This is a genomic window from Streptomyces sp. NPDC002144, assembly GCF_053593695.1.
Window position 1 is genome coordinate 1 of record NZ_JBSFDB010000065.1, and the last position, 41749, is coordinate 41749.

Sequence of the window (41749 nt, forward strand, 5' to 3'; positions counted from 1 at the left end):
GTTGTGATCGGCTGACATGCGCGCCGGGTGCCCCGGGGGGTGGACGTCAATCGAGCCGCAGGGATCAGCCCTGCTCGGAGTGGGTGCCGGGGGTGCTTGTCCTGGGCGATGTACTTGGCGACCTCGTTCTGGTCGTCGTTCGTCCAGTTGAAGTTCTTCACCAGGTTGTAGGCGGGGCTGCCGGACTTGGCGAACTTGGCGCTGACGATCTTGTTGAGGTTGTAGACGGGGTAGTCGCAGGCGACCTTGGCCGCGTCCGCGTCACAGCCCGTCTTGTACGCGGGCAGGGTGACCTTCTTCAGCGGCACCTCGGACAGGAACCACTGCGGCTCGTAGAAGTAGCCGATGACCCACTTCTTGTTCTTCTCGGCGTCGCGGAAGGACGTGATGAGGGCGGCCTCACTGCCCGCGTAGACCACCTTGAAGTTGAGGTTCAGGTTCTTCACCAGCGCCGCGTCGTTGGTGACGTAGGACGGGTCGCCGTCCAGGAGCTGGCCCTTGCCGCCCGACTCGGACGTCTTGAACTTCGCCGCGTACTTGTTGAGGTTCTTGTAGTCGAGGATGTCCGGGTGGGCCTTGGCCAGCCACGGCGGCACGTACCAGCCGATGATGCCCTTGTTGCCGGTCTGGCCGGCGTCCACGGCGGTCTTCTGCTGGTCGATGTACTTCTTCACCAGGTCGGCGTGGCCCCAGTTCTCCAGCACGGCGTCCACCTCGCCGGTGCCGAAGCCCTGCCAGGCGATCTGTTCCTTCAGGTTCTTCTTGTTCACCGTGCAGCCGAGGTTGTGCTGGGCGACGTACGCGACGACCGCCGCGTCGGCCTCGTACCCCACCCAGGGGTTGACCGCGAGGTTGAAGGTGCCGCACTTGCCGGAGCTGCCCGAGCTGCTGCCGGAGCCCGAGGAGGTGTCGCCGACCTTCGCGCCGCCGCAGGCGGTGAGGGTGAGGCCGAGGACGGCCAGGCCGGCCGCGCCGGCTCGCCAGTGTCTTGCCATGGTGTGTCCTGCTCCTTTAAGCGCCGGCGCGTCGCGCCGCGGCCTGAGTGATCCGGTCGAACATGACTCCGAGCAGTACGATGGCGAGCCCTGCCGCCAGCCCCTTGCCGTACAGCTCGACCTGCGAGAATCCGGCCACGACGTCGTAGCCGAGGGCTCCTGCTCCTACCAGGCCGCCCACCACAACCATCGACAGCACGTAGATCAGGCCCTGGTTGGTCGCGAGCGTCAGGGCACTGCGTGACATCGGCAGTTGAACCTTGGTGATGATCTGCCAGGTGTTGCACCCGGCGGAGGTGGCCGCCTCCACGGTGGTCTCGGGCACCGCCCGGATCCCGTCCGCGATGATCTTCATGGCCACCGGGGCGCCGTAGACGATCGCGGCGACGATGGCCGTGAAGCGGGTGGCGCCGAACAGCGCGAGGAACGGCACCAGATAGACGAACGGCGGCATGACCTGGGCCGCGTCCAGGGTGGGCCGGATCGTCCGGTCCACCAGGGCGCTGCGGCCCATCCACACGCCGAAGACGACGCCGAGGATCATCACCAGTACCGTCGCGACGATCGTCGAGGCGAGTGTGGTCATGGCGTCCGACCACACGCCGGTGGCAACCAGCAGGCCCACGCACACGGCGGTGGTGATCCCGGACTTCCAGCCGCCCAGCACCACGGCGAGGGCGATCAGCACTGCGCCGACCAGCCACCACGGGGAGTCGGTGAGCAGGGTCTGGAACGGGTTGAGCAGGCCGTTGGTGATGCCGTCACGGAAGGCGTTGGTCAGGCCCGACAGGTTGTCCTGCACCCAGGTGGCGGCGGTGTCCGTCGCACTCGCGATGTGGCGGCCGACGGTGCCGTCGCCCGGGAAGTCGGCCGCCCACAGGTAGGTGTGCGAGAGGTAGATCAGGACCACCGTGACCACGGCGCCGGCGCCCAGCAGGGCAGGGCGCCACCTGGTGAAGTCGTGCCTGGCGTTGCGCGCGTTCTCCTCGCGTGCGGCGGCCGCGGTGGTGACCCGGTCCAGCACGATCGCCAGGATCACGATGGCGAGGCCCGCGTTGAAGGCCGTGCCGACGTCGAGCGACTGCAGCGCCTGCAGGACGTTGACGCCGAGGCCCGGCGCGTTGATCAGGGCCGCGATGGTGACCATGGCCAGGGCGGCCATGATGGTCTGGTTCACGCCCATCACCACGGTCCGCTTGGACATCGGCAGCAGGACCTTCAGCAGCGACTGACGGCGCGTGGCACCGAGGGAGTCGGCCGCCTCGACGGTCGTCTTCGACACGTTGCGGATGGCGTGCGCCGTGATGCGGATCGTCGGCGGGGCCGCGTAGATCACGGTGGCGATGGTGGCCGACGCACCGCCGATGAGGAAGAACAGGGTCAGCGGCGCCAGGTAGACCATGGTCGGCATCGTCTGCATGAAGTCCAGGAACGGCGTGATGAACCGGTTGAAGCGGTCCGAGAGTCCGGCCCACACCCCGAGCGGGATCGCGAAGAGCAGGGCCACGAACACCGCGCACAGGGTGAGCGCCAGGGTGTCCATGCTCTCCTGCCACAGGCCCTGCAGCCCGAGGAAGGTAAGACCGGCCACGGCCAGCAGGGCGACCTTCCAGTTGCCCAGGGCCCAGGAGACGAATCCGGCGAGGCCCACGACACCGAGCCAGCCGATCTGCGGGACCGGGCGGGCCCCGGACGGCTGGGAGATCAGGTGCTGGACGAAGGTCACGAGGTTGTCGATGACCAGCCGGATCTCGTTGAAGAAGTACAGAAAGAGCGGGTTGGAGTTGCGGTTGGCGCCGATGGAGTCATTGAGGTCGTTGAGCCACCGGTGCAGGTCGGTGAGATCGGCCACCGCCAGGGACAGGGTCTGCTTGCCGCGCAGGACGGCGAAGAGCACCAGCCAGACGACGAGGATCGCGGCGATGATGACGGGCCGGCCGACCTTGCGCACGCGCCTGGCGGGCGCGGCCGGTTGCGCGGCCTCCGTCTGCTCCGGTTTTTCGATGGCGACGGTCATCACGCGCCGCCTTCCTGCCCGGCGACGACCGACAGGATCTCCTCGTCGCCGACGATGCCGAGCAGCTTGCCGTTCTCGACGACCTTGACCGGCTTGTCGGCGGCCAGGACGGCCCGGGTGGCCTCCTTGACCACGACGTCCGGGCCCAGCTCGGGGCCGTCGAGCTCGTCGCCGTCCTCCGGAGCGCGCATGATCCAGCGCAGGGTGAGGACGTCTCCGCGCGGCACGTCCTTGACGAACTCGCGGACGTAGTCGTCGGCGGGGGCGCCCACCAGCTCGTCGCCGGTGCCGCACTGCACCATCTTGCCGTCCCGCATGATCAGGATGCGGTCGCCCAGCTTGAGCGCCTCGGAGAGGTCGTGGGTGATGAACACCATGGTCTTGCCGACCTCGTGGTGCAGCCGGATGACCTCGTTCTGCATGTCGCGCCGGATGAGCGGGTCCAGCGCGGAGAAGGGCTCGTCGAAGAAGAGGACGTCCGGGTCGCCCGCCAATGCCCGGGCCAGACCGACGCGCTGCTGCATACCGCCGGACAGCTGGTCGGGGTACGACTTCTCGTAACCGGAAAGACCGACCAGTTCCACGACCTCCAGGGCACGCCTGGTGCGCTCGGCCCTGCTCATGCCGCGGATCTCCAGGCCGAAGGCCACGTTGTCGACGACCCGGCGGTGCGGCAGCAGCCCGAAGTGCTGGAAGACCATGGAGAACTTGCGGCGCCGCAGGTCCCGCAGCCGGGCCGCGTCCGCCTCCCGGATGTCCTGGCCCTCGAAGACGACCTCACCCGTGGTGGGTTCGATCAGCCGGGTCAGACAGCGCACCAGGGTGGACTTGCCGGAACCGGACAGGCCCATCACGACGAAGACCTCGCCGGGCGCCACGTCGAAGCTGACGTCGCGCACGGCGGCGGTGCATCCGGTGCGGTCCATCAGCTCCCGGCGGGAGAGACCGCACAGCTCCTCGGACTCCGGCACCTTCTCGGCCTTGGGTCCGAACACCTTCCACAGCCTGCGCACGGATATGACCGGAGTGCCGTCCGAGTCCTGGGGCGTGCCGCGCCGCTGCGGCACCTCGGTCTGTGTGGGGGTCACGATCGACCTCTTTTCGGCGTTCAGCCGCGGAACCAGTGCTGCGGCCGGGGTTGGATGTTCTGCCAGACATGCTTGGGCTCTCGGTACTCGTTCAGGCCGGTCGGTCCCAGCTCCCGGCCCACGCCCGAATGCCCGAAGCCACCCCACTCCGCCTGCGGCACATAGGGGTGGTAGTCGTTGATCCACACGGTGCCGTGGCGCAGCCGCCGGGCCAGGCGCTGGGCCTTGCCCGCGTCCTGGGTCCAGACGGCGCCGGCGAGGCCGTACTCGGTGTCGTTGGCGATGCGGACGGCGTCGTCCTCGTCGGTGAAGCGCTCCACCGTGAGCACGGGTCCGAAGGACTCCTCGTGCACCACCCGCATGTCCTGTGTGCACTCGTCGAGGACGGTCGGCGGGTAGTAGTGGCCGCCCGCGAGGGCCGGGTCGTCGGGCCGGGCACCGCCGCAGCGCAGTACGGCGCCCTCCGCCAGGCCCGCCGCGACGTACGCCTCGACCTTCGCCAGGTGCTGCGCGGAGATCAGCGCGCCGGTCTCGGCGTCGGGGTCGAAGGGGCCGCCGAGGCGGATCCGCCGGGCACGGCGGACGACCTCGTCGACGAAGCGGTCGTGCAGCGAGTCCTCGACGATCAGCCGGGCGCCGGCCGAGCAGACCTGCCCGGAGTGCAGGAAGACCGCGGTCAGGGCGAAGTCGACGGCGGTGTCGAAGTCTGCGTCGGCGAAGACGACGTTCGGGTTCTTGCCGCCCAGTTCGAGAGCGACCTTCTTCACCGTGGCGGCGGCCGTCGCCATGATGTGCCGGCCGGTGTTCAGGCCGCCGGTGAAGGAGACCATGTCGACCGCCGGGTGCTCGGAGAGGGGCGCGCCCACCTCGGGGCCCGCGCCCAGCACGAGATTGGCGACGCCCCCGGGAACTCCCGCCTCCTGAAGCGCCTTCATCAGCAGGACGGAGGTCGAGGGGGTGAGCTCGCTGGGCTTGAGGATGATCGTGTTACCGGCGAGCAGAGCCGGGGCGACCTTCCAACTGGCCTGCAGCAGCGGGTAGTTCCAGGGGGTGATCAGTCCGCACACGCCGACCGGCTCGTAGACGACGCGGCTGACGGCGTCGTCGCGGCCGGTGTCGATCACGCGGCCGGCGTCGGTGCCGCCGAGGCCGCCGTAGTAGCGGAAGCAGGAGACCACGTCGGCGATGTCGTACTCGCTCTCCACCAGGCGTTTGCCGGTGTCCAGCGACTCGGCGCGGGCGAACTCCTTGGCGTCGCGCTCGATGATGTCGGCGGTGCGCAGCAGCAGGGCGCCGCGTTCCCGCTCGGGGGTGTGCGGCCAGGGGCCCTCGTCGAAGGCGCGGCGGGCCGCGGCGATCGCCGCCTCGGTGTCGGCACGGGTGCCCTCCGAGACAGTCGCGGCGAGCGTGCCGTCGGCGGGACATCGGATCTCGCGGCGGCCGCCGACCACCGGCTCCCGCCATTCACCGTCCAGATACAGGTCTGCCACGCGCCCAGCCCTTCAACCGAAATGCGTTGCGCATCGTGCATCCAATTGCTTGTGGTGGAACACCCTGGCGAATGTGAAGACATACGTCAAGAGGTTCGCCGATGACGATTCAGCAAGGGCCCGACCGTCCTTCGTCTCTTGACCGAAGGACCCTTCCGCTTGGAGCATGTTGCGTATCGCTCACCAAGTTGTGCATTACGCACCAACGGAGGCCGCCCATGTCCCCTCGTCCCCAGCCCGGCCGTGAGTACGTCCTCACCCTCTCGTGTCCCGACAGCGCGGGCCTGGTCCATGCCGTGAGCGGGTTCCTCGTCCGCAACTCCGGCAACATCCTGGAGAGCCAGCAGTTCGACGACCGGCTCCAGGGCCGTTTCTTCATGAGGGTCCACTTCGATGTTTCCGATCCGAGCGTCGGACTGGAACATCTGCGTTACCGGTTCGGACCCGTCGCCGAGGCCCACCACATCTCCTGGACGCTGCGGGACGCCGCCACCCCGACCCGGACGCTGATCATGGTGTCCAAGTTCGGACACTGCCTGAACGACCTGCTCTTCCGCAAGCGCACCGGCGCCCTGAACATCGAGATCCCGGCGATCGTCTCCAACCACCGGGACTTCGAGAGCCTGGCGGAGACCTACGGCGTCCCCTTCCACCACGTCCCGGTCACCAGGGACACCAAGCCCGAGGCCGAGGCACGGCTCCTTGAGCTGGTGCGCGAGCTGGACGTGGACCTCGTGGTCCTGGCCCGCTACATGCAGATCCTCTCCGACGACCTGTGCAAGCAGCTCGAGGGCCGCGCCATCAACATCCACCACTCCTTCCTCCCCAGCTTCAAGGGCGCCCGCCCCTACGAGCAGGCCTACGACCGCGGAGTGAAGCTGGTCGGCGCGACGGCGCACTACGTCACGCCGGACCTGGACGAGGGCCAGATCATCGAGCAGGACGTGGTCCGCGTGGACCACTCCCTCGACCCCGGCGAACTGGTCACGGTCGGCCGTGACGTCGAGGCGCAGGTCCTGGCGCACGCCGTGAAGTGGCACAGCGAGAGCCGGGTGATGGTCGACGGCAACCGCACGGTGGTCTTCCGCTGAGCGGGACACGGACGACACAGCCGAGGGGCGGGCCCAAGACACCGGGCCCGCCCCTTCGTCGTATACGGCGATCAGTGGCCGAGGCGGTCCAGCAGGGCCCGGCGCCAGGCCTCCGTCTCGGCGATCTGGTTGAAGGTGAACAGATGCAGGCCCGCCACGCCCGACGACGGCGCGGTCAGGGCCTGCTCGCAGCGCTCCAGCAGTCTCTGCGGCGAGTAGCCGCCGGGGGCGGCGAAGCGCAGGAACCACGACGCGTGCTTGGTCAGGAAGCGGGTCGACTCCCCCACGCCGATCTTCGTGGCCATCGCGAGCAGCTTCGCGCGCTGCACGGGCCCGGCGACACCGACGTACAGGGGCAGGGTGACCTCCCGGCGCCGCACCCGCGCGATCCACTCCCCCAGCACCCGCGGATCGAAGCAGAGGTTGCTCACGATGTACGTGGCGTGCTCGCGCTTGTCCCACATGGACTGGATGGTGACGTCGTCGTGGATGAGGGGATGGCTCTCCGGGTATCCGGTGATCCCCCGGTGCGTGAAGGGGCTGCCCAGCTCGCTCAGCGCCCGCAGCACCGGCAGCGCGCCGTCGTACACTCCGGCCGGCGGATCCGCGTCGCCGGCCGGCACGAACACGTCGTCCACGCCGGCCTCGCGCAGCCGGGCCGCGACCTCCTTGAGGTGCACCTCGTCCCGCAGCAGCCGTGCCGGGACGTGCGGGACGACACGGTAGCCGTGCGCGGCGAGCCTCTCCGTGAGGGCGAGGGTCGGCTCCAGGCCCTTGACCGGCGACGCCGTCACCGTGACGACGACGTCGTGCGGGACATGGGCCAGGACCTTCTCCTCGGTCGCCCTGGCGGGCAGCACGTCGTAGCGGACGCTGCCGAGCAGCGCCCCGAGCCCCGTGGCGGCCAAGGCCTACCCCGCCTGCTTCTGGGCGTCGCGGTGGCGGTAGTACGCGGCCTTCGACGGAGCCAGCGGTTCCTTGCCCAGGATCAGGTCGGCGGCCTTCTCGGCGACCATCATCACCGGCGCGTAGATGTTGCCGTTGGTGACGTACGGCATCACGGAGGCGTCGACGACGCGCAGCCCCTCGACGCCGTGCACCCGCATGCTGGCCGGGTCGACGACGGCCATGTCGTCCGTGCCCATCTTGCAGGTGCAGGACGGATGCAGGGCGGTCTCGCCCTCCTTGGCGACCCAGGCGAGGATCTCCTCGTCCGACTCCACCTTCGGTCCCGGCGAGATCTCACCGCCGTTGTAGGGGGCGAGCGCGGGCTGGTTGAGGATCCTGCGGGCGACCCGGATCGCCTCGACCCATTCCCGGCGGTCCTGCTCGGTGGAGAGGTAGTTGAAGCGCAGGGCCGGGTGCTCGCGCGGGTCCCTGCTCTTGATCTTCACCGAGCCGATGGCGTCGGAGTACATGGGCCCGACGTGCACCTGGTAGCCGTGGCCGCCGGCCGGTGAGGAGCCGTCGTAGCGCACGGCGACCGGCAGGAAGTGGAACATCAGGTTGGGGTAGTCGACGTCCTCGTTGCTGCGGGCGAAGCCGCCGGCCTCGAAGTGGTTGGTGGCCGCCGGTCCCTTCCTGAACAGCCACTGCAGCCCGATGAAGGGGGCACGCCACTTCGCCATGTACGGCTGCATGGAGACGGGCTGCTTGCAGGCGTACTGGACGTAGACCTCGAGGTGGTCCTGCATGTTCTCGCCGACGCCCGGCAGGTCGTGGACGACGTCGATGCCGAGGGCGCTCAGTTCCGCCGCGTTGCCGACACCGGAGAGCTGGAGCAGCTGCGGCGAGTTGATCGCGCCGCCGCACAGGATCACTTCCTTGGCGCGGACCTGCTGCGGGGCGCCCTTGCCGTGCTGGTACTCGACGCCGACGGCGCGCTTGCCCTCGAACAGGACGCGGGTGACGAGGGTGCGGGTCCTGACGGTGAGGTTGGGGCGCTTCCTGACGGGCTTGAGGTACGCCTTCGAGGCCGACAGCCGGCGTCCGCGGTGGACGTTGCGGTCGAACTTGGCGAAGCCCTCCTGCCGGTAGCCGTTGACGTCGTCGGTCGGGGCGTAGCCGGCCTCCTCGGTGGCCTTCTGGAAGGCGGTGAAGAGCGGGTTGGTGGCGGGACCGCGCTCCAGGACGAGGGGACCGTCGTGGCCGCGGAACTCGTCCTCCGGGTCGGCGGCGAGACAGTTCTCCATGCGCTTGAAGTAGGGCAGACAGTGCGCGTAGTCCCAGGTCTCCATGCCGGGGTCGGCGGCCCAGCGCTCGTAGTCCATGGGGTTGCCGCGCTGGAAGATCATGCCGTTGATGCTGCTGGAGCCGCCGAGCACCTTGCCGCGGGCGTGGTAGACGCGGCGTCCGCCCATGTGCGGCTCGGGCTCGGACTCGTACTTCCAGTCGTAGAACCGGCTGCCGATCGGGTAGGTCAGGGCCGCGGGCATGTGGATGAAGACGTCCCACGGGTAGTCGGACCGGCCGGCCTCCAGCACCAGCACCCGGTTGCCCGGATCCGCGGAGAGCCTGTTCGCCAGTGCGCTGCCTGCCGAACCGCCGCCGACGATGACGAAGTCGTACTGCAGGGGAGCCATGGTGCCTCGTCTCGCTCGCGCCGTCGATACGCGAGGCATGCTAATACGCGTAGCGCTATACGCACTAGGTTGCGTGGCGCGCAACTTAGGAAGGCTTCCTTCCGACGCTCGCGAACCATTGTTTCGGCACGGGTGGCCCGCTGTTTCGCAGCCGTGACGTGCTCGCGCCGCATCCCCACGAAACCCGAGGAACGGCGGGACGGCTTCGTCGGCACCGGAAAGCCCATCACCGACAGGGCCGCCCACATCAGGGCGACGCGGCCTCGTCGGCTACGGTCAATGCCGCCCACATGAGCCCTGGTCAGGGTCGTCAGGCCCAACGCGCTGTACCGTACTGCGCGTATAGTTTCGCTGTGAGCAACCACAGCCAAGACACCGAAACGTCAAATTCGCAGGCCGGCGGAGTGCAGTCGGTCGATCGAGCCATCAGCGTCCTCGAGATCCTGGCCCACCGTGGGGAGGCCGGCGTCAGTGAGGTGGCCGCCGAGATCGACGTTCACAAGTCCACCGCGTTCCGGCTGCTCGGTGCCCTGGAGGCGCGGGGTCTGGTGGAGCAGGCCGGCGAGCGCGGCAAGTACCGGCTCGGCTTCGGCATCGTGCGGCTGGCCGGCGCGGTCACCGGACGCCTCGACATCACCCAGCAGGGCCGCCCGGTCTGTGAGCGTCTCGCCGAGGAGATCGGCGAGACCATCAACATCGCGGTGATGCAGGAGCACTTCGCGATCAACCTCTACCAGGTGCGCGGCCCGGCGGCCGTCGCCGCGCACAACTGGGTCGGCGAACTGACCCCGCTGCACGCCACCTCCAGCGGCAAGATCCTCCTGGCCCACCTGTCCACCAAGGAGCGCGCGGCGCTGCTCGCCGAGGCCGGGCTGAAGAAGGTCACCCCGCACACCATCACCGCGAAGGCGAAGCTGGAGAAGAACCTCGCCGACGCGCGGGAGCACGGCTACGCCTTCACCCTGGAGGAGTTGGAGATCGGCCTGCACGCCATGGCCGCCCCGATCCGCAACCAGGACGGCGAGGTCATCGCGGCACTCAGCGCCTCGGGGCCGTCGTACCGCTTCACCGAGGAACGGCTGCACGAGCTGGCCCCGGTGCTGCTCAAGGGCGCCGAGGAGATCAGTCACCGCATGGGCTACCTGGGCTGAGTCACCGTACCCAGCCGCTCGTTGACCCAGTCGTGGAAGGCGCCGATGTGGTGCTCGCTGGGCACCAGCACGCCTCCCTTGGCGTACATCCGGGAGTGCATGCCGGGCTGGGTGCGCTCGCACGCCTCGAAGTCCTGCCGGTTGACCCGGTCGAAGAGCTCCACGGAGCGGCTGACGTCCTTGCCGCTGTCGACGACGTGCGGGAGGTAGAGCCAGTCGCACTCGACGACCGTGCGGTCGACGGCCACCGGGTACATGCGGTGGAAGATGACGTGGTCGGGGACGAGGTTGATGAAGACCTGCGGCTTGACGGTGATCGCGTAGTAGCGGCGGTCCTGGTCCTCGGCGACCCCCGGTATGCGCTCAAGCCCCTCGCTGCCGTCGACGGTGAAGCCCTGGATCTCCGTACCGAACTCGGCGCCGTGGCCGACGTAGTACTGGGCGGCGTAGCCGTCGGCGAACTCCGGGAGCACCTCGGTCAGTTCGGGGTGGATCGTGGCGCAGTGGTAGCACTCCATGAAGTTCTCGATGATGAGCTTCCAGTTCGCCTTCACGTCGTAGACGATGCGCCGGCCGACCGAGAGGTTGTCGATGTCGTAGTGGCCGATGGACTCGACGTCCCCGAGCCGTTCGACCACGGCGCCCATGACGTCCTCCTCGAAGGAGGGCGGGTTCTCCGCGAGGCACACCCACACATAGCCCAGCCACTCGCGCACGGCGACGCTCACCAGGCCGTACTCGGTGCGGCCGACGTCGGGCATCTTGGTGAGGTTGGGAGCGGCGACGAGCTTGCCGTTCAGGTCGTACGTCCAGGCGTGGTACGGGCATTGGAAGGCCCGCTTGACCTCGCCGGTCTCCTCGGTGCAGAGCCTGGCCCCGCGGTGCCGGCAGACGTTGAAGTAAGCGCGGATCGAGTTGTCCCGGGCGCGGGTGACGAGGATGCTCTCGCGGCCCACGTCGACGGTGCGGAAGGCGCCCGGCTTGGCCAGCTCGGAGGCGCGCGCCACGCAGAACCACATGGTCTCGAAGATGCGCTCCTGCTCCTGGGCGAAGATCCCGGGGTCCGTATAGGAGGAGCCGGGCAGGGTGGCGATCAGGCTGTCCGGCAGGCTGGTCGAGGTCACGGTGCACTCCTCGGGAATCGTCGTGGAGGGGTCATTCACGCTGCGAGCTGTTTGCGCAGGCGGGTGAACAGGCGCGGCTGGTTCATCCCGAGCACGGCGACGGGCTGGCCCGAACGCCGGTAGACGGCGAGGACGTTGCGGTCCTCGGCGGCGCCTTCCTCGATGGTCACGCTGTCGGCGCCGGCCGCGTGACCGGCGAACTGGATCTTTACGCCGTACTGGTCGGACCAGAAGTACGGCGGCCGGGGCACCCCCGGTTCCACCGCGCCGCCCGCGAGCAGCGTGGCGACAGCGGCGCCGGGCCGCTCCCGGGCGCCGGTCCAGTGCTCGACGCGGCGGTGCAGGCCCGCACCCGGGTCGTACCAGTTGGCGCAGTCGCCGACCGCGACCACACCGGCCAGGCTGGTGCGGCCGTCGGCGCCGCACTTGACGCCGTTGTCGAGGTCGACGCCGGATCCCGCCAGCCACTCGACGCAGGGACGTGCCCCCACGCCGACGACCACGATGTCGGCGGGGATCGTCCGGCCGTCCTCCAGCAGGACCGCGTCGACACGCTTCTCGCCGCCCAGCCCCTTCACGCCGACCCCGCACAGCAGTCGTACGCCGTGGTCGGCGTGGAGGGCGGAGACGAGGGCGCCCATGGTCTCGCCCAGGGGGCCGGCCAGCGGTGTCGGGGCCGCTTCGACCACCGTCACGTCCAGGCCGAGGGCGCGGGCGGTGGAGGCGACCTCGGCGCCGATGAAGCCGCCGCCGATCACCACCAGGCGTCCGCCGCGGGCGAGTTCGGCGCGCAGGGCGCGGGCGTCGTCCAGGGTGCGCAGGGTGTGCACCCCGGCCAGCCCCGCGGAGCCGGGCAGGGTGCGGGCGGCGGCGCCGGTCGCGATGACGACGCCGTCGGCGCGCACCTCACGTCCGTCGGCGAGGCGCACGGCACGGTCGCGGGCGTCGAGGCCGACGGCTCGGGCGCCGAGCAGCCACTCGGCCCCCAGGTCCTCGTCGTCGGTCTCCAGCGCCAGGTCCGCCTCGCCGAGGGTGCCGGCCAGGAACTCCTTGGACAACGGGGGCCTGTCGTACGGGCGGTGGAACTCCTCGCCGATGACGACGAGCCGCCCGTCGTAGCCCTGCCCGCGCAGCGAGCGCGCCGCCGACAGTCCCGCCAGCGACGCGCCCACCACGGCCACGGTCCTCACGCGGGACCTCCGGCCAGCCGGGAGGCGACGCAGGGCGGCAGGTTGGGGGCGTCGGTGGACACCCGCACGTAGATCATCCCGTCCTCGACCACGACCTCGTGCGTTCGCACCGGGAGCTTGGCCGGCGGGGCGTCGACGGCGCCGGTGCGCAGGTCGAACTTCGAGGCGTGCAGCGGGCATTCCACCTCGCAGCCCTCCAGCCAGCCGTCGGCGAGCGAGGCGTCCTGGTGGGTGCAGGTGTCGTCGATGGCGAAGACCTCGCCGTCGTCGGTGTGGAACACCGAGACCGGCGGATCGATGTCGAGCCGGAAGGCCTCGCCTCGCGGAAGATCCGCGAGACGGCACGCGGGAATCATCATGACACCTCGGTGCGTATAGCGAAACGGATTGCGGTAAGCGCAACATCAGTCTGAGGTCGCCCCAGAACCCTTGTCAAGGAGTTCAGAGGCCTTGTCGACCCCCGCCGGTTGTTGCTCTTCATGCAACTGATGTCGCAATAAGCAACAGCAGCAGGGCAGGGGTCGACCCTTCGATCGGTACGTCCGGGCAGGTCAGACGGTCAGTGACCGCGTGCGATCCACTCCTGCAGGTGCGGGGCCTCCGCACCGACGGTGGTCGTCTCCCCGTGACCGGTGTGCACGACGGTCGCTCCGGGCAGCGTCAGCAGCCGCTCGCGGATCGACTCGACGATGGTCGGGAAGTCGCTGTACGACCGTCCGGTGGCTCCGGGTCCGCCCGCGAAGAGGGTGTCTCCGCTGAAGAGCGCTCCCAGGGCCGGCGCGTACAGGCAGACGGCGCCGGGGGCGTGGCCCGGGGTGTGCAGCACGGTCAGCTCGACGCCGGCCACGGACAGCACCTGCCCGTCGGCGAGCCCCGCGTCCGGCGCCCGCTCGGGGTGGGTCTGCTTCCACAGCGGCAAGTCATCGGGGTGCAGCCAGACCGGGGCGCCGGTACGGTCCGCGAGGGCGGGGGCGGCGTCGATGTGGTCGTTGTGGGCGTGGGTGCACACGATCGCCCGCAGGGTCCGGCCGCCGACGGCGCCGGCGATGGCGTCGGCGTCGTGCGCGGCGTCGACCACGATCACCTCGTGGTCGTCGCCGACGAGCCACACGTTGTTGTCCACCTCCCAGGTGCCGCCGTCCAGCGAGAACGTGCCCGAGGTGACCAGGCGTTCGATGCGGGCGGCCATCACAGCACCACCACCGAGCGCAGCACGTCGCCGCCGTGCATCCGCTCGAAGGCCTTCTCCACCTCGTCCAGGGCGATGGTCTCCGTCACGAAGGCGTCCAAATCCAGGCGGCCCTGCAGGTAGAGGTCGATGAGCATCGGGAAGTCGCGGGAGGGCAGGCAGTCGCCGTACCAGGACGACTTGAGCGCACCGCCACGGCCGAAGACGTCCAGCAGGGGCAGCTCGAGTTTCATCTCCGGGGTGGGCACGCCCACCAGCACCACCGTGCCGGCCAGGTCGCGGGCGTAGAAGGCCTGCCGGTACGTCTCCGGGCGGCCCACCGCCTCGATGACGACGTCGGCGCCGAAGCCGCCGGTCAGCTCGCGGATGGCCTCGACGGGATCGCCCTCGCGGGAGTTGACGGTGTGGGTGGCGCCCAGCCTCTTGGCGGTGGCCAGCTTGCGGTCGTCGATGTCCACGGCGATGATCTTCGCCGCGCCCGCCAGCCGGGACCCGGCGATCGCCGCGTCGCCCACCCCGCCGCAGCCGATGACCGCCACGCTGTCCCCGCGCCCGACGTTGCCGGTGTTGATCGCCGCACCGATCCCGGCCATCACCCCGCAGCCCAGCAACCCCGCGGCCGCGGCCGAGGCGGCGCGGTCCACCTTGGTGCACTGCCCCGCCGCCACCAGCGTCTTCTCCGCGAACGCCCCGATACCCAGGGCCGGAGACAGTTCCGTGCCGTCCAGCAAGGTCATCTTCTGCTGCGCGTTGTGGGTGTTGAAGCAGTACCAGGGCCGCCCGCGCAGACACGCCCGGCACTGACCGCACACGGCACGCCAGTTGAGGATCACGAAGTCGCCGGGCGCCACGTCGCTGACGCCCTCCCCCACCGCCTCCACCACACCCGCGGCCTCATGGCCCAGCAGGAAGGGGAAGTCGTCGTTGATGCCGCCCTCGCGGTAGTGCAGATCGGTGTGGCACACCCCGCAGGCCTCGACCTTCACCAGCGCCTCACCCGGCCCCGGATCGGGCACGATGATCGTCTCCAGGCTGACGGGGGCGCCCTTCTTCCGGGCGACGACAGCACGGACCTGATGAGTCATGGCCACTCCTCGGCTGGTACGAGACCTGAGTCGAATGTTGCTCATTGCGGCACACACAGCATGTGTCGCAACACAGCATCATGGAGGCCCGACTGGCGGTCAAGAAGCGTTCACCCGGCGATGACGGGCACCGCGGGTTTGCGGATCAGGAGCAGCGCCGCGTCGTCGTGGAGCCGGCCCCCCACATGCGCCAGCAGCTCCGCGTGCAGCGCGTCGAGGGTGCGGGACGGCTCCTCGCAGGCGTGGCGCGCCAGCCCCTCGCCGAGCGGATAGAACGTCCGGCCCCGGTCGCGGGCCTCGGTGACCCCGTCGGTGTAGAGGAGCAGCTGGTCCCCGTCGGCGAAGGGCAGCACCTGCAGACCGGGAGCGTGTCCGGTCAGCGCGCGCAGCCCGAGGGGCGGTGCCGGGTGGGCGGGTTCCACCGGCTCCACCCTCAGGCTGCCGCCCGACCGGCGGACCAGCAGCGGCGGCGCGTGCCCGCAGTTCACCATCTCCAGCCGCCCGGCTCCGGGGTATCCGGCGACCACGGCGGTGACGAAGTCGTCGGCGCCGAGATTGCGCGCCAGACTCCGTTCGATGCGCTCGACCACGGCCAGGAGGTCCGGCTCGTCGTAGGCGGCCTCCCGGAAGACCCCGAGCACCAGCGCGGCGGTTCCCACCGCCGGCAGTCCCTTTCCGCGCACGTCGCCGACGATGAGCCGGACCCCGTACGGGGTGGGGATCAGGGCGTACAGATCACCGCCGATGCGGGCCTCGGCCGCCGCGGCGCTGTAGCGGACGGCGACCTGGAAGGGGCCGACGGTCGCCGGCACCGGCTTGAGCAGCGCGTGCTGGGCGGTCTCGGCGACCGAGCGGACCGCCGCCAGCACGCGTTCCCGGCGACCGCGCAGCACGCTGGCCAGGCCGCTCGCCAGCGTGACCGTCACCAGGGCGGACAGGACGGCCGCCAGTTCCCCGCCCGGAACCCCGTCCCGGGTGCCCAGGGACGCGCCCAGCACCACGGCGAGCAGTCCCGCGCACAGCACACCGCGCGGCCCGTTGGTCGTGGCGGCGAGGGCGGGACCGGCGGCCAGCAGGGGCAGCCAGATCATGCCGGCCCCGCCCGCCAGGTCGGTGAGCACGACGGCGCAGACGATCAGCACGGGCAGGGCGGAGGCCCAGTGGGCCAGCTGTTCTCGGGCCTGACTCGCCAGCTGCTCTCGGGCCTGACTCATGCTCTGTCCGCAGTCCTCACCTGTGGGGGGCACGGTCCGGGCCCACGCCTCAAACGCTTGTTCCTCCAGGAAACAAAATCGGTCCCGGGCGTCACAAGGAGAGGAATTTCAGATAGTGAGCGAGAGGCTCCTGGTCACGCGGCTCGCGGTCGGGATCAGCCGGGCCCGCACCTCCGGCAGCCGGGACAGCCGCTCGGCCGGCATGGAGACACCGAGCGAGCCGAGCGTGTCGCCGCAGTAGACGGGCACCGCGACGCACACCGTGCCCAGACAGTACTCCTCGAGGTCGGTGACCGCGGGGGCCACGGGCGAGGAGTCCAGGCGCCGCAGCAGTTCCGGCGGACTGGTGATCGTCCGCGGGGTGAGGTCGGCGAGGTGGTGGCGGGAGAGGTACTCCCTGCGGGCCTCGTCGTCCAGCACCCGCAGGACGGACTTGCCGAGCGCGGTGGCGTGTCCGGCGTCCTCGAAGCCCACCCAGAGATCGACGCGGGGCGCCCGGGGGCCGTCGACGATCTCGGCGACGCGGATCTCGCCGTCCTCGTAGAAGGTGAGGTAGGCGGCGGTCGCGAGCTCGTCGCGCAGCGCCGCGAGCGTGGGCCGCACCCGGCTGAGCAGCGTCTGCCCGCGCCCCGTCGTCCCCAGCGTGTGCAGCTTGTCCCCGAGGACGAATCTGCCGTCCTCCACCTTCCGCGCGTACCCGTCGTGCACCAACGTGCGCAGCAGGTGATAGGCGGTGGCCAACGGCAGCCCGGTCTCACGGGCCAGTTGCTTGGCGGTCGCGCCGTTCTCGTGCGCGCTCACCGCCTCCAGCAACCGGAAGGCCCGCTGGACGGACGTGATCAGCGTGGGGCCGTCGTGCGCACCCATGGCACCAGCGTGCGCCGGGCGCCCTCGTGGGGCAAGGGGGGAGCGCCCGGGCGGCCCGCGCCGTCTACTCGGGCGGGGTCGGTGTGTCGTGGGTGCGGTACATCGCCTGGACGTCCAGTTCCAGCTGGACCGTCGGGCCGACGACCGCGATCCCGCGGGCCAGCATCGACCGCCAGTTCAGCGTGTAGTCCTCACGGTGGAGCTCCGACTTGGCCAGGGCCGCGCAGCGCAGCTCCTCGCCGTAACCGCCGTTGACCATGCCGAGGTAGGTGGTGTCCAGCGACACCGACCGGCTGATCCCGTGCATGGTCAGCGTGCCGAGCAGGTTCCACTTGCTGCCGCCGCGGTAGGCGAAGCGGGTGCTGCGGAAGTCGATGTAGGGGAAGTGCTCCACGTCGAGGAAGTCGGCCGAGCGCAGGTGTGCGTCACGGGTGTTGTTGCCCGTGGTGATGCTGGAGGCGTCGATGCGCACATGGACGCGCGAGTCGGCGATGTCCTGGGTGACCTGGATGCCGCCCTCGAAGCGTTCGAAGCGGCCGTGCACATGGGCCATGCCGACGTGCTTGGCGATGAAGCGGATCGCCGTGTGCGGCGGGTCGAAGAGCCAGGTCCCCGGCACCGGCAGATCGGCCTGCCGGCCCGGCTGGAGCCACACCCGCTGCGGCGCCGCGCCCGAGTCGGCGACGACGTCGATGGTCTCGCGGTGCGGTTCCAGCCCTTCCGCGAGGACCATCAGGCTGTAGCTGCCGGGCGGCAGCACGGCCATGAACAGGCCGTAGGGGTCCGTGGTGCCGCGCGCGGCGACCTGATGGCCGCGCAGTTCCGTCACCGTCACGTCGGCGCCGCCGAGCGGCTGGTTCACGGGGTCCATGACCTCGCGCACGACGACGCCGGCCCCGGCGGGAACGGGAAGCGTGAGGCCCGCGGCGCTTCCGGGGGCATTCCTCAGTCGCCGCCGGAGCAGTCCGAGGGGCATGGGGTTCACCTTTCAGTCGGCGGTGGGGGGAATCAGGTGTGGCCGAGGATCCGGCGCACCGCCTCGCCGAGCAGCCGCTCGGCCTCGGCGCCCGAGCCGGCCGCGGTCGGGTGCCGGAAGGCGACGTAACCGTCCGGCCGTACGAGCAGCGCTCCCGCGTCGGCGACCTCGCTCAGCCGCGCCCAGTCGCCGTAGGGGTCCTCGTACTCCTGTCCGGGTCCGATGACGACGGTGGCGATCTCCAGGTCCTGGGCCTCGGCGGCGCGCAGCCAGTCGGTCCCGCCGATGCCGGTCAGCAGCGTGAAGCGGCCCTGTCCGACGGTGTCCAGGGTGGAGAGGGTGCGGGTGCCGGAGGTGATCCAGGCGTGCGGGAGCTTGGCGCCGGGGCGGGAGGTGGGCTGGTGGTACAGCTCGGGGTCGCGGTCGAAGCCGGGGTCGGGGGTGCCGTCGGGGACGATCGCCGTGGAGGTGTAGCGCTGATTGAGGTCGACGCCGTGCGCGTTGAACTCGTACACCTTGAACGCGATGGCCTCGCGCAGCCGTGCCCGCTGCTTCTGCGCCGCCTCGGTGTCGTCCTTGCGGGCGTCGATGTTGGCCCACAGCTGCTCGGGGGTCTGCGGGGAGAGCCCGTCGAGTGCCTCGAAGATGGGCGCGGTCTCGCCGATGGACTTGTTGGCGCGGGTGACGATCTGCTTGCCGATCGGGGCGCGTTCGGCGGTGTAGGTGTCCAGGAGTCTCGGGGACGCGGTGCCGTCGAGGACGAGCTTGAGCTTCCAGGCCAGGTTGTAGGAGTCCTGGATGGAGGTGTTGGAGCCGAGGCCGTTGGACGGCGGGTGGCGGTGCGTGGCGTCGCCGGCGCAGAAGACCCGGCCGCTCGCGTAGGTCTCGGCGTACATCTCGTTGACGGTCCAGGCGGAGGACGACTTGATGGTCACCGGGATCTCGTCGTCGCCGACCAGCTGGCGCACGATCGTCTCGGCGTACTCGGTGGTCAGGTCGGGGGCGCCGGCCGTCACGTCGTACCCCCACACGATCAGCCACTCGTTCCACGGCCGCACACAGCGCACCAGGCCCGCGCCGATGCCGCCGACGGTGGCGCCGGGCGCCAGCACCCAGTACAGGGTGGACGGCCGGTGGGCGGTGTACTTGGTCAGGTCGGCGTCGAAGACGATGTTGATGCTGCCGGCCACGCCCATCTGGCCGCCCATCGGCAGTCCGGCGTCCTCGGCGACCTTGCTGCGGCCGCCGTCGGCGCCGATGAGGTACTTGGCGCGGATGGTGTACTCGTCGCCGCGCAGCCGGTCCTCGACGGTCACCGTCACGCCGAAGGCGTCCTGCACGAAGGACTTGTAGACGGTGCTGAAGCGCAGCCGCGTGCCGCGCGCGACCGCCGCGTCCATGAGCACCGGTTCCATGAGGTGCTGGGGCATGTCGCACATCCGGGTGGGGCTGGCGAGCTCGTGGGCGGCCTGGACGAGCGGGTCGTTGCCCCAGGAGCGGACCCGGCCCAGCTCCTCGCCGGCGAGGCTGGTGCAGAAGGTCGTGTTGCCCATCAGCTGCTGCCCGGTCGCCTTGGCGATCACCTCGTCCTCGACGCCGAGGTCGCGCAGCACCTCCATGGTGCGCTGGTTGGTGATGTGCGCCCGGGGCGTGTCGGCGAGGCTCGCGTAGCGGGTGACGACGATGTTCGGCACGCCGTAGGTGCTCAGGGCGAGCGCGGCGGAGGCGCCGGCGGGGCCACTGCCGACGATCAGAACGTCGGTGACGACATCGGACTCGACGGTGTGCACGGGGAACGCTCCAGGGAATGAGAACAGGCGCCGACTCTTCAAGATCGTGTACGCCCGGGCGGCGCCGCAGGTGTCTCAATAAGAGACAGTACGCCTCCGGGACCGATGGTTGCGCGTTCAACTGCTCCCGGTAGGGTGAACCCCGCCGTGACCACCGCAGAGCGCCCCGCCGTCCGCCCGACCCTCGCAACGCTGCGCAGGGCCCGGGAGTTGTTCCTGCTGGGCGAGCAAGTCCCGGACGGCGTGCCCGAGGACGTCGTCGCCGCCTGGAAGCGTGCCCGGTTCTTCGGCGTACGCCCCGACACCAAGGCGCTCGCGCCGCCTCCTCCTTCAGTACGGGCGCTCGAGCCCCCTCTGCTCACCGCCGCCCGGCCCGTCCTCGACCGGATCGCCCCCACACTCGGCACCGGCCGGACCTCGCTGGTGCTCACCGACGAGCGGCTGCGGGTGCTGTGGGCCGGCGGACTGGGCCCGGGCCATCCCTGCCCCGACCTCTCCGAGCGGACCGTCGGCCCGAACAGCGCGGCCCGCGCCCTGCACACGCACGGCCGCGCCGAGCTGCACGGCCCCGAGCACTTCCTCGACGCCTGGCAGAACGTCTCCGCGGTCAGCGTGCCGGTACGGGCGCCGGAGACCGGACACCTGCTCGGCACGGTGACGGTGGCCTCCGACCTGTGCGCCGGGAGCGCACCGCATCCCGGCGCCCCGCTCGCCGAGGCCGCCGCGCTCGCCGTCGAGGCCGAGCTGCTGTCCCGCTCCCGGGCGGCCGAACGGGCGCTGCTGGACGCCTACTTGCGTGCCGCCGGCGCATCGGGACGCGCGGTCCTCGCCCTCGACGGCCGCAGCAGGCTCGTCAGTGAGGCCGCGGCACGGCTCCTGTCACCCGAGGAGCTGGACACGCTGGAGAGGTACGCGGTCGCGCTGCTGCGGGACTGGGGCGGCGGGGTGCGCACGGTACCCGGGACGGCGGTGCCCGCCCCCGGCACCGGACTTGAGGCCTCGTACCGCATCCGTCTGCCGGCCTGCACGGCGACCCTGGCTCCCGTCCTTCACCTGGGCTCGGTGGCCGGAGCGGTCGGTGTGGTGGAGCAGGCGGGGCCCGCCAAGGTGCCGGCCGCCCCGCGCAACGCCGTCGGTCTGGCCGGGCGATCGGTGCCCTGGTGCCATGCGGTGGACCGCGCGGTGGAGTTGGCCGGATCCCCGGAACCACTGCTGATCGTCGGCGAGCGCGGTACCGGGAAGACCTCGCTCGCCCGCGAGCTGGTCGCGGACCCCCTGGTCGTGGACGCTGCCGAAGGCGAACTGCCGCGCGATGTCGGGGCGTTGCGGCACGAGGACCGCCCCGTCCTCATCCGCCACGCCGAACGTCTCACCCAACCCGACACGGCCCTCCTCAACACACTGCTCGCCACACGCCCCGACGCACCTCTTCTGCTCACCTACACCCCGGGCACACCGCCCGGCCCCTGCCTCCAACGGCTCCTGGACACCCTCGCGGCACGCTCCGTGACCCTCCCCGCCCTACGTGAACGCCCCGAGGACGTCCGGGAGTTGCTGTCCGCCCTCACCCCCAGGCCCGTTCCCGGCCGGCCGCCGGTGACCTGGACACTGGAGGCGCTGCGCGCCCTGGAGCAGCACCCCTGGCCCGGCAACGTCACCGAACTCGCCCATCTGGTACGGGCGTTGGCGGAACAGCGCGGGGTGACCGGTCCTGTCCGGCGCGCCGAACTGCCGGATCCCGTGCGCGAGGGGCCCTCGACCCGCCCGCTCACCCCGATGGAACACGCCGAGCGCGCCGCGATCCTGGAGGCGCTGCGCCTGCACGGCGGCAACAAGGCCCGTACGGCGGCGGCCCTGGGCATCGCCCGCGCCACCCTGTACCGGAAGCTGCGCGGGTACCGGAGCTGACGGCCGCTCAGTGCCGGGCGAACTGGACCCGGGTCGGCTGCACGACGTTCGGCCGGATCGCCATGCCGTCGACGGTGAGCCGTTCGCCGTAGATGTCGGTGATCCTGATCGGGCCCCCGCAGCCGCCGCCGTCCTCGGCGAGGAAGTAGTTGTAGTCGGCGCGCGCCAGCTGCCGCCAGCCACTGCCGGAGCGGACCTCCAGCCGGGCGAGGGGGTTTCGGTGGCCGATGACCTGGATGCCGCACCAGTACCGCGTGGACCCGGTCTTGTAGCGGACCGAGAGGGTGCCGACGTCGCCGGGGCTCGCGAGTTCCCACGTGATCGGGACACGGCCGGCCGAGGGCGCGGCTAGCTTGGCGAAGGCCTGTGCGCTGAGGTCGATCTGACCGACGGCACAGTCGCCCGGGCACTCGTTGGTGATGCGGACCGTGACGGAGGCACCGCTCGCGGCCCGCACGACCACGTACGCCCCGCACGCCTTCGACCCCTCGTAGTCGGCGGTGTTCATCGCCCCGGTCAGGACGTCACCGCTCGCGTCGTACAGACAAGCCCCGGTGCCGTCGGTCTGGTAGAAGGTGGCGACGCCCTGGTGGGTGACGCCGGGGCGGATGCGTCCGGCCAACGGGGCCGTACCGGAGGCCGGTCGGGCGACCGGCGCGGCGGACGGCTTCGCCGGGTGGACGGTCGCCGAAGGGGCGCTCGCCGAGGGGGACTTCTTGCCCGCGGCGCGTGTCGCGGACGCACGCGGCGATGCCTCGGTCGCGCGAGCGGAGGGAGCCGGTGAGGCCGACGAGGGGGTGACCTCCGCGCCGGTGGCGGGAGTCGGCGCGGCCGAGACCCGCCCGGCGTCGGCCTTGTGGCCGGAGAGGAGCACCACCGTCAGGGACGCGACGATGAGCACCACGGCCGCCGACAGGAACAGCCACCGTCTGTGCACCGGACCTCCGTTGCCAGAGTGACAGGAGTAACGATCCTGCCAGAGCCGCGAACGCGGCGGGAGGAAAACCCCGGGACTCGCGCTACCCGCCGCCGCTCACGGACCGGTACGCGGTGACGGCGACGGTGGTGGTCCAGTCGCCGTCGTCCTTGTCCAGGACCTGGATGACGGCGATCTCGTGGGTGAGGTCGTCGCGCACACAGAACCAGGTGCCGGCCGGGACCTGCGGGAAGCGGACGACGGAGACCGGCTGCTGGGCGATGCCGAGGACGCAGCGGGCTGGAGTGAGGGGTGACTGTCCGCCGATGTACGCCTCGCTGGACTTCTGCGGTTCGAAGGCCCCCTTGCTGTTGCCGCCCGCATCGGTCGACAGCAGCCAGGAGCCGTTCGTGGCGACGCGTCCCCGCGCCAGGTCGAAGGAGTGCGCGTCGTCGGGGAGGGTGAGGGGCCGGCCGCTGTAGAGCGGCCGGTAGTGGGCGTCGGCCGGGCCCGGTACGGCACCGGGCGTGGACAGGGCCGGGATGTGCCGGTAGAAGTCCAGGCCGACGTCGGCGCCCCAGCCCCCGGTGTCGGTACTGACGACCCGCAGCACGGCCACGTCGCCGGTCAGCCGCCACCGCACACAGAACCAACTGCCCGGCGGCACCTGCGGCCAGTGCACCTCGTCCTCCACCGGCCGACGGGCGACCCCGGCCGCGCACTGCGCCGGCGTGATCGGTCCCGACCCCGCGACATAGGCGTCCGTGGCGTCCTGCAGCGAGAAGCCGCCCTTGCCGTCACCGCCCGCATCGGTGGACAACGTCCACAGCCGCCCGCCCGGCACCCGGTCCCCGGTCATCAGGTCGATCTCGGAGTCGTCGTCCTTCAGAGAGACGGGCCGGTTGCGGAAGACCGTGCGATACCCCTGGGCGGCGGCCTCGGACGCCGACGCGGAGGAACCGGAGCCCCGCGTGGAACGGCCGCCCTGCTGGGTGAGAGCGAACACGACCGCGCACACCAGGAGAACCGCCAGCGACACCGCCCCCACCCTGACCCGGACACCGGAGCGTTTCCGTGCGGCCCGCTCCAGCGCGTCGGTCAGATCGGCCTCCCGGCGCGCGACCCTGGCCGCGACGGCCTGCGGGAGCCAGCCGGCGGAGCGGGGAGGTCCGACGGTGCCGGCGGCGATGATCTGCCGCGGGGTCGGCCGTTGCGCGGGGTCCTTGCGGAGGCATCGCGTGATCAGGTCCCGCAGTCCGTCGTCACCGACGGCGAGGGCGTCCGGATCGGGTTCCTCACGGGTGATCCGGAACGCCACCTCTCCGGCGCCGCCCTCCCCGAACGGGGTCAGGCCGGTCGCCGCGTACGCCAGCAGCCCGCCGAGAGAGAACACGTCGCTCGGCGGGCCGAGGGGGCGGCCCTCGACCTGCTCCGGGGACATGTACGGCACGGTGCCCAACGCGACGCCGGTGCCGGTGAGTTGGGTGCGATCGGCGGCGCGGGCGATACCGAAGTCGATCACCTTGGGGCCGTCCCGGTCCAGCAGAACGTTCGACGGCTTGAGGTCGCGGTGCAGGACACCCGCGCCGTGGATCGCGGCGAGCGCCTCCGGTTGACCTGAAAAACATGGCCCTGACCAGGCTGTCGAAAACCCTGCTGGGAACCTTCACCGCGGCCGCGATCGGAATCGGCACCCTCGCCGGTGCGACCACGGCGACCGCCGCGCCCGCCCAGCAGACCACCGCCCAGACCATCACCATCAAGGCCGTCAACAACCTCGGCCTGAACACCACCGAGGCCAAGAGCGTGCAGTGCTACGTACGCGACGCCGTGCCCGTCGGAGCGTTCGACCCCGGCGCGATCGACGGCCAGCTCGGCACCAAGAGCTGGAAGGCGTGGCAGCTCTTCCTCAACGACCGCGGTTTCAACGCAGGAACCGTGGACGGCGTCGTCGGCCCCAACACCATCAGCGGTCTCCGGCGCTTCCTCGTCGCCGTCGGGTACGACACCGGTGGCATCGACGGCGTCGCCGGGCCCAAGACCAAGGCCGCCTGGAAGGCGTTTGCGAACAGCGGCGGGGGCTGGTGCTGACCACAGCCGCACACTGATCGGCAGGCCCTGCCCGTCACTCCGGGCAGGGCCTACCCAAGTGCCGGGCGGCCCCGGTGCCGTACACCGTCCGTCCTTGCGTTCGGCCGTCAGCCGAGGCCGGTGAGGAACGGTGTGAGGGTGTGGGTGAGGGTGTTCCGCACGGTCGCGGCGAACAGCGGGTCGAGGTGGTTCATCCCGGTGTCGCTCGCGTATCTCGCGTACGGGATACGGGAGTCGCTCACGACCTCGCGGGCGGCCGAGGCGACCGTGCCCTTGGCGTAGCTCGTCTCGAACACGTAGAGGGGCGTCTTCAGTTGCGCCGCGTGGTACAGCCGCAGCCCGAGGGAGCGGGTCAGGTCGGTGTCCCGGTAGACGTCGGCGACGTCGAGGTCGACGGAGAGGCGGGCGGGCCAGTACCACTCCCACACCGCCGGCACCGGGCCACCCGCGTACGCCGCGGCGACCCGGCCGATGGGGGTGATACCGGTGTCGACCCACCCGCGCACGTCGCCGTCGTCGGCGAGGTGCCCCGAGTGCACGCTGATGTCGTTCGGCCAGCCGAACCCGGCGTCCACCAGTGTGCCCAGCAGACCGGCGTTGGTGACGGGTACGGGCGGCCGCAGGGCGTCGGGCATGCGGGGCTGCAGGACCGACCGGCCGTCCGGGTCCCGGTGCGCGTACCAGCCCGCGAGCTGGTACCAGATCTGGGTGCTCTCCGCCCGGCTGCCGAGCCCGACGGCGCTCAGGGTCAGGTCGAAGACCGCTCCGCCGTCGATGGCGGCGAGCCGCTCGCGCACCTGCTCCGGCGAGTCCTCGACCGGCTCCCCCGTGCCGTCGAAGGCGCCCCGCACTCCGCCGTCGACCACCACGAGGCCGGCCAGATCCCGGTATCCGGGGCAGCCGTCGAAGTCCCATGCGGCGTACGTCATCGCCGTGGTCGCGCCCCAGGAGTGGCCGCCGAGCACCACCCGGCGCCGACCGCCCTCGGCGGCGACGGCGACGACGGTCCGGAGGTCCTCCAGGGTGCGGGCCAGGCCCCACCGCGCGGCGAACGCGGACGCCGCCGGATCCTGCGTGCGGTAGTGGCCGTCCAGGTAGTACGCGGCGGGGTCCGGGGTGGCGAACCCGGAGCGGTCGGGCAGGTTCTCCTCGCGCCGGTCGAAGGCCCACACCTGCACCCCGGGGACGGCCGCCACCACGTCCCGGGCCAGCAGCCGGAAGTCGTTGGCCGCCCCGAACATGCCCGGTACCAGGACCAGGACCGTCCGCGCGCTGTCGGCGCCGATCTTCAGCACATGCACCCGGTCCGTGCCGAGCGGACCACCGCCGCCGCTCACGGAGACCGGGACGTACGGCTCCCGGCCCGCCCGAGTGCTCCGCCCGGCCGCGGCGGCAGTGCCCGCCCCGGTGGCCGCGGCCGCGAGCCCGCCGGCCAGCCCTCCCAGCAGCGCTCGGCGCGTCAGTCCTAGCGTCAGCCCTCGCGTCGGTCCTCGCATCTGTCGTCGTGTCGGTCGTCGTGTCGGTCGTCGTGTCATGAGGGACACCCGCCCACGCGCTTGTTGCTGAGTGCCACGTCGTCCATGCGGACGTCGTACGCGGAGGGGGTGGGGTTCGCCTGGTACAACTGCCACCCCAGCTTGAGCTTGTCGAAGTGAGGGAAGACGAAGTCGTCGGCGGTGCCGCCGTGTCGCTTGGTGGACACCGTCAACTCGGGCCGCTCCACGCCGTCGAGATAGACGGTGACGCGGTTGTCCTTCGCGTCGAGGTGGAACTCGACGCACTGCCATGTGGCCGCCGCGGCGGGTGCCGAGGTCTGCCATGCGGTCCAGTCCCCGGTGGGGCCGAGGTCGGAGCCGACTCCCCAGAAGTCGGCTCCGGAGGTGGGCACGTACTGACCGCCCAACGGGCGGACCAGCGTGGGGACATCGGAGCCGGAGGCCTCCGCGACTGTCCAGTGCGCCCAGTCGGGAGCCGTGGGGAAGCGGTCGACGCGCAGGCGCAGCCGGGCCCAGAAGCTGTTGCCGGCGGGTGCGAGATCGGAGAAGACGAGGAAGGCACGGCCGTTGCCCTCCGTGTGGAGGCGCAGTTCGCGGCCGTGGCCGGTGGTGCCGGGTTCGACGGTGAGCGAGCCGCCGGCGGTGTCGGCGGTCCAGCCGTGGCCCGCGGTGACCGGCCCCAGGGGGAGGCGGTCGAAGGTCTCGCGGGCGAGGTGTTCGTGCGCGGAACGAGTGGGGGAGGCGGAGGCGGTGGGGGGCGTCACGAGCAGCGCCGACACGGCTAAGAGCGCGGTCGCGAGCTTCCTCATGCGTGTCATGGGCACAGTGTGCAGCACCGGTCAGGACGGTCTCACAGCCCCCTCATGCACGGACGGAAAACGTTACAAGCCTCTCCGGGGTACACTGACGTCGCCCATGAGGACCGCGTCGTGCCTGGTCGCGCGACGCTTTCACAGCGAGGGGGGTGGACGTCGTTCCGGTTCGCCCCGCCCGTATCCAGGACGTCGCGGCCGCCGCCGGCGTGTCGGTGTCGACGGTGTCGAACGTGCTGAACCGCCCCGAGCGCGTCAACGCCCGCACCGCCGCACGGGTCCGGGACGCGGTCGCCGCACTCGACTACGTCCCCCACCCGGCGGCCGCCGGGCTGCGCACCGGCCACTCCTCGTCGATCGGCCTGGTGCTGCCCGACGTCACCAACTCCTTCTACTCCCGCATCGCCAGGGGCGCGGCCGACGCGGCCTACGACCACGGCTACAGCCTCGTCCTCTGCCACAGCGGGGACGCCCCGGAGCGGGAGCAGGGCTACTTCACCATGCTGGCCGAGCAGCGGGCCGTCGGGGTCGTGGTGGTTCCGCTCAGCGCCGATCCCACCCGCCTCACCAGGCTGCGGGAACGCGGCATCCCCCTGGTCCTGGCGGACCGCGCGATGCCGTCCCAGGACGGCTGTTCCGTGTCGGTCGACGACATCGCGGGCGGCCGCATCGCCGTACAGCACCTGCTGGACTGCGGGGCGCGCGAGATCCTCGTCGTCAACGGGGAGCGTTCGATACGGCAGTGCGCCGACCGGTACCAGGGCGCCCGGCAGGCCGTGCGCACCCGGCGCGAGGCCCGGCTGGGCCAGGTGGTCGCCGAGGAGATGACGGTGGCGTACGGCACCCACATCGCCGACCGCCTCGAGGAGTTGCCCGACGGTGTGTTCTGCACCAACGACTTCCTGGCCGCCGGTCTGTGCCGCGGACTCGCCGAGCGGGGCGTGAAGGTGCCCGAGGACGTGCAGGTGGTCGGTTACGGCGACCTCGACATCGCGAGTTTCGTGGGCACGACCCTGACGACGGTACGGCAGCCCGTCGAGGATCTCGGCAGGGCCGCCGTGGAGATGCTCCTGGACGAGGTGGAGGCACGCGCCGAACACGCCCATGAGGCAAGGGTGTTCGCGCCGGGGCTGGTCCTGCGGGACTCCACCCGGTCAGTCTCCGGCCCCTGAGCCGACGATCCGCAGCGTCACCGGTCCCAGCAGCCCCGTCGAGAGCTGCCAGGGAAACGCCCAGGCGGTCGGGGTCGCCTCGGCGAAGTACGGCGCCAGGGTGCCGTGAACGGTCACCTCCACCCGGGCGGTCCGCCCTGCGGCACCGGGCAGTTCGAAGCGGTAGGGCGCGCAGAACGCCTCCCCGACCTTCTCGCCGTCCACCCGTACCTCGACGCTGCCCCGCACCCGCCCCAGATCCAGCACCGGATCAGGGCCTACCGGCACCTCCAGCTCCCGCGCACACGTCACCCCACCGCTCCAGCCGCCCAGCCCCAGCGACCGCCAGTCCCCCAGCGACAGCGGAGCCGGCTCGGTACGGACGCGCACCGGGCCCCGCCACGCGGATCCGCCCCGCCGAGTGGCCGTGGGTGCGGTGACGACCTCGACCTCGGTGGGCTCCCGCAGGGGCCCGTCAAGAGTCAACACGCGTTCGTGCAGCGGCCGTTCGGCACCGCTTCCGACCTTCACCCGTGCGGACAGCTCCACCGGCAGGTCCAGCGACACCGTCCCCGACGGCACGGTGAAGCGGAAGCGCTGGGCGCTCGCACGGATGTCATCGGTCGTCCGCAAGGGCAGTACCGCCGTGCCGAGCACCGGTGCGCCGGTGAGCCACTCGGTGTCCGGCAACGGGTGCGGCCGTACCGCCGCATGGCAGTGCTGCAACTCGCCCCAGCGGCCCACGAGTTCGACGGTGCGTCCGCGCCACTCCCCCGCCTCCGCCTCCCAACCGGCGCCGCTGACCGGGGCGGTCGCGCCCGATCCGGCGTCGGCCACCAGGTCCACGAACACCGGGCCGTCGGCCACGAGATCGAGAACGTGATCGCCCGACCCGAGGGCCAGTTCGTGCCGGAAGAACATCGGCACGGCCCCCCAGTCGGACTGGTAGTACTCCACCTTCTCCTGTCGGGCCAGCACGGCTCCGTCCAGCAGCACGGTGACACCCGCCGCCGCCCCGACGATCAACACCGCTCGCGCGCTCTCGTACGGCACATGGATGCGGCCCCGGTAGGTCGCCGTGCCGTCCGGCCGTACTCCCTCGGGCAGACACATGAACTGCGGACGCGGAGAGAACCCGTCCGGCAGGGAGAGGCAGAAGTAACTGCCCAAGGAGGCTTGGGCATTGGCCAGGATCTGGGAAGGCCGCTCCTCGGCGTCGGCGAGCTCGTACTCCAGGACGTTGTCCGGTTGCGCCACCTCCAGTCGAGCGGTGGCCAGATAGCCGGGGCCGGCGGGGAGCACCTCCCCGTTCCACCACACCCGCTTGACCGCCGCCGCGCCGACGTGCAGATCGGCGGGACCGCGATGGTCGGTCCGCACGATGGCCCGGACCCGGGCGACCGTGCCGTCCGCCGGCGCCTGGACCCGCACGAACTCCTCGTTCACCATCCCCTTGTTGCCCAGCAGCCCCTCGGGATCAGGCACGCCACGGCTCGACGAGAACAGCCCGGCACCCCAGTTCTCGTCCCAGGGGACGAGGGGCTGGTCGCCGGCCAGGACGCGTGCGACGGACTCGGGATCGAGTGGGTCCGGGGCCTTCGCGGAGGGCGTCGGAGGCAGCACGCGGACCCGGTTGCCGTAGGTCGCCCGCGAGTCCTCCCAGTCGGCGTCGTTCTCGGTCCACCGCATGGTCCAGATCTGGGGTTCGTCGACGGATGAGCCGGCGGGCAGGGCGAGGTCGCCCCAGGTGTTGTCCAGGGTGGGGACCAGGCGGCCCTCCCAGCCGGTCGAGATGTCAATCGTTCGCAGCCGGCGGGGCGTTGACGCGGGCGCAGGACTCGCCGGGGTGCCCTCGCGCCAGACGACGAGGGCGGCGGGGGCGCCGTCGAGTGGTACGTCGAGGGTCGAGACGCCGTCGGAGACGGCGACGGGGGCGGGGTGTCGGGTTCCGGTGGCCGGGTTCCAGACCTCGGCCTCGGTGACCGGGGCGTGCACGGTGACGGAGGTGGTGCGGGCGTAGCGGGCGGGGTCGACGCTGTGGTTGCCCCTGGGCGGGTGCCGACGGGCGTCGGGGAAGGCACCGGTGACCAGGGCGACCGCCGTCTCACCGCGCCTTCTGACGAGGAGCGGCACGTCACCCGTCGCGTATGCGGCGCCGTCGGCCACGGCCGCCGCGCCGGACTCGGCGTCGCGCACCCGTTCCAGCCTCGGATGTGCCGCCAGCGCGGCCACCGCCGAGTCGTCACCGGCGAGCCCGGCCGCGGCGGCCGGTACCCGGCCGACCACGACGACCCGCCCGCCCGCGTCGAGCAGTTGCGTGAGACGGCGCGCCGTCTCCTCCTCCAGGATGTCGGTCGAGGGCAGCAGTACCGCCCGGTAGGCCAAGTCCCTTGTCCGCAGGGCGCCTTCGGCCACTGCGGCGCGCTGTACGGAAGCGTCGTCGATGACGTCGAAGGCGACGCGGTGGCGGTCCAGGGCGCCGATCCGGGGGTGCAGCCAGTTGTTGATGCCGCACAGGTCGAGATAGTGCTCCTGGGTCTCGTCGACCTCGGCGTGTCCTTCGCCCAGACGGCCGGCGCCGAAGTGCCGGATCGGCGTGTCCAGCGGGATACGGGCCTGCAGGGTGGCGGTGGGGTGGAGGACGGCGACGTCGGCGCTGTAGCTGCCCCAGGACATGATCGAGCAGATCCGGGCGACGGCCCGGGAGAAGGCGGGGTACTGCGGCCAGTACGGCTGGCGCCAGTCGGTGGACGGCGGGGCCCACTCGAACCAGCCGCCCGCGGTGCCGAAGTAACTGGCGTGCGGGTTGTACAGGTTGGCGCCGCTGCGCAGGAACGGCAGGAGCCAGTCGTAGGTGTCCTCGAGCGTGCCGCCCCAGCCGGAGGAGTGGAACGCCTCGATCCAGACGCGTTCGTGGCCGTAGAGGTGGGCCATGGAGGAGTGGACCTTGGAGTCGCCGTGGTGGTCGCTGCCGGCCGCACCGAACCAGCGGTGGGTGCGGAAGTAGTCGGTGTAGATCTGTGTCGCCTGGGTCGGGTGACCGGCGCGTGCGGGGTGGGTCTGGTCGCAGCCGAGGAGCATGTCACGGTCCTCGTGCCAGGCGGCGAGCGGCTGGAAGAGGGCCTCTTCGGTGAGTTCGGCGCGGACGGCGTAGTAGTCGCCGCGGATCCTCGTCGCCTGTGCGGCGTCGTGGAAGAGGGCCGGCAGACGGTCGAGCAGGTCGTAGCCGCGCCGGGCGCGGAACTCCTCGGGGAAGCGGCGGCTCCAGGCGTTGGTGCCGGGCAGTTCGTCCTGGAAGCTGCCCGCGACGACGTTGCCCAGGTACTGGGGGACGCGGCGGTCGAACTCGTGGTGGACGGCGTCCAGCAACAGGCGCACGGCGTGCGGGTCCAGGTAGTCGAATGCGGTGGGTACGGCGGTGACGAGTTCGACCTCGCGCCCCTCGGCGGCCGTGAGGTCCGACAGCCGTCGGCCGTCGGGGTCGTAGGCACCGACCAGGATCTCCGAACTCCGCAGCTCCACCGTGCCGTTGGCGACGACCGTCCGGCGCAGGCGCAGGGCTCGACCCGTCGCCTCAGGGTGCCATCGGGTCACGTTTCCTTGGACGTTGGCGCCGGAGAACCCGATCTGGTCGTAGAACCACAGCCGTGTGCCCAGGTCTTGGGCGACTTCGCAGGCGTCGGTGAAGCGCGCCCACCACTCCTCGCCGAACCAGGCCGGTTCGTCGGCCCGGGCGCCGAAACTCGGGCCGGCCGGCGCCAGGTTGATGACCACGAGGTTGTGGACGCCGCCCTCGGCGAATCTGCGCATCTGCCAGGCGAGTCGATCGCGGGTGACCCGTGCGCCGGACCACCACCAGAGCGGGGTCGGGCCGAAGTCCCGGGGTGGATTCTCAAACAGCTGTCGCAGCTCTGGGGAGATCACGGGCGCGGTCCTCCCGGTCACGGATCGGACGCTCTCATGGATCGAAAAACGTTCTACATCCGCATTACCGTAGAACACGGAATCCGCCTCGGCCAGACCGGGGAGTTCATCGGAGCCACATTCACTCTGGCGCAGATGATGCGTGCTTCCCGCCTTGTTGGAACGTTTTTTTGCTCCTATAGTCACTGCGCCCCGGCCCTTCAGCCGCGACGTCCCCCTCCGCTCGGCCATTCCCCAGACGACGGAGTCGCATCATGGCCCGAACCTCAGCTTCACCGGATCCAGCGGAACAACCCGTCCCCAGGGTGCTCTGGAAGGTCGCCGCCCTGTCGGGCATGGCCTCCTACCTGGACGCGGCGCTCATCGTCAGCATCTCGGTCAACCTGGCCATCTACCGGGACAGTTACCACATGGGCGTGTGGATGGCCGGCGCGATCAGCGCCATCGTCACCATCTGCATCGCCGTCGGATCCCTGGTCGGCGGCCGGCTCGCCGACCTGTTCGGCCGGCGCCGGGTCTACAACCTGGACATCCTCTGCTACGCGCTGGGCGCCATCCTGATCACCCTGGCGCCGAACGACCTGGTGCTGCTGGCCGGTGTCCTGGTCGCGGGGCTGGCGGCGGGCGCCGACCTGCCGACCTCCCTGGCGGTGGTCTCCGACGCCGCCCCCGCTCACGCCCGCGGCCGGTTGGTTGCCTTCACCCAGGTGATGTGGATGCTCGGCATCGTCGTGGTGATCTTCCTCGGCTTCGTCCTGTCGACCACGGGCATGGTCGGAGCCCGTCTGATCACGGGGCATCTGGCCGTCGCCGCGATCGTCACCTGGCTGCTGCGCTCCCGGCTGAAGCTCGGCGAGCAGGACGCGGCGCCCGGGGCGGACCTGCGGGACGCCCCGCTGGTCGCGGGCGAGATCGCCCCCAAGGGCGTGGCGCTGAGGAACATCTGGAACCGTGCCGCGCTGCTGCCGATGGCCGCGACCTTCGTCTTCTACGTCACCTGGGGCCTCGGCGCCAACACCTTCGGCCAGTTCGGCACCTATGTGGTGGTCACCGTCAGCGGCGCCTCGCAGAGCCTGGCCACCGGGATCAACCTGGCCTTCCTCCCGATCGGTCTGCTGCTGACCATGGCGTTCGTCAAGGTCGCCGACACACCATGGCGGGACCGGCTGTTCCACACGGCCGCGGTCGTGCAGGTCGCCGCCTTCTGCATCGCCTCCGCCACCACCGGCAGCCTGGCCGGCATCCTCGTCTTCTTCGTCCTCTACCAGCTCTCCAGCCCCCTCGCCGGAGAGGCCAACTACAAGGTGTGGTCCCAGCTCACCCTGCCCCCGGACACCCGCGGCACCACCCAGGGCCTCACCTACGCCGTCTCGCGCGGGGTGTTCGCCGTCGCGGCCTTCTTCACGCCCGCCCTGCTCGACCGCAGCCCCGCGATCCTGCTCTGGTCGATCACGATCTGCATGGCGGTCGCGGCCTTCGCCGGCGTGTTCATCGTCCGGGTCCTGATCCGCCGCTCCGCCCGTGTCCACCCCGACCCGGCCGACCTGCGGGTTGCCCCCACCTGAACCGACCGCGCGCCTCACGAGGAGCATCGACCATGGCAACCGCCGAACGCCCCGTTCCCGTAGAAGAGTTGCTTCCACCGGTCGGTCGCCGCCGTACCCGGATCGGACTGGTCGCCGGCGGTCTGGGCGCCTACTGGCCACAGTTCCCGGGACTGCTGCCGCAGTTGCGGGAGTCGGCGCGGTATGTCGCCGAACGGATCGGGGCGTTGGACGCGGAGGTGACAGACGTCGGGTTCATCTCCGACGCCGAGGAGGGAGCGGCCGCCGCCGAGCGGCTGCGCCGGGCCGACTGCGATCTGATCGTGCTCTTCCTGACGACGTATCTCACCTCGTCGATGGTGCTGCCGATCGCCCGGCGCTCGCACACCCCGGTCCTGGTCATCGACCTGCAGCCCACCGAGCGGATGGACCACGCCACCTTCGACACGGGCGCCTGGCTGGCCTACTGCGGTCAGTGCCCCGTACCCGAGGTCGGCAACGTCTTCCGGCGCGCGGGCATCCCCTTCCGGTCGGTCTCGGGCTGGCTGCGACAGGAGTCGGCGTGGCGGCGCATCGAGCAGTGGATCCGCGCGGCCCATGTGCGGGCCGCGCTGCGGCACGCCCGGCACGGCCTGATGGGACATCTGTATCCGGGCATGCTCGACGTGTCGACCGACCTGACCCTGCTGCCCGCGACCTTCGGCTCGCACGTCGAGGTACAGGAGTTCGACGATCTGCGCCACCGGGTGGAGAAGGTGACCGAGGCGGAGACCCGCGAGCGGGTGGCACTGGCCCGGCGCCTGTTCACCGTCGACGAGAGCGTGGTCGACGAGGACTTCGCATGGGGCGCGACCGTCTCGGTCGCCCTGGACCGGCTCGTCGAGGACTTCGGCCTGGACACCCTGGCGTACTACCACCGCGGCCTCGACGGTGAACTCCACGAACGGCTCGGCGCCGGCATGATCCTCGGCGCCTCGCTGCTCACCGCGCGCGGGATCCCGGCGGCCGGCGAGTACGAACTGCGCACCAGTGTCGCCCAGTTGGCCTCGCAGAGTGTGGGCGCCGGCGGCTCGTTCACCGAGATCCAGGCCCTCGACTTCGAGGCCGGCGTCGTGGAGATGGGCCATGACGGACCCGGCCACCTCGCCGTCAGCGCACGCGATCCGCTGCTGCGCGGGCTCGGCGTCTACCACGGCAAGCGGGGCTGGGGCGTCAGCGTGGAGTTCGACGTCCGGCACGGCCCGGTCACCCTGCTGGGGCTCGGCCAGGACGCCGACGGCGGCCTGTCGTTCGTCACCGCCGAGGGCGCCGTCGTCCCCGGTCCCCATCTGGAGATCGGCAACACCACCAGCCGCGTCGACTTCGGCCGTGACCCCGGCGAATGGGTCGACGCCTGGAGCGATACGGGCGTCGGCCACCACTGGTCCCTCGCCCTCGGCCACCACGCGGCGAACTTCCGCGCCGCGGCGAGCCTGCTGGGCATCGAGCACCGCGAGGTGTGACTCCGTCCGGAAAGGCTTCGAAACATTCGAAGAATCGAAAGCCTCTCCATCAGTCTCATCTTCTCGGCAAATTGAGCCACCCGGCTCATTCACATCACTTGCCGCTTCGAGCTGCTCCTTCTTCCTCTCTGATGCCATCCCGCGTGACGAATGTTTCGAAACAGCTACCGAAACTGTTGACGCTTGACGGGTGCAGGCCAACACTGTTCGACCGAACCCCGCCCCCTTGGAGGACTCGGAGGAAACCGCTCATGGACGTCGCACCCGCACCCACGACGACCCGCAGGACCGCATGCGCGATGCTGCTGGGCGCCACCGCCGCCCTGGCGTTGCCCGGCACCGCCCGGGCCGCCACCGTCATCACCACGAACCAGACCGGCACCGACAACGGCTTCTACTACTCGTTCTGGACCGACGCCCAGGGCACGGTCTCGATGACCCTGGGCTCCGGCGGCAACTACAGCACCAGCTGGCGCAACACCGGCAACTTCGTCGCCGGCAAGGGCTGGAGCAACGGCTCGCGCAGGACCGTGTCGTACTCCGGCAGCTTCAGTCCCTCGGGCAACGGCTACCTGTCGCTGTACGGCTGGACGTCGAACCCGCTCGTGGAGTACTACATCGTCGACAACTGGGGCACCTACCGGCCCACGGGCACGTACAAGGGCACGGTCACCAGCGACGGCGGCACCTACGACATCTACCAGACGACCCGGTACAACGCGCCGTCCGTCGAGGGCAACAAGACCTTCAACCAGTACTGGAGCGTACGGCAGTCCAAGCGGACCGGCGGCTCCATCACCACGGGCAACCACTTCGACGCCTGGGCCCGCGCGGGCATGCCCCTCGGCAGCTTCAAGTACTACATGATCCTCGCGACGGAGGGCTACCAGAGCAGCGGCAGCTCGAACATCACGGTGGCGTCATGAGGGCCGCGCCCTTACGGCCCCTGCTGGCGGCCACCGCCGCCGTCGCCCTCGCCGCCGGCACCCTCACTCTCGCCACCGCTCCCGCGCGGGCCGCCACCTGCAACGGCTACGTCGGACTCACCTTCGACGACGGCCCCTCCGGCAACACGCCGAACCTGCTGAACGCGCTCCGGCAGAGCGGGCTGCGGGCCACGATGTTCAACGAGGGCCAGTACGCCGCCGCGTACCCCGCCCAGGTCCGCGCCGAGGTGAGTGCGGGCATGTGGGTCGGCAACCACAGCTACACCCACCCCCATCTCACCCAGCTCGCCCAGTCGCAGATCGACTCGGAGATCTCCCGGACCCAGCAGGCCGTCGCGAGCGCCGGTGGTGGCACGCCCAAGCTGTTCCGGCCGCCGTACGGCGAGACCAACGCGACGGTGCGGACGGTCGAGGCCAAGTACGGGCTGAGGGAGATCATCTGGGACGTCGACTCGCAGGACTGGAACGGCGCCAGTACGGACGCGATCGTGCAGGCCGCGGGCCGGCTGACCAATGGCCAGATCATCCTGATGCACGACTGGCCGGCCAACACGGTCGCGGCCGTCCCGCGGATCGCCCAGGGCCTCGCAGCCCGTGGTCTGTGCGCCGGGATGATCTCGCCGCAGACCGGCCGGGCCGTCGCCCCGACGGGCTGACGCCCCGGCAACGCCCCCCGCGGACACCGCACTTGCGGCGCGGCTGCCACGAGCTGCCGCGCCGCAATCCCATGCCGTCGACCCGGCGGGTCATTGCGCCGGGAGCCTGATTAAGCCGTGAGCCTGATTATTCGGCGTGCCGCGGCCAGGTGTCACGCGATCGGGCCTCCCGGAGGCGACCGTGAGCGGACCGTCGTCGTACGACAGCACGACGCCCGACCGCTTCCAGGAGAGCTTCTTGCGCCTGCACCCCCTCGCGGCCGCCCTGGCCTCGGCCGTGCTGCTGGCCCCACCGGTCCACGCGGCGCCTCTCACCCCGCGCCTCACCGACGACCCGGCCGGCTACGTCAACCCCTTCGTCGGCACGGCACCGGGCGGCGTCGACTTCGGTCACGGCGGCGGCGGGGGCAACACCTTCCCCGGCGCCTCGGCGCCGCTGGGCGGGATCCAGTGGAGCCCCGACACGGTCACGCACCAGCACGGCGGCTACGCGTACCCCGACAACCGGATCCGGGGCTTCAGCCTCACCCACATCTCGGGCGCGGGCTGCAGCGACTACGGCAACATCCCCTTCATGCCGCTCACCGGCCGCCCCGACCCGGACCAGGCCGCCCGCTTCGCCACCTTCTCCCACGTCAACGAGGGCGCTTCGCCCGGGAGTTACCGGGTCCGCCTCGACAACGGCATCCACACGGAGATCGCCGTGACCCGGCGTTCCGGCGTCGCCCGCTTCACCTACCCGGCCGACGGCACCGAGCCGGCCGCGCTGACGGTGGACGCGGCCCGGGCGTTCAACGGCGCCACCGGAGAGATCGCCATCGGATCCCGCACGCTGTCGGGACACACCGACAGCGGCGGCTTCTGCGGCAAGTCCAACCGCTACCGGCTCTACTTCCACGCGGTCTTCGACCATCCCTTCGCCACCGCCGAGCCCCTGGACGGCAAGAGGTCCGGGGCGTACGTCTCCTTCGCGCCCGGCACCCGTACGGTGACCGCCCGGGTGGGCATCTCCTTCGTGAGCGTCGGCTCCGCGCGCGCCAACGCCCTGGTGGAGCAGAAGAACCGCTCCTTCGACACCGTACGGCGCTCGACCCACGACCTGTGGAACACCTGGCTCGGCAGGATCGCCGTGCAGGGCGGCACCGAGAAGCAGCGTCGGATCTTCTACACCGCGCTGTACCACTCGCTGCTGCACCCGAGTGTCCTCAGCGACGCCGACGGCCGCTACCCGGGAATGGACGGCCTCGTCCACCGCACTCGCCCCGGACACGCGCAGTACGCCGACTTCTCCGGCTGGGACGTCTACCGCTCCCAGGTCCAGCTGCTGGCCCTGCTCGCCCCGCGCGAGGCCTCCGACATCGCCCAGTCGATCCTCGAACAGGGCCGCCAGGCGGGGTACTTCGACCGCTGGACCGTGGCCAACGGCGGTACCGGCGTCATGGTCGGCGACCCGCTGCCCGCGATCGCCGCCTCGATCCACGCCTTCGGCGCCACCGACTTCGACGCGGAGGGCCTGCTGCGGACCGCGCTGGCGGGCCGGCACGACAGCAGGCAGCGACCGGGTCATGAGCGGTACGACAGCCTGGGTTACGTCCCCACCGCGACCAAGGGGGTCTGGGGCAGCGCGTCCACCACTCTCGAGTACGCCGTCGCCGACGGCGCCCTCGCCCGTCTCGCGGGCCGCCTCGGCGAGACGGACAGCGAGGCGGCCCTGACGCGCGCCGCCGGCAACTGGCGCGCGCTGTTCAACCCCGCGAGCGGCTACCTCCAGCCCCGCGCCGCCGACGGCAGCCGGCCGTCCTTCACACCGGCCCAGCGCGCGGAGTACGTCGAGGGCAACGCGGCGCAGTACACCTGGATGGTCCCGCACGAGCTGCCCGCCCTGTTCGCCGCTATGGGCGGCCACGCCGCCGTCACCGCCCGTCTGGACGCCTTCTTCACCCGGCTCAACGCCGGTCCCGACAAGCCGTACGCCTACCTGGGCAACGAACCGTCCTTCGGCACCCCGTGGGCCTACGACTCGGCGGGTCGTCCCGACCGGGCCCAGGACACCGTGCGGCGGGTGCTGACCAGCCTGTACGCCGACCGCCCCGACGGTCTGATGGGCAACGACGACCTCGGCGCCATGTCGTCCTGGGCCGTGTGGGCCGCCCTCGGCATGTACCCGCACATCCCGGGAAGCCCCCAACTGGCCCTCGCCAGCCCGCTGTTCCCCGCCGTCACCGTCCACCGCGGCAACGGGGTCACCTTCACGGTCCTGGCCCCGCGGGCGTCCGCGACGACCTCGCGCGTACGGTCCCTGACCCTCGACGGCCGCCCGGCCGGCACCGCCTTCCTGCCGGACACCTTCCCGGCGACGGGTGGCGTGCTGCGCTACGAGCTGGCGGATCCGTCCGTGGCCGGCTCCAGGGACTGAACGCGATCACAGAAGCGCCGGGCTCGCCCCCGGCGGCGGCAGGAACCACTCCGGCCCGTCCGCTCGACGCGGGCGGGCCGACGTCTGTACAGGACACCTTGTCGATACGTCCTGACAAATCTATTGACATCACCTGGGGGGCGCTCCATAGTACGAGCACCTAGCGCGCGCTAGTAACGCGCGCTAGTCACATCGTTGAGCGGAGCACCACCCCCGCCTGCCGCACACGACACCCCGCCGCCGCACCAGGCGCTCCCAAGCCGCTCGCCCGCCGCCGGAACGGGTGGAGCGCCCCGTTCGAGCCGATATCCCGTTTCCCTGATCAGTACAGCGAGGTGCAAGGGACATGCACACACGTCACCGAGCCATCACCCTGACCGCGACCGCCCTGGCCGCCACCCTGCTCGTCACCGCCTGCTCCAGCAGCTCCGGCGGCAAGAAGTCCGAGGAAGGAGGCGGCGCCGCCGCCGCGGGCAAGGCCACCACTCCGCGCATGACCGTCGCCATGGTCACCCACGCCTCCCCCGGCGACACCTTCTGGGACCTCATCCGCAAGGGCGCCCAGGCCGCCGCCGCCAAGGACAACATCAAGCTCGTCTACTCCTCGGACCCCAACGCCGGCAACCAGGCCAACCTGGTGCAGAACGCGATCGACCAGAAGGTGGACGGCATCGCCCTGACCGCCGCCAAGCCCGACGCCATGAAGGACGTCGTCGCCAAGGCGAAGGCCGCGGGCATCCCCGTCGTCGGCTTCAACTCCGGCGTCTCCGACTGGAAGCAGCTCGGCATGCTCGAGTACTTCGGCCAGGACGAGAACATCGCCGGCCAGGCCTTCGGGCAGCGGCTCAACCAGCTCGGCGCCAAGCACGCCCTGTGCGTCATCCAGGAACAGGGCCAGGTCGCCCTCGAGGCCCGCTGCGCGGGCCTGAAGAAGGGCTTCTCCGGCAAGACCGACGTCCTCTACGTCAACGGCACCGACATGCCCTCGGTGAAGTCGACCATCACCGCCAAGCTGAAGCAGGACTCCTCCATCGACCAGGTCGTCACCCTCGGCGCCCCGATCGCCCTGACGGCCGTGCAGTCCCTCTCCGACGCCGGCTCCAAGGCCAAGATCGCCACCTTCGACCTCAACAAGGACCTGGTCAAGGCCGTGCAGAACGGCAGCGTCGAGTTCGCCGTCGACCAGCAGCCCTACCTCCAGGGCTACCTCGCCGTCGACGCCCTGTGGCTGTACAAGACCAACGGCAACTTCAGCGGCGGCTCCACGGCCCCCGTCCTGACCGGCCCCGCCTTCATCGACAAGACCAACGTCGACCAGGTCGCCCAGTTCGCCGCGAAGGGCACCAGGTGATGAGCATGACCCAGCATGCCGAGCCGGCGGTGAAGTCACCGCCGGCCCCCGGCCGCCGGGAGACGGACGGCCGCACGGCCGAACGTCCCCTGGCCGTCCGCCTGTTGGCACGTCCCGAGGTCGGTGTGTTCCTCGGTGCCGCCGCGGTGTACGTCTTCTTCCTGATCGCCGCCCCGCCGGTGCGCGACGGCGGTTCCATGGCGACCGTCCTCTACCAGTCGTCGACCATCGGCATCATGACGCTGCCGGTCGCCCTGCTGATGATCGGCGGGGAGTTCGACCTGTCGTCCGGTGTCGCGGTGATCACCTCCGCGCTGACCGCGAGCATGCTCAGCTTCCAGCTGACCATGAACGTATGGGTCGGTGTGATCGTCGCCCTTCTGGTGTCGCTTGCGATCGGCTTCCTCAACGGCTGGCTGGTCGTCAGGACCGGTCTGCCCAGCTTCCTGGTCACCCTGGGCACCTTCCTGATCCTCCAGGGCGTCAACCTCGCCGCCACCAAGCTGATCACCGGGAACGTCGCCACCGACGACATCAGCGACATGGACGGCTTCGGCCAGGCCAAAAAGGTCTTCGCCTCGTCCTTCGACGTCGGAGGCGTCCAGGTCAAGATCACCGTCGTGTACTGGCTGGTCTTCGCCGCCCTGGCCACCTGGGTGCTGCTGCGCACCAGGTACGGCAACTGGATCTTCGCGGTCGGCGGCAACAAGGACTCCGCCCGCGCCGTCGGTGTGCCCGTCACCTTCACCAAGATCTCCCTGTTCATGCTGGTCGGCTTCGGCGCCTGGTTCGTCGGCATGCACCAGCTCTTCACCTTCAACACCGTCCAGTCCGGCGAGGGCGTGGGCCAGGAGCTCATCTACATCGCGGCCGCGGTGATCGGCGGCTGTCTGCTGACCGGCGGCTACGGCTCCGCCATCGGCCCGGTCTTCGGCGCGTTCATGTTCGGCATGGTCAACCAGGGCATCGTCTTCGCCGGCTGGAACCCCGACTGGTTCAAGGCCTTCCTCGGCGTCATGCTGCTCGGCGCCGTGATGATCAATCTGTGGGTCCGCCAGTCGGCGACCAGGAGGTGAGCTCATGACATCCAGCAACGGAACCGGAACCCACGGAGCGATCCTCGCGGACACCCCGCCGGAGGGCGGGGACGGCCCGATCGTCGAACTGCGAGGCGCGGGCAAGTCCT

Annotated in this window: 31 protein-coding genes and 1 pseudogene; 12 read left to right on the top strand and 20 right to left on the bottom strand. The window is 70.9% G+C overall.

From position 1 onward, the window contains the following. The 4 genes from ACWCQ1_RS45805 to ACWCQ1_RS45820 all read right to left on the bottom strand — a co-directional run. Positions 1-995, bottom strand: a 995-nt coding sequence (locus tag ACWCQ1_RS45805; protein ID WP_451029329.1) for an ABC transporter substrate-binding protein, incomplete at its 3' end; no start/stop codon positions are given. A gap of 16 nt (positions 996-1011) precedes the next feature. Continuing rightward, positions 1012-3012: an ABC transporter permease gene (locus ACWCQ1_RS45810; RefSeq protein WP_133045074.1), complete on the bottom strand. Its 2001-nt coding sequence runs from the start codon at positions 3010-3012 to the stop codon at positions 1012-1014. After that, the gene (locus ACWCQ1_RS45815; RefSeq protein ID WP_133045073.1) at positions 3012-4100 is read right to left on the bottom strand and encodes a quaternary amine ABC transporter ATP-binding protein; all 1089 of its coding nucleotides are present in this window, start codon (positions 4098-4100) and stop codon (positions 3012-3014) included. The genes ACWCQ1_RS45810 and ACWCQ1_RS45815 overlap by 1 nt, the downstream gene beginning before the upstream one ends. A 20-nt stretch (positions 4101-4120) precedes the next feature. Then, a complete protein-coding gene (locus ACWCQ1_RS45820; protein ID WP_451029330.1) occupies positions 4121-5590 on the bottom strand; it encodes an aldehyde dehydrogenase family protein in 1470 nt (489 codons plus the stop codon). 218 nt (positions 5591-5808) lie between these two features. Between ACWCQ1_RS45820 and purU the strand changes: the two genes are divergently transcribed. Then, a complete protein-coding gene (gene purU, locus ACWCQ1_RS45825) occupies positions 5809-6681 on the top strand; it encodes a formyltetrahydrofolate deformylase (RefSeq protein WP_451029331.1) in 873 nt (290 codons plus the stop codon). Positions 6682-6752: 71 nt separating this feature from the next. On the opposite strand, the gene ACWCQ1_RS45830 is transcribed toward purU, so the two are convergent. Further along, a complete protein-coding gene (locus ACWCQ1_RS45830) occupies positions 6753-7589 on the bottom strand; it encodes a 5,10-methylenetetrahydrofolate reductase (RefSeq protein ID WP_451029332.1) in 837 nt (278 codons plus the stop codon). Positions 7590-7592: 3 nt separating this feature from the next. Continuing rightward, the gene (betA, locus tag ACWCQ1_RS45835) at positions 7593-9263 is read right to left on the bottom strand and encodes a choline dehydrogenase (protein WP_133045069.1); all 1671 of its coding nucleotides are present in this window, start codon (positions 9261-9263) and stop codon (positions 7593-7595) included. Between the two features lie 404 nt (positions 9264-9667). On the opposite strand from betA, the gene ACWCQ1_RS45840 reads away from it, so the two are divergent. After that, positions 9668-10414 carry an IclR family transcriptional regulator gene (locus ACWCQ1_RS45840; RefSeq protein WP_133045068.1) on the top strand — a complete coding sequence of 249 codons (747 nt, stop codon included), beginning with the start codon at positions 9668-9670 and terminating at the stop codon, positions 10412-10414. On the opposite strand, the gene ACWCQ1_RS45845 is transcribed toward ACWCQ1_RS45840, so the two are convergent. From ACWCQ1_RS45845 to ACWCQ1_RS45885, 9 genes are all read right to left on the bottom strand, one after another. After that, positions 10402-11538: an aromatic ring-hydroxylating oxygenase subunit alpha gene (locus ACWCQ1_RS45845; protein ID WP_358599767.1), complete on the bottom strand. Its 1137-nt coding sequence runs from the start codon at positions 11536-11538 to the stop codon at positions 10402-10404. The genes ACWCQ1_RS45840 and ACWCQ1_RS45845 overlap by 13 nt on opposite strands. A gap of 35 nt (positions 11539-11573) precedes the next feature. Then, positions 11574-12728 carry an NAD(P)/FAD-dependent oxidoreductase gene (locus tag ACWCQ1_RS45850; protein WP_358599764.1) on the bottom strand — a complete coding sequence of 385 codons (1155 nt, stop codon included), beginning with the start codon at positions 12726-12728 and terminating at the stop codon, positions 11574-11576. Beyond that, positions 12725-13087, bottom strand: a complete 363-nt coding sequence (locus tag ACWCQ1_RS45855) for a bifunctional 3-phenylpropionate/cinnamic acid dioxygenase ferredoxin subunit (RefSeq protein WP_133045065.1) — start codon at positions 13085-13087, stop codon at positions 12725-12727. The genes ACWCQ1_RS45850 and ACWCQ1_RS45855 overlap by 4 nt, the downstream gene beginning before the upstream one ends. Positions 13088-13287: 200 nt before the next feature. After that, a complete protein-coding gene (locus ACWCQ1_RS45860; protein WP_451029333.1) occupies positions 13288-13917 on the bottom strand; it encodes an MBL fold metallo-hydrolase in 630 nt (209 codons plus the stop codon). Next, positions 13917-15002 carry an S-(hydroxymethyl)mycothiol dehydrogenase gene (locus ACWCQ1_RS45865; protein WP_358599758.1) on the bottom strand — a complete coding sequence of 362 codons (1086 nt, stop codon included), beginning with the start codon at positions 15000-15002 and terminating at the stop codon, positions 13917-13919. Before ACWCQ1_RS45865 ends, ACWCQ1_RS45860 begins: the two co-directional genes overlap by 1 nt. A 110-nt stretch (positions 15003-15112) precedes the next feature. Continuing rightward, positions 15113-16216 (bottom strand): PP2C family protein-serine/threonine phosphatase, encoded by a 1104-nt coding sequence (locus ACWCQ1_RS45870; RefSeq protein ID WP_451029334.1) that lies wholly within the window; start codon positions 16214-16216, stop codon positions 15113-15115. A gap of 108 nt (positions 16217-16324) precedes the next feature. Further along, positions 16325-17083 (bottom strand): IclR family transcriptional regulator, encoded by a 759-nt coding sequence (locus ACWCQ1_RS45875; protein ID WP_133045062.1) that lies wholly within the window; start codon positions 17081-17083, stop codon positions 16325-16327. A 64-nt stretch (positions 17084-17147) separates the two neighbouring features. Continuing rightward, on the bottom strand, positions 17148-18059 hold the full coding sequence (locus ACWCQ1_RS45880) for a YceI family protein (protein WP_358599755.1): 912 nt from the start codon (positions 18057-18059) through the stop codon (positions 17148-17150). Between the two features lie 32 nt (positions 18060-18091). Next, on the bottom strand, positions 18092-19849 hold the full coding sequence (locus ACWCQ1_RS45885; protein WP_451029335.1) for an FAD-dependent oxidoreductase: 1758 nt from the start codon (positions 19847-19849) through the stop codon (positions 18092-18094). A 147-nt stretch (positions 19850-19996) separates the two neighbouring features. Between ACWCQ1_RS45885 and ACWCQ1_RS45890 the strand changes: the two genes are divergently transcribed. After that, complete coding sequence (locus ACWCQ1_RS45890; protein ID WP_451029336.1) at positions 19997-21757, top strand: helix-turn-helix domain-containing protein; 1761 nt, start codon at positions 19997-19999, stop codon at positions 21755-21757. A 7-nt stretch (positions 21758-21764) separates the two neighbouring features. Here the strand turns inward: ACWCQ1_RS45890 and ACWCQ1_RS45895 are convergent, their stop codons facing one another. Together ACWCQ1_RS45895 and ACWCQ1_RS45900 are read right to left on the bottom strand one after the other, a co-directional pair. After that, a complete protein-coding gene (locus ACWCQ1_RS45895) occupies positions 21765-22694 on the bottom strand; it encodes an expansin EXLX1 family cellulose-binding protein (RefSeq protein WP_451029337.1) in 930 nt (309 codons plus the stop codon). A gap of 82 nt (positions 22695-22776) precedes the next feature. Next, positions 22777-24270: pseudogene (locus ACWCQ1_RS45900) on the bottom strand (protein kinase domain-containing protein); the annotation flags it as partial. A gap of 29 nt (positions 24271-24299) precedes the next feature. Here ACWCQ1_RS45900 and ACWCQ1_RS45905 point away from each other — a divergent pair. Further along, complete coding sequence (locus ACWCQ1_RS45905) at positions 24300-24764, top strand: peptidoglycan-binding domain-containing protein (RefSeq protein WP_451029338.1); 465 nt, start codon at positions 24300-24302, stop codon at positions 24762-24764. A 107-nt stretch (positions 24765-24871) separates the two neighbouring features. Here the strand turns inward: ACWCQ1_RS45905 and ACWCQ1_RS45910 are convergent, their stop codons facing one another. After that, entirely contained in the window at positions 24872-26260 is a 1389-nt protein-coding gene (locus tag ACWCQ1_RS45910) for an alpha/beta hydrolase (RefSeq protein WP_451029339.1), read from the bottom strand. A gap of 35 nt (positions 26261-26295) precedes the next feature. Further along, positions 26296-27078 (bottom strand): hypothetical protein, encoded by a 783-nt coding sequence (locus tag ACWCQ1_RS45915; protein WP_451029340.1) that lies wholly within the window; start codon positions 27076-27078, stop codon positions 26296-26298. A gap of 146 nt (positions 27079-27224) precedes the next feature. Between ACWCQ1_RS45915 and ACWCQ1_RS45920 the strand changes: the two genes are divergently transcribed. After that, on the top strand, positions 27225-28244 hold the full coding sequence (locus ACWCQ1_RS45920; protein ID WP_451029341.1) for a LacI family DNA-binding transcriptional regulator: 1020 nt from the start codon (positions 27225-27227) through the stop codon (positions 28242-28244). Here the strand turns inward: ACWCQ1_RS45920 and ACWCQ1_RS45925 are convergent. Next, complete coding sequence (locus ACWCQ1_RS45925; protein WP_451029342.1) at positions 28227-32147, bottom strand: glycosyl hydrolase; 3921 nt, start codon at positions 32145-32147, stop codon at positions 28227-28229. The two genes, ACWCQ1_RS45920 and ACWCQ1_RS45925, sit on opposite strands and share 18 nt — an antisense overlap. Before the next feature lie 254 nt (positions 32148-32401). Here ACWCQ1_RS45925 and ACWCQ1_RS45930 point away from each other — a divergent pair, with 254 nt between their 5' ends. From ACWCQ1_RS45930 to ACWCQ1_RS45960, 7 genes are all read left to right on the top strand, one after another. Continuing rightward, on the top strand, positions 32402-33712 hold the full coding sequence (locus ACWCQ1_RS45930; RefSeq protein WP_451029343.1) for an MFS transporter: 1311 nt from the start codon (positions 32402-32404) through the stop codon (positions 33710-33712). Positions 33713-33744: 32 nt separating this feature from the next. Then, positions 33745-35193 (top strand): arabinose isomerase, encoded by a 1449-nt coding sequence (locus ACWCQ1_RS45935; protein WP_451029344.1) that lies wholly within the window; start codon positions 33745-33747, stop codon positions 35191-35193. Positions 35194-35444: 251 nt separating this feature from the next. Next, complete coding sequence (locus ACWCQ1_RS45940; protein ID WP_356764528.1) at positions 35445-36119, top strand: glycoside hydrolase family 11 protein; 675 nt, start codon at positions 35445-35447, stop codon at positions 36117-36119. Continuing rightward, positions 36116-36796: a polysaccharide deacetylase family protein gene (locus ACWCQ1_RS45945; RefSeq protein WP_451029345.1), complete on the top strand. Its 681-nt coding sequence runs from the start codon at positions 36116-36118 to the stop codon at positions 36794-36796. Before ACWCQ1_RS45940 ends, ACWCQ1_RS45945 begins: the two co-directional genes overlap by 4 nt. 181 nt (positions 36797-36977) lie before the next feature. After that, on the top strand, positions 36978-39212 hold the full coding sequence (locus tag ACWCQ1_RS45950) for a GH92 family glycosyl hydrolase (RefSeq protein ID WP_451029346.1): 2235 nt from the start codon (positions 36978-36980) through the stop codon (positions 39210-39212). Positions 39213-39558: 346 nt separating this feature from the next. Beyond that, the gene (locus ACWCQ1_RS45955) at positions 39559-40563 is read left to right on the top strand and encodes a sugar ABC transporter substrate-binding protein (protein ID WP_358599711.1); all 1005 of its coding nucleotides are present in this window, start codon (positions 39559-39561) and stop codon (positions 40561-40563) included. Beyond that, positions 40563-41639: an ABC transporter permease gene (locus ACWCQ1_RS45960; RefSeq protein WP_358599708.1), complete on the top strand. Its 1077-nt coding sequence runs from the start codon at positions 40563-40565 to the stop codon at positions 41637-41639. The genes ACWCQ1_RS45955 and ACWCQ1_RS45960 overlap by 1 nt, the downstream gene beginning before the upstream one ends. The last annotated feature ends 110 nt before the right edge of the window (positions 41640-41749 follow it).

Excerpts from the sequence above, each read along its gene's own strand:
- ACWCQ1_RS45810 (WP_133045074.1), bottom strand. The coding sequence starts at position 3,012 with ATGACCGTCGCCATCGAAAAACCGGAGCAGACGGAGGCCGCGCAACCG.
- purU (WP_451029331.1), top strand. The coding sequence starts at position 5,809 with ATGTCCCCTCGTCCCCAGCCCGGCCGTGAGTACGTCCTCACCCTCTCG.
- betA (WP_133045069.1), bottom strand. The coding sequence starts at position 9,263 with ATGGCTCCCCTGCAGTACGACTTCGTCATCGTCGGCGGCGGTTCGGCA.
- ACWCQ1_RS45855 (WP_133045065.1), bottom strand. The coding sequence starts at position 13,087 with ATGATGATTCCCGCGTGCCGTCTCGCGGATCTTCCGCGAGGCGAGGCC.
- ACWCQ1_RS45860 (WP_451029333.1), bottom strand. The coding sequence starts at position 13,917 with ATGGCCGCCCGCATCGAACGCCTGGTCACCTCGGGCACGTTCTCGCTG.
- ACWCQ1_RS45865 (WP_358599758.1), bottom strand. The coding sequence starts at position 15,002 with ATGACTCATCAGGTCCGTGCTGTCGTCGCCCGGAAGAAGGGCGCCCCC.
- ACWCQ1_RS45870 (WP_451029334.1), bottom strand. The coding sequence starts at position 16,216 with ATGAGTCAGGCCCGAGAGCAGCTGGCGAGTCAGGCCCGAGAACAGCTG.
- ACWCQ1_RS45875 (WP_133045062.1), bottom strand. The coding sequence starts at position 17,083 with ATGGGTGCGCACGACGGCCCCACGCTGATCACGTCCGTCCAGCGGGCC.
- ACWCQ1_RS45880 (WP_358599755.1), bottom strand. The coding sequence starts at position 18,059 with ATGCCCCTCGGACTGCTCCGGCGGCGACTGAGGAATGCCCCCGGAAGC.
- ACWCQ1_RS45905 (WP_451029338.1), top strand. The coding sequence starts at position 24,300 with ATGGCCCTGACCAGGCTGTCGAAAACCCTGCTGGGAACCTTCACCGCG.
- ACWCQ1_RS45910 (WP_451029339.1), bottom strand. The coding sequence starts at position 26,260 with ATGCGAGGACCGACGCGAGGGCTGACGCTAGGACTGACGCGCCGAGCG.
- ACWCQ1_RS45915 (WP_451029340.1), bottom strand. The coding sequence starts at position 27,078 with ATGACACGCATGAGGAAGCTCGCGACCGCGCTCTTAGCCGTGTCGGCG.
- ACWCQ1_RS45930 (WP_451029343.1), top strand. The coding sequence starts at position 32,402 with ATGGCCCGAACCTCAGCTTCACCGGATCCAGCGGAACAACCCGTCCCC.
- ACWCQ1_RS45935 (WP_451029344.1), top strand. The coding sequence starts at position 33,745 with ATGGCAACCGCCGAACGCCCCGTTCCCGTAGAAGAGTTGCTTCCACCG.
- ACWCQ1_RS45940 (WP_356764528.1), top strand. The coding sequence starts at position 35,445 with ATGGACGTCGCACCCGCACCCACGACGACCCGCAGGACCGCATGCGCG.
- ACWCQ1_RS45945 (WP_451029345.1), top strand. The coding sequence starts at position 36,116 with ATGAGGGCCGCGCCCTTACGGCCCCTGCTGGCGGCCACCGCCGCCGTC.
- ACWCQ1_RS45955 (WP_358599711.1), top strand. The coding sequence starts at position 39,559 with ATGCACACACGTCACCGAGCCATCACCCTGACCGCGACCGCCCTGGCC.
- ACWCQ1_RS45960 (WP_358599708.1), top strand. The coding sequence starts at position 40,563 with ATGAGCATGACCCAGCATGCCGAGCCGGCGGTGAAGTCACCGCCGGCC.